General features: G+C 62.7%; 62 protein-coding genes (2 of these 62 only partly in view). 42 read left to right on the forward strand and 20 right to left on the reverse strand.

The window, feature by feature from the left end; genetic code table 11:
- The 10 genes from ACIQ2A_RS00585 to ACIQ2A_RS00630 all read left to right on the forward strand — a co-directional run.
- On the forward strand, positions 1–147 hold the final stretch of the coding sequence (locus ACIQ2A_RS00585; protein ID WP_398474630.1) for a M20/M25/M40 family metallo-hydrolase. The gene continues 987 nt to the left of window position 1, outside the view; the window shows 147 of its 1,134 coding nt (coding positions 988–1,134); the start codon falls outside the window, past its left edge; it ends in the stop codon at positions 145–147.
- A gap of 410 nt (positions 148–557) precedes the next feature.
- Entirely contained in the window at positions 558–1,499 is a 942-nt protein-coding gene (locus ACIQ2A_RS00590) for an ABC transporter permease (RefSeq protein ID WP_398474632.1), read from the forward strand.
- Positions 1,500–1,512: 13 nt separating this feature from the next.
- Positions 1,513–2,397, forward strand: a complete 885-nt coding sequence (locus tag ACIQ2A_RS00595) for an ABC transporter permease (protein ID WP_398474634.1) — start codon at positions 1,513–1,515, stop codon at positions 2,395–2,397.
- Between the two features lie 8 nt (positions 2,398–2,405).
- The gene (locus tag ACIQ2A_RS00600) at positions 2,406–4,100 is read left to right on the forward strand and encodes an ABC transporter ATP-binding protein (protein WP_398474771.1); all 1,695 of its coding nucleotides are present in this window, start codon (positions 2,406–2,408) and stop codon (positions 4,098–4,100) included.
- Positions 4,101–4,206: 106 nt separating this feature from the next.
- Entirely contained in the window at positions 4,207–5,730 is a 1,524-nt protein-coding gene (locus tag ACIQ2A_RS00605; protein WP_398474637.1) for a M81 family metallopeptidase, read from the forward strand.
- Positions 5,731–5,741: 11 nt separating this feature from the next.
- A complete protein-coding gene (locus ACIQ2A_RS00610) occupies positions 5,742–6,911 on the forward strand; it encodes a M20 aminoacylase family protein (protein WP_398474639.1) in 1,170 nt (389 codons plus the stop codon).
- A 32-nt stretch (positions 6,912–6,943) separates the two neighbouring features.
- Positions 6,944–8,104 carry a M20 aminoacylase family protein gene (locus ACIQ2A_RS00615; RefSeq protein WP_398474640.1) on the forward strand — a complete coding sequence of 387 codons (1,161 nt, stop codon included), beginning with the start codon at positions 6,944–6,946 and terminating at the stop codon, positions 8,102–8,104.
- Positions 8,105–8,249: 145 nt separating this feature from the next.
- On the forward strand, positions 8,250–9,140 hold the full coding sequence (locus ACIQ2A_RS00620) for a crotonase/enoyl-CoA hydratase family protein (RefSeq protein WP_398474641.1): 891 nt from the start codon (positions 8,250–8,252) through the stop codon (positions 9,138–9,140).
- A gap of 105 nt (positions 9,141–9,245) precedes the next feature.
- Entirely contained in the window at positions 9,246–9,920 is a 675-nt protein-coding gene (locus ACIQ2A_RS00625; RefSeq protein WP_398474642.1) for an esterase/lipase family protein, read from the forward strand.
- Between the two features lie 103 nt (positions 9,921–10,023).
- Positions 10,024–10,440 carry a hypothetical protein gene (locus ACIQ2A_RS00630; protein WP_398474644.1) on the forward strand — a complete coding sequence of 139 codons (417 nt, stop codon included), beginning with the start codon at positions 10,024–10,026 and terminating at the stop codon, positions 10,438–10,440.
- A gap of 4 nt (positions 10,441–10,444) precedes the next feature.
- Here the strand turns inward: ACIQ2A_RS00630 and ACIQ2A_RS00635 are convergent, their stop codons facing one another.
- The 3 genes from ACIQ2A_RS00635 to ACIQ2A_RS00645 all read right to left on the reverse strand — a co-directional run bounded on the left by ACIQ2A_RS00635 (position 10,445) and on the right by ACIQ2A_RS00645 (position 12,885).
- Entirely contained in the window at positions 10,445–11,422 is a 978-nt protein-coding gene (locus tag ACIQ2A_RS00635; protein WP_398474647.1) for an NADPH:quinone oxidoreductase family protein, read from the reverse strand.
- Positions 11,422–12,036, reverse strand: a complete 615-nt coding sequence (locus ACIQ2A_RS00640) for a 2-hydroxychromene-2-carboxylate isomerase (protein WP_398474649.1) — start codon at positions 12,034–12,036, stop codon at positions 11,422–11,424. Before ACIQ2A_RS00640 ends, ACIQ2A_RS00635 begins: the two co-directional genes overlap by 1 nt.
- Before the next feature lie 144 nt (positions 12,037–12,180).
- Positions 12,181–12,885, reverse strand: a complete 705-nt coding sequence (locus ACIQ2A_RS00645) for a glutathione S-transferase N-terminal domain-containing protein (RefSeq protein ID WP_398474651.1) — start codon at positions 12,883–12,885, stop codon at positions 12,181–12,183.
- Positions 12,886–13,006: 121 nt separating this feature from the next.
- Here ACIQ2A_RS00645 and ACIQ2A_RS00650 point away from each other — a divergent pair, with 121 nt between their 5' ends.
- Positions 13,007–14,029 (forward strand): methionine synthase, encoded by a 1,023-nt coding sequence (locus tag ACIQ2A_RS00650; protein ID WP_398474653.1) that lies wholly within the window; start codon positions 13,007–13,009, stop codon positions 14,027–14,029.
- A gap of 154 nt (positions 14,030–14,183) precedes the next feature.
- Here ACIQ2A_RS00650 and ACIQ2A_RS00655 read toward each other — a convergent pair whose 3' ends face one another.
- The 3 genes from ACIQ2A_RS00655 to ACIQ2A_RS00665 form a co-directional block, all read right to left on the reverse strand.
- On the reverse strand, positions 14,184–14,819 hold the full coding sequence (locus ACIQ2A_RS00655; protein ID WP_398474656.1) for a hypothetical protein: 636 nt from the start codon (positions 14,817–14,819) through the stop codon (positions 14,184–14,186).
- 112 nt (positions 14,820–14,931) lie between these two features.
- Positions 14,932–15,456 (reverse strand): xanthine phosphoribosyltransferase, encoded by a 525-nt coding sequence (gene gpt, locus ACIQ2A_RS00660; protein ID WP_398474658.1) that lies wholly within the window; start codon positions 15,454–15,456, stop codon positions 14,932–14,934.
- Positions 15,457–15,474: 18 nt separating this feature from the next.
- Complete coding sequence (locus ACIQ2A_RS00665; RefSeq protein ID WP_398474660.1) at positions 15,475–16,209, reverse strand: competence/damage-inducible protein A; 735 nt, start codon at positions 16,207–16,209, stop codon at positions 15,475–15,477.
- 221 nt (positions 16,210–16,430) lie between these two features.
- On the opposite strand from ACIQ2A_RS00665, the gene ACIQ2A_RS00670 reads away from it, so the two are divergent.
- The 15 genes from ACIQ2A_RS00670 to ACIQ2A_RS00740 all read left to right on the forward strand — a co-directional run bounded on the left by ACIQ2A_RS00670 (position 16,431) and on the right by ACIQ2A_RS00740 (position 30,186).
- Positions 16,431–17,849: a circularly permuted type 2 ATP-grasp protein gene (locus tag ACIQ2A_RS00670; protein WP_398474662.1), complete on the forward strand. Its 1,419-nt coding sequence runs from the start codon at positions 16,431–16,433 to the stop codon at positions 17,847–17,849.
- Between the two features lie 114 nt (positions 17,850–17,963).
- Positions 17,964–18,908, forward strand: coding sequence for an alpha-E domain-containing protein (locus ACIQ2A_RS00675; RefSeq protein ID WP_398474664.1), 945 nt, complete (start codon positions 17,964–17,966; stop codon positions 18,906–18,908).
- Positions 18,909–18,911: 3 nt separating this feature from the next.
- Positions 18,912–19,754: a transglutaminase domain-containing protein gene (locus ACIQ2A_RS00680; protein WP_398474666.1), complete on the forward strand. Its 843-nt coding sequence runs from the start codon at positions 18,912–18,914 to the stop codon at positions 19,752–19,754.
- A 78-nt stretch (positions 19,755–19,832) separates the two neighbouring features.
- Positions 19,833–20,576 (forward strand): peptidase, encoded by a 744-nt coding sequence (locus ACIQ2A_RS00685; protein WP_398474668.1) that lies wholly within the window; start codon positions 19,833–19,835, stop codon positions 20,574–20,576.
- A gap of 74 nt (positions 20,577–20,650) precedes the next feature.
- Positions 20,651–21,166, forward strand: coding sequence for a GNAT family N-acetyltransferase (locus tag ACIQ2A_RS00690; RefSeq protein WP_398474773.1), 516 nt, complete (start codon positions 20,651–20,653; stop codon positions 21,164–21,166).
- 30 nt (positions 21,167–21,196) lie between these two features.
- Positions 21,197–21,955: an SDR family oxidoreductase gene (locus ACIQ2A_RS00695; RefSeq protein ID WP_398474670.1), complete on the forward strand. Its 759-nt coding sequence runs from the start codon at positions 21,197–21,199 to the stop codon at positions 21,953–21,955.
- A gap of 63 nt (positions 21,956–22,018) precedes the next feature.
- Entirely contained in the window at positions 22,019–22,309 is a 291-nt protein-coding gene (locus ACIQ2A_RS00700; RefSeq protein ID WP_398474672.1) for a type II toxin-antitoxin system RelE/ParE family toxin, read from the forward strand.
- 8 nt (positions 22,310–22,317) lie between these two features.
- A complete protein-coding gene (locus ACIQ2A_RS00705; protein ID WP_398474674.1) occupies positions 22,318–22,617 on the forward strand; it encodes an addiction module antidote protein in 300 nt (99 codons plus the stop codon).
- 77 nt (positions 22,618–22,694) lie between these two features.
- Complete coding sequence (locus ACIQ2A_RS00710; protein WP_398474676.1) at positions 22,695–23,945, forward strand: NupC/NupG family nucleoside CNT transporter; 1,251 nt, start codon at positions 22,695–22,697, stop codon at positions 23,943–23,945.
- A 199-nt stretch (positions 23,946–24,144) separates the two neighbouring features.
- Positions 24,145–25,296, forward strand: a complete 1,152-nt coding sequence (locus ACIQ2A_RS00715; protein ID WP_398474679.1) for an ABC transporter ATP-binding protein — start codon at positions 24,145–24,147, stop codon at positions 25,294–25,296.
- Complete coding sequence (locus tag ACIQ2A_RS00720) at positions 25,289–26,230, forward strand: carbohydrate ABC transporter permease (protein WP_398474681.1); 942 nt, start codon at positions 25,289–25,291, stop codon at positions 26,228–26,230. The genes ACIQ2A_RS00715 and ACIQ2A_RS00720 overlap by 8 nt, the downstream gene beginning before the upstream one ends.
- The gene (locus ACIQ2A_RS00725) at positions 26,227–27,060 is read left to right on the forward strand and encodes a carbohydrate ABC transporter permease (protein ID WP_398474683.1); all 834 of its coding nucleotides are present in this window, start codon (positions 26,227–26,229) and stop codon (positions 27,058–27,060) included. The genes ACIQ2A_RS00720 and ACIQ2A_RS00725 overlap by 4 nt, the downstream gene beginning before the upstream one ends.
- A 45-nt stretch (positions 27,061–27,105) precedes the next feature.
- The gene (locus ACIQ2A_RS00730; RefSeq protein WP_398474685.1) at positions 27,106–28,389 is read left to right on the forward strand and encodes an ABC transporter substrate-binding protein; all 1,284 of its coding nucleotides are present in this window, start codon (positions 27,106–27,108) and stop codon (positions 28,387–28,389) included.
- A gap of 61 nt (positions 28,390–28,450) precedes the next feature.
- Positions 28,451–29,272, forward strand: coding sequence for a phosphodiesterase (locus ACIQ2A_RS00735; RefSeq protein WP_398474687.1), 822 nt, complete (start codon positions 28,451–28,453; stop codon positions 29,270–29,272).
- Entirely contained in the window at positions 29,269–30,186 is a 918-nt protein-coding gene (locus ACIQ2A_RS00740; RefSeq protein ID WP_398474689.1) for a phosphodiesterase, read from the forward strand. The genes ACIQ2A_RS00735 and ACIQ2A_RS00740 overlap by 4 nt, the downstream gene beginning before the upstream one ends.
- Here ACIQ2A_RS00740 and ACIQ2A_RS00745 read toward each other — a convergent pair.
- A complete protein-coding gene (locus ACIQ2A_RS00745; protein WP_398474691.1) occupies positions 30,114–30,677 on the reverse strand; it encodes a cupin domain-containing protein in 564 nt (187 codons plus the stop codon). The genes ACIQ2A_RS00740 and ACIQ2A_RS00745 overlap by 73 nt on opposite strands.
- 563 nt (positions 30,678–31,240) lie before the next feature.
- Here ACIQ2A_RS00745 and ACIQ2A_RS00750 point away from each other — a divergent pair.
- The 4 genes from ACIQ2A_RS00750 (at position 31,241) to groL (ending at position 35,304) form a co-directional block, all read left to right on the forward strand.
- The gene (locus ACIQ2A_RS00750) at positions 31,241–31,837 is read left to right on the forward strand and encodes an N-acetylmuramoyl-L-alanine amidase family protein (RefSeq protein WP_398474693.1); all 597 of its coding nucleotides are present in this window, start codon (positions 31,241–31,243) and stop codon (positions 31,835–31,837) included.
- Between the two features lie 16 nt (positions 31,838–31,853).
- The gene (locus tag ACIQ2A_RS00755; RefSeq protein ID WP_398474695.1) at positions 31,854–32,918 is read left to right on the forward strand and encodes a DUF3616 domain-containing protein; all 1,065 of its coding nucleotides are present in this window, start codon (positions 31,854–31,856) and stop codon (positions 32,916–32,918) included.
- 372 nt (positions 32,919–33,290) lie between these two features.
- Positions 33,291–33,611 carry a co-chaperone GroES gene (locus tag ACIQ2A_RS00760; RefSeq protein ID WP_398474697.1) on the forward strand — a complete coding sequence of 107 codons (321 nt, stop codon included), beginning with the start codon at positions 33,291–33,293 and terminating at the stop codon, positions 33,609–33,611.
- Between the two features lie 49 nt (positions 33,612–33,660).
- Positions 33,661–35,304, forward strand: a complete 1,644-nt coding sequence (gene groL / locus ACIQ2A_RS00765) for a chaperonin GroEL (protein WP_398474699.1) — start codon at positions 33,661–33,663, stop codon at positions 35,302–35,304.
- Positions 35,305–35,658: 354 nt separating this feature from the next.
- Here groL and ACIQ2A_RS00770 read toward each other — a convergent pair whose 3' ends face one another.
- The 4 genes from ACIQ2A_RS00770 to ACIQ2A_RS00785 are packed head-to-tail and all read right to left on the reverse strand — an operon-like array spanning position 35,659 to position 36,658.
- Positions 35,659–35,949 carry a helix-turn-helix domain-containing protein gene (locus ACIQ2A_RS00770; protein WP_398474701.1) on the reverse strand — a complete coding sequence of 97 codons (291 nt, stop codon included), beginning with the start codon at positions 35,947–35,949 and terminating at the stop codon, positions 35,659–35,661.
- Positions 35,950–35,960: 11 nt separating this feature from the next.
- Positions 35,961–36,116, reverse strand: a complete 156-nt coding sequence (locus ACIQ2A_RS00775; RefSeq protein WP_398474776.1) for a type II toxin-antitoxin system RelE/ParE family toxin — start codon at positions 36,114–36,116, stop codon at positions 35,961–35,963.
- Positions 36,117–36,284, reverse strand: a complete 168-nt coding sequence (locus ACIQ2A_RS00780) for a hypothetical protein (RefSeq protein WP_398474703.1) — start codon at positions 36,282–36,284, stop codon at positions 36,117–36,119.
- A gap of 41 nt (positions 36,285–36,325) precedes the next feature.
- The gene (locus ACIQ2A_RS00785) at positions 36,326–36,658 is read right to left on the reverse strand and encodes an ArsR/SmtB family transcription factor (protein WP_398474705.1); all 333 of its coding nucleotides are present in this window, start codon (positions 36,656–36,658) and stop codon (positions 36,326–36,328) included.
- An 84-nt stretch (positions 36,659–36,742) separates the two neighbouring features.
- Between ACIQ2A_RS00785 and ACIQ2A_RS00790 the strand changes: the two genes are divergently transcribed.
- The gene (locus ACIQ2A_RS00790) at positions 36,743–37,495 is read left to right on the forward strand and encodes an SDR family NAD(P)-dependent oxidoreductase (RefSeq protein WP_398474707.1); all 753 of its coding nucleotides are present in this window, start codon (positions 36,743–36,745) and stop codon (positions 37,493–37,495) included.
- A 203-nt stretch (positions 37,496–37,698) separates the two neighbouring features.
- The gene (locus tag ACIQ2A_RS00795; protein ID WP_398474709.1) at positions 37,699–37,974 is read left to right on the forward strand and encodes a hypothetical protein; all 276 of its coding nucleotides are present in this window, start codon (positions 37,699–37,701) and stop codon (positions 37,972–37,974) included.
- Positions 37,975–38,046: 72 nt separating this feature from the next.
- Here the strand turns inward: ACIQ2A_RS00795 and ACIQ2A_RS00800 are convergent, their stop codons facing one another.
- On the reverse strand, positions 38,047–38,436 hold the full coding sequence (locus ACIQ2A_RS00800; RefSeq protein WP_398474711.1) for a hypothetical protein: 390 nt from the start codon (positions 38,434–38,436) through the stop codon (positions 38,047–38,049).
- Positions 38,437–38,543: 107 nt separating this feature from the next.
- Complete coding sequence (locus tag ACIQ2A_RS00805) at positions 38,544–39,374, reverse strand: transglutaminase family protein (protein WP_398474713.1); 831 nt, start codon at positions 39,372–39,374, stop codon at positions 38,544–38,546.
- Between the two features lie 181 nt (positions 39,375–39,555).
- On the opposite strand from ACIQ2A_RS00805, the gene ACIQ2A_RS00810 reads away from it, so the two are divergent.
- From ACIQ2A_RS00810 to ACIQ2A_RS00820, 3 genes are read left to right on the forward strand one after another with little or no spacing between them, the layout of a single operon-like run.
- The gene (locus tag ACIQ2A_RS00810; protein WP_398474715.1) at positions 39,556–39,828 is read left to right on the forward strand and encodes a hypothetical protein; all 273 of its coding nucleotides are present in this window, start codon (positions 39,556–39,558) and stop codon (positions 39,826–39,828) included.
- Positions 39,818–40,114, forward strand: coding sequence for a hypothetical protein (locus ACIQ2A_RS00815; RefSeq protein ID WP_398474717.1), 297 nt, complete (start codon positions 39,818–39,820; stop codon positions 40,112–40,114). The genes ACIQ2A_RS00810 and ACIQ2A_RS00815 overlap by 11 nt, the downstream gene beginning before the upstream one ends.
- A gap of 36 nt (positions 40,115–40,150) precedes the next feature.
- Positions 40,151–40,426: a DUF1488 family protein gene (locus ACIQ2A_RS00820; RefSeq protein ID WP_398474719.1), complete on the forward strand. Its 276-nt coding sequence runs from the start codon at positions 40,151–40,153 to the stop codon at positions 40,424–40,426.
- A 40-nt stretch (positions 40,427–40,466) separates the two neighbouring features.
- Here ACIQ2A_RS00820 and ACIQ2A_RS00825 read toward each other — a convergent pair whose 3' ends face one another.
- A complete protein-coding gene (locus tag ACIQ2A_RS00825) occupies positions 40,467–41,615 on the reverse strand; it encodes a DUF2778 domain-containing protein (RefSeq protein ID WP_398474721.1) in 1,149 nt (382 codons plus the stop codon).
- Between the two features lie 466 nt (positions 41,616–42,081).
- A complete protein-coding gene (locus ACIQ2A_RS00830; RefSeq protein WP_398474723.1) occupies positions 42,082–42,780 on the reverse strand; it encodes a DUF899 family protein in 699 nt (232 codons plus the stop codon).
- Positions 42,781–42,910: 130 nt separating this feature from the next.
- Between ACIQ2A_RS00830 and ACIQ2A_RS00835 the strand changes: the two genes are divergently transcribed.
- The 3 genes from ACIQ2A_RS00835 (at position 42,911) to ACIQ2A_RS00845 (ending at position 45,179) form a co-directional block, all read left to right on the forward strand.
- Positions 42,911–43,441 (forward strand): DUF6886 family protein, encoded by a 531-nt coding sequence (locus ACIQ2A_RS00835; protein WP_398474725.1) that lies wholly within the window; start codon positions 42,911–42,913, stop codon positions 43,439–43,441.
- A 746-nt stretch (positions 43,442–44,187) separates the two neighbouring features.
- Positions 44,188–44,691 (forward strand): RrF2 family transcriptional regulator, encoded by a 504-nt coding sequence (locus ACIQ2A_RS00840; RefSeq protein WP_398474727.1) that lies wholly within the window; start codon positions 44,188–44,190, stop codon positions 44,689–44,691.
- Positions 44,692–44,717: 26 nt separating this feature from the next.
- Positions 44,718–45,179 carry a carboxymuconolactone decarboxylase family protein gene (locus tag ACIQ2A_RS00845; RefSeq protein ID WP_398474729.1) on the forward strand — a complete coding sequence of 154 codons (462 nt, stop codon included), beginning with the start codon at positions 44,718–44,720 and terminating at the stop codon, positions 45,177–45,179.
- 189 nt (positions 45,180–45,368) lie between these two features.
- On the opposite strand, the gene ACIQ2A_RS00850 is transcribed toward ACIQ2A_RS00845, so the two are convergent.
- Entirely contained in the window at positions 45,369–46,358 is a 990-nt protein-coding gene (locus ACIQ2A_RS00850) for a Bug family tripartite tricarboxylate transporter substrate binding protein (RefSeq protein WP_398474731.1), read from the reverse strand.
- A gap of 361 nt (positions 46,359–46,719) precedes the next feature.
- On the opposite strand from ACIQ2A_RS00850, the gene phhA reads away from it, so the two are divergent.
- Positions 46,720–47,589, forward strand: coding sequence for a phenylalanine 4-monooxygenase (gene phhA / locus ACIQ2A_RS00855; protein WP_398474733.1), 870 nt, complete (start codon positions 46,720–46,722; stop codon positions 47,587–47,589).
- Positions 47,590–47,713: 124 nt separating this feature from the next.
- Here the strand turns inward: phhA and ACIQ2A_RS00860 are convergent, their stop codons facing one another.
- From ACIQ2A_RS00860 to ACIQ2A_RS00870, 3 genes are all read right to left on the reverse strand, one after another.
- Complete coding sequence (locus ACIQ2A_RS00860; protein WP_398474735.1) at positions 47,714–48,178, reverse strand: helix-turn-helix domain-containing protein; 465 nt, start codon at positions 48,176–48,178, stop codon at positions 47,714–47,716.
- A 91-nt stretch (positions 48,179–48,269) separates the two neighbouring features.
- Complete coding sequence (locus ACIQ2A_RS00865) at positions 48,270–49,757, reverse strand: glycosyltransferase family 39 protein (RefSeq protein ID WP_398474778.1); 1,488 nt, start codon at positions 49,755–49,757, stop codon at positions 48,270–48,272.
- A 17-nt stretch (positions 49,758–49,774) separates the two neighbouring features.
- Entirely contained in the window at positions 49,775–50,908 is a 1,134-nt protein-coding gene (locus ACIQ2A_RS00870; protein WP_398474737.1) for a glycosyltransferase, read from the reverse strand.
- A 295-nt stretch (positions 50,909–51,203) separates the two neighbouring features.
- On the opposite strand from ACIQ2A_RS00870, the gene ACIQ2A_RS00875 reads away from it, so the two are divergent.
- The 3 genes from ACIQ2A_RS00875 (at position 51,204) to bcsS (ending at position 53,664) form a co-directional block, all read left to right on the forward strand.
- Positions 51,204–52,004 (forward strand): DUF72 domain-containing protein, encoded by an 801-nt coding sequence (locus ACIQ2A_RS00875; RefSeq protein WP_398474739.1) that lies wholly within the window; start codon positions 51,204–51,206, stop codon positions 52,002–52,004.
- A 13-nt stretch (positions 52,005–52,017) separates the two neighbouring features.
- A complete protein-coding gene (locus tag ACIQ2A_RS00880) occupies positions 52,018–52,485 on the forward strand; it encodes a DUF488 family protein (RefSeq protein ID WP_398474741.1) in 468 nt (155 codons plus the stop codon).
- Between the two features lie 345 nt (positions 52,486–52,830).
- Entirely contained in the window at positions 52,831–53,664 is an 834-nt protein-coding gene (gene bcsS / locus ACIQ2A_RS00885; protein WP_398474743.1) for a cellulose biosynthesis protein BcsS, read from the forward strand.
- Here bcsS and ACIQ2A_RS00890 read toward each other — a convergent pair.
- Positions 53,661–54,454 carry the 3' portion of an adenylate/guanylate cyclase domain-containing protein gene (locus tag ACIQ2A_RS00890; protein ID WP_398474745.1) on the reverse strand. 505 nt of this gene lie beyond the right edge of the window, so the window shows 794 of its 1,299 coding nt (coding positions 506–1,299); the start codon falls outside the window, past its right edge; the stop codon is at positions 53,661–53,663. The genes bcsS and ACIQ2A_RS00890 overlap by 4 nt on opposite strands.

Here is a 54,454-nt window from a genome sequence, read left to right on the forward strand (position 1 = left end):
AACTTTACCGGCGCCATGGGTATCCCGACACTCGACGGCCTCGGCGTGCACGGCGCCGACATGCACACGCTCAACGAATACATCATCGCGCAAAGCCTGGTCGATCGCGGCCGCCTGATGGCGGGATTGCTGGCCACGCTCGATTGATGCAATGACGACCGGTCCGTCCATGACTCTGATCAGGGCTTTTGCATATGGGGTTTGAGCGATGGAGATAGTGCCGGGCCTGCATGGTTCGAGACGCCCGCTTCGCGGGCTCCTCACCATGAGGGTCTTCTACAGAGCCACACTCTGCCCTCATCCTGAGGAGCCGCGTAGCGGCGTCTCGAAGGATGGTCGCACGATGCTTCTTGCGACTATATGCGATGCCCTACCATGGTGATGGACGGACCAAAAAAGTGGCACGGGACTTGCTACCTTTTTACTCAGAAAATTTCGGGTTGATGCGCATCGCGACTGTTCTGACCATCAGGATCAATTGCTGTGCGCCCGTGACGTTTCCGGTTGACCGATCAGGTCCAGTTACGTTCGATCAACACGACCAATAGGACAACGTTATGCTCGGATATCTCATTCGCCGAATTCTGGCGGCCATTCCCGTTATGGGCGTGGTGGCCCTGTTCGTCTTCCTGCTGCTGCGGCTGACCCCGGGCGATCCCGCCGCGATCATCGCGGGTGACAATGCGACGCCGGAGCAGCTTGATCGTATCCGCACCTCGCTCGGGCTCAACGAGCCGCTCTATACGCAGTTCTTCTCATGGGTCTGGCGCCTGCTGCATGGCGACTTCGGCACCTCGCTGATTTCCAATGTGCCCGTGCTGCAGATGGTCAATCAGCGCATCGAGCCGTCGCTCAGCGTGGCGCTGAGCGTGATGCTGGTGTCGATCTGCGTGGCGATCCCGCTCGGCGTCATCGCCGCATGGAAGCACGGCACCTGGGTCGACCGCCTGGTGATGGCGCTGTCGGTGGTCGGCTTCTCCGTCCCCGTCTTCGTGATCGGCTATGTGCTGGTGCAGATCTTTGCGATCGAATTGCGCTGGGTGCCGGTGCAGGGCTTCCGCAGCATCTCGCGCGGCTTCGGTCCGTTCTTCGAACGCATGGTGCTGCCGACCGTCGCGCTCTCCTTCGTCTATGTGGCGCTGATCGCGCGCATGACGCGCGCCGCGATGCTCAACGTGCTCGGCGAAGACTTCGTGCGCACGGCGCGCGCCAAGGGCATCAATGAAGGCTCGGTGCTGTTCCGCCACGCGCTGCGCAACGCGGCTGTCCCCGTCATCACCGTGATCGGCACCGGCTTCGCGCTGCTGATCTCCGGCGTCGTCGTCACCGAAAGCGTGTTCAACCTGCCCGGCATCGGACGCCTCACCGTCGATGCCGTGCTGGCGCGCGACTTCCCAGTGATTCAGGCCATGATCCTGCTCACCTCAGGCGTCTATGTCTGTGTCAATTTGCTGATCGACCTTGCTTACGCATTGCTCGATCCCCGCATTCGTTACTAGGAAATCGCAAACGATGGCGATCGAGACTCTCCCCAATCCCGCCCTTCCCTCACGCCGCGGTCCGTCGCTCGGCTTTCTCACGGCAACGCCGATCATCGCGATTGCGACGGTCTGCCTGACGCTGGTGATCCTGTCGGCGATCTTTGCGCCGTGGCTGACCTCGCATGATCCGCAGCTTCTGGCGCCCGCAATGCGCCTGAAGCCGGCGAGCGCGGAATATCTGCTCGGCACCGATGCCTATGGCCGCGACGTGCTGGCGCGCATCCTCTATGGCGGCCGCATCTCGCTCCTGATCGGCCTCGGCGCGGCTGTCACCAGCATCGTCATCGGCCTGTGCATCGGCCTGTTCTCCGGCTTCTTCAAATGGATGGACGCCATCCTGATGCGCGTCATGGACGGCCTGATGGCGATGCCCGGCGTGCTGCTGGCCATCGCGGTCGTGTCGCTCTCCGGCGCCACGCTGACCACCGTGCTGATCGCCATCACCATTCCGGAAATTCCCCGCGTGGCGCGTCTGGTGCGCTCGGTGGTGCTGTCGGCGCGTGAAGAGCCCTATGTGGAAGCGGCGATCTCGCTCGGCACCAGCATGCCGAAGATCATGTGGAAGCATCTGGTGCCCAACACCGTGGCGCCGCTGATCGTGCAAGGCACCTTCATCGCAGCGTCGGCGATCCTCACCGAAGCGATCCTGTCGTTCCTCGGCGCCGGCATCTCGCCGGAAACGCCGACCTGGGGCAATATCATGGCCGAGGGCCGCGCCTTCTTCCAGGTCAAGCCGTCGCTGATCTTCTGGCCCGGACTGCTGCTGTCCGTCGCCATCCTGTCGGTCAACCTGATCGGCGACGCCGCGCGCGATGCGCTCGATCCCCGCATGCAACAGCGGGAGGCTGGCAAATGAACGACGTGATGAGCAATTCCCTGAACGAGAATACGACCGTGAACGACCGTCCCATCGCGCTCGATATCGAGAACCTCGTCGTCTCCGTCGGCAAGCACGGCACCGGCAAGAAGATCCTCGACGGCGTGTCGCTGCAGGTGCGCCAGGGCGAGACGCTGTGCGTGGTCGGCGAAAGCGGCTCCGGCAAATCGGTGACCTCGCTCGCCACCATGGGCCTGCTGCCGAAGGATTCGCTGAAAGCCACCGGTGGCAGCATCAAGCTGGTCGGTGAAGACGTGCTGAAGGCATCCGATCGCCGCCTGCGCGAACTGCGCGCCACCACCATGGCGATGATCTTCCAGGAACCGATGACCGCGCTCAATCCGGTCGTCACCGTGGGCAAGCAGATCGACGAAGTGCTGCGCACCCACACCAATCTCGGTGGCTCCGCACGTCGCGCAAAAATTCTCGACATGATGGAGCAGGTGCGCCTGCCCGACGTGAAGCGCATCTTTGCCTCCTATCCGCACCGCCTCTCCGGCGGCCAGCGCCAGCGCATCATGATCGCCATGGCGCTCGTGCTCGAGCCGAAACTGCTGATCGCCGACGAGCCGACCACCGCGCTCGACGTGACCACCCAGGCGCAGATCCTCAAGCTGATGCGCGACCTGCAGAAGGACCACGGCACCGCCGTGCTGTTCATCACCCATGACATGGGCGTGGTCGCCGATATCGCCGATCGCGTCGCGGTGATGCGTCAGGGCCGTCTCGTCGAGACCGGACCCCTGAAGCAGATCCTGAGCGCGCCGACCATGGACTATACGCGCAACCTGCTCTCGGCGGTGCCGAGCCTGGTGCCGCGACCGCCGCGGGTGGAGCAAGGCTTCAATCCGGTGGTGCTGGAAGCCAATGAGCTCGGCAAGGTCTATCGCGAGCGCTCCTTCATCGGAAAGCCGCGTGAAGTCCACGCCGCCCAGGATGTCACGCTGACGCTGCGCAAGGGCCGCACCCTCGGCATCGTCGGCGAAAGCGGCTCCGGCAAGTCCACCGTGGCGCGCTGCATCGTCCGCCTGATCGATCCGACCTCGGGCGGCATTCGCCTCGCCGGCCGCGAGATCTCGGACCTGTCGCGCCACGCGCTGCAGCCGCATCGCAAGAAGATCCAGATCGTGTTCCAGGATCCGTATCGCTCGCTCAATCCGCGCATCACGGTGGGTGAGTCGATCTGCGAAGGCCCGATCAATTTCGGTACCAAGCGTTCAGTGGCCATGGCGCGGGCTCGCGAGTTGCTCGAACTCGTCGACCTGCCTGCGGACGCGGTCAACCGCTATCCGCATCAGTTCTCCGGCGGCCAGCGCCAGCGTATCGCGATTGCGCGCGCGCTCGCCCTCGATCCGGAAGTTCTCGTGGCGGACGAAGCGGTATCGGCGCTCGACGTGTCGGTGCAGGCGCAGGTGCTGAAGCTGCTCGACGACATCCAGACCCGGCTCGGCATCGCCATCCTGTTCATCACCCACGATCTCCGCGTCGCCGCGCAGATCTGCGACGACGTTGCTGTGATGCAGCACGGCAAAGTGGTGGAACAGGGCCCGGCAGCGGAAGTCCTCGCAAATCCGCAGCAGGCCTATACCAAGCAACTGCTTGACGCGGCGCCCGGACGAGGATGGGATTTCGCCAACTTCCGTCCGGTCGATCCCGCCGTGGTGGCGTCGGCTGCCGTCTAACGTCCCCTCCCCGTCATTGCGAGGAGCGTAGCGACGAAGCAATCCAGTTCTTGGCTTCTGGATTGCTTCGCTACGCTCGCAATGACGGCAAGAACCGAGTGCCTTCATGACCCGTATCGCCGTCGGCGGCTTCCTGCACGAAACCAACACATTCGCCCCTACCAAGGCCACCTATGAGGCTTTCGTCCATGGCGGCGGCTGGCCGTCGATGACGCACGGCGCCGATGTGCTGAAAGTGATGTGCGGCATCAATGTCGGCCTTGCCGGCTTTGTCGAGGAAGCGGAAGCGCGCGGTTGGGAGTTGATCCCGACCATCGCCTGCGGCGCCAGCCCGTCGGCGCATGTCACCGAAGACGCCTTCGAGCGCATCGTCGGCGAGATGATCGAGGGCATCAAGAAAGCGATGCCGCTCGATGCCGTCTATCTCGACCTGCACGGGGCCATGGTGACCGAGCATTTCGACGATGGCGAGCGCGAGATCACGCGCCGCGTGCGCGCGGTGATCGGGCCGGACATCCCCTTCGTGGTGAGCCTCGACCTGCACGGCAATATCTCGGCAGAGACGGTCGAATACACCGACGCGCTGATCGCCTATCGCACCTATCCGCATGTAGACATGGCCGATACCGGCCGCGCCTCGGCGCGCCATATGGAATTGCTGCTGGGCGGCAATCGCTTTGCCAAGGCGTTCCGACAGTTGCCGTTCCTGATCCCGATCTCCTGGCAATGCACCAATGACGAGCCGACCAAGCGCATCTATCAGATGCTGGCGGCGATCGAACATGACCAGGTGCCGACGCTGTCGTTCTGTCCGGGCTTTCCGGCCGCCGATTTCAAGGATTGCTGCCCGAGCGTATTCGCCTATGGCGTGACGCAAGCGGACGCGGATGCGGCAGCCGACACCGTAGTCAATCTGGTGCTCGGCCACGAGAATGATTTCGACGGCAAGATCTGGCAGCCCGACGAAGGCGTGCTGCATGCGATGGAGCTGGCGAAGACGCTGACCAAGCCTGTGGTGATTGCCGATACGCAGGACAATCCCGGCGCCGGCGGCGACAGCGACACCACAGGCATGCTGCGCGCGCTGGTGAGGAACAAGGCGATCAAGGCCGCCCATGGCGTGATCTATGATCCCGCCGCCTGCAAGGCCGCGCATGAAGCCGGCGAAGGCGCGACGGTGAAACTTTCGATCGGCGGCAAGTCCGGCATTCCCGGCGACGCGCCTTACGAAAACACATTCGTCATCGAAAAGCTCTCCGACGGCAAGTTCGTCGCGCCCGGGCCGTATTATGGTGGCCGCGACATGGATATGGGCCCCTCGGCCTGCCTGCGCATCGACGATGTGCGCGTGGTGATCTCCTCGCACAAGGCGCAGCTCGCCGATCAGGCGATGTACCGCTATGTCGGCATCGAGCCCACCGAGCAGAACATCCTCGTCAACAAGAGCTCGGTGCATTTCCGCGCCGACTTCGAGCCCATCGCCGGCCAGCTGATGATCTGCGCAGCACCGGGCGCGATGCCCGCTGATACGTCGGTGCTGCCCTGGAAGCATTTGCGTCCCGGCATCAAGCTGAAGCCGAACGGCGCGCCGTTCACGCCCGAAACGTCTTCCCCTGCCCTCGTTCCGTAACGGATACGCCCGTGCCCGTCCTCGATCGCATTCAAGGTTTTGCCGACGACCTCACCGCCATCCGTCGCGACCTGCACGCCCATCCGGAAGTCGGCTTCGAGGAGGTCCGCACCTCCGGCATCGTTGCCGACAAGCTTGCGAGCTGGGGCATCGAGGTGCATCGCGGCCTCGGCACCACCGGCGTGGTCGGCACACTGAAGGGCAAAGGCGCCGGCACGAAGCGCATCGGCATCCGTGCCGACATGGACGCGCTGCCGATGGAGGAGAACACCAACCTCGCCTGGCGCTCGACCATTCCGAACCGCTTCCATGGCTGCGGCCATGACGGCCACACCACGATCCTGCTCGGCACCGCGCGCTATCTCGCCGAAACCCGCAACTTCGACGGCACCGTGCACTTCATCTTCCAGCCTGCCGAGGAAGGTCTCGGCGGCGCGCGGGCGATGATCAAGGACGGGCTGTTCACGCAGTTTCCCTGCGACGAGATCTACGGGTTGCACAACGCCCCCGACATGAATCACGGCGAGATCGGCATCTTCCCCGGCCCCAACCTCGCCGCGGCAGATTTCTTCGACATCGTCATCCGCGGCTACGGCGCCCATGGCGCCCAGCCCAACCGCTCCAAGGATCCGGTCATCGTCGCCATGGCGCTCGGCCAGGCGATCCAGAGCATCGTCAGCCGCAATGCCGATCCGCTGAAATCCGCGGTGCTGTCGATCACCCAGCTGCATTCCGGCTCGGCCTATAACGTGATCCCCAACGAGGCGCGGCTGTGCGGCACCACCCGCACCTTCGACAACGACATGCGCCTGCTGATCCGCGAGCGGATGAAGACGCTGGCCGCCGGCATCGCGACGGCCTTCGATTGCGAGATCACGGTCGAGATCCGCGACGGCTTCAGCGTGCTGGTCAATCAGGAAGAGCACAGCAAGGCTGTCGAGGAAGTCGCCCGCACCATCGTCGGCGACGCCAATGTGCAGACCGGCATCCGCCCCATCATGGGCTCCGAGGATTTCGCCGACATGCTGCATGCCGTGCCCGGCGCCTATTTCTGGCTCGGCCAGGAAGGCTCGGTGCCGCTCCATAACCCCGGCTACTACTTTGACGACAAGGCACTGCCGATCGGCTCCAGCATGTTCGCCCGGATCATCGAGACACGCCTGCCCTTGGCCCATGGCTAACATCTTCTCGCGACAATCAACGGATCATCACCATGCCCACACTCGAACGCATTGACGCCTTCGCCGACGAACTCACCGCCATCCGCCGCGACCTGCATGCGCATCCGGAAATCGGCTTTGAGGAAGTCCGCACCTCCGGCATCGTCGCCGACAAGCTCGCCTCGTGGGGTGTCGAAGTGCATCGCGGCCTCGGCGGCACCGGCGTGGTCGGCACGCTGAAGGGCAAAGGCAACGGCACCAGGCGCATCGGCCTGCGCGCCGACATGGACGCGCTGCCGATGGAGGAGAACACCAACCTCGCCTGGCGCTCGACCATTCCCGGCCGCTTCCACGGCTGCGGTCATGACGGCCACACCACCATGCTGCTCGGCACCGCGCGCTATCTCGCTGAGACCCGCAACTTCGATGGCACCGTGCATTTCATCTTCCAGCCCGCCGAGGAAGGTCTTGGCGGCGCGCGCGCGATGATCAAGGACGGGCTGTTCAAGCAGTTTCCCTGCGACGAGATCTACGGGCTGCACAATGCGCCCGACATGAATCACGGCGAAGTCGGCATCTTCCCCGGCCCGGCCATGGCCGCTGCTGACTTCTTCGACATCCACATCAAGGGCTATGGCGCACATGGCGCGATGCCGGAGCGCTCGAAGGATCCGGTGGTGATCGCGATGACGCTCGGCCAGGCGATGCAGTCCATCGTCAGCCGCAATGTCGATCCGTTCCAGTCGGCGGTGCTGTCGATCACCCAGATCCATTCGGGCTCGGCCTATAACGTCATTCCCGACGACGCCAAGCTGTGCGGCACCGTGCGCTGCTTCTCCGAGACCGTGCGCCAGCAGATCCGCGACCGCATGCACGCCCTCGCCAAGGGCATCGCAACGGCGTTCGATGTGGAGATCACCGTGGATATCCGCGACGGTTTCAGCGTGCTGGTCAATCAGGAAGAGCACAGCAAGGCCGTGGAAGATGTGGCCCGCATGATTGTCGGCGATGCGAACACGATCACGCGCTCGAAGCCGAAGATGGGCTCGGAAGATTTCGCCGACATGCTGCATGCGGTGCCCGGCGCCTATTTCTGGGTCGGCCATGAAGGCTCGGTGCCGGTGCACAATCCCGGCTTCTATCTCGACGACAAGATCCTGCCCATCGGTGCCAGCATGTTTGCGCGGATCATCGAGACAAGGTTGCCGGCGTAAGCTGGCTGTCATTCCGGGGCGCGCCCTTCGCGCGAACCCGGAATCTGGTAATAGCTAGAACACGATGAGATTCCGGGTTCGCGCCTGCGGCGCGCCCCGGAATGACGACAAAATCAAGAACCAAAAACAACCGGGAGAAACCGACATGGCCTATGAGACCATCCTCTACAGCGTCGAGGAGCAGATCCTCACCATCACGCTGAACCGCCCCGAAAAGCTCAACGCCTATAACGCCACCATGCAGGCGGAGATGATCGACGCCTTCGACAAGGCGGATGCCGACGACAATGTGCGCGCCATCATCATCACCGGCGCAGGCCGCGGCTTTTGCGCAGGTGCCGATCTCTCCTCGGGTGCCGACACCTTCGATCGCGATGCCCGCCGCGGGCCGGTGAAGCGCCATGCCGATGGCAAGGTGGACTACAGCGACGAGATGGTGCGCGACGGCGGCGGCCAAGTGACCTTGCGCATGTTCAAGTGTCTCAAGCCCGTGATCGGCGCCATCAATGGCCCGGCGGTGGGCATCGGCGCCACGATGCAGCTGGCGATGGATATCCGCATCGCCTCGGAAAATGCGCGTTTCGGTTTCGTGTTCTCCCAGCGCGGCATCGTGCCGGAAGCGGCTTCGAGCTGGTTCCTGCCACGCATTGTCGGCATCTCGCAGGCGCTGGAATGGTGCTATTCCGGCCGCGTGTTCCCGGCGCAGGAAGCCCTCGCCGGCCGCCTGGTCAGCAAGGTGGTGCCGCATGACGATCTGATCCCCACCGCGCGGGCGCTGGCCAAGACGTTCATGGAGAAAACGGCGCCGGTATCGATCGCGCTGATCCGGCAGATGATGTGGCGCCTCTCCGCCACCGACGATCCGATGGAAGCCCACAAGATCGACAGCCGCGGCATCTATGCGCGCGGGCGTTCGGAGGACGTGAAGGAAGGCGTCGTTGCCTTTCTTGAAAAACGCCCGGCTGAGTTCAAGAACAAGGTCAGCACCGACATGCCCGATTACTTCCCCTGGTGGGACGAGCGCGGCTATAAGTAGGGCGGATCAGCGCAGCGTCATCCGCCGGCGGAGTCAAAAGCTGAAACTCCGCGGCGGATGGCGGCTTCGCCTTATCCGCCCTACGGCAACACATTAGGCCTCTGAATGACTTCGCCCTCCTCCGATCGTCCATCCGAGGGCGTCGTTTTCCTGCACGGCATCAGCCGCTCGTTTCGCTCTCTCATCAAGCTACAGCAGGCGGTGGACAAAGCCGGCTTCGCCACGCGCAACATCGGCTATCCCAGCCGCGAGAAGGCGCTGTCGGCGCTGGTGGATGACATCCACCCGGCGATTGCACCCTTTGCCGACGCCAATGACGGCGCCACGCATTTCGTCTGCCACTCCATGGGCGGTTTGCTGGCGCGCGCCTATATCGCGCGCTATCGCCCGCAACGGCTCGGCCGCGTGGTGATGCTGGGCACGCCGAATGGCGGCAGCGAGATTGCTGACAAACTCAAGGACTGGCTGCTGTATCGGCTGTATTTCGGCCCGGCAGGACAGCAACTGTTGACTTCGCGTGATGCCGCGACAGACGCCCTGCTGCCCGCGGTGGATTATCCGGTTGGCATCATCGCCGGCAATCGCTCGCTCGATCCGATCACGTCGCGCTTCATGCTGCCCGGCGCGAACGATGGGCGCGTGACGGTGGCGCGGACGAAACTCGACGGAATGGCGGATCACATGGTGATCCCTGCCTCGCATGCGTTCATGATGCGCAACAAGGCGGCGATTGCCCAGACAATCGCATTCCTGAAGGACGGACGCTTCACGGCCCGCTAGCAGTTCCATACGCTCACCGCATACGCGTCTGCAGTGAGTTTGCTGCACCGCAGCGCCGATCGCCTCTATGATCCCCGCTCACGCAACGCGCTATGGGGACACGATGCGTCTGCTGACATTGCTACTTCTCACAGTGCCGCTGGCCGGCTGCGCCGACCGCGAAGCGAAATGGGCCACGCAGGGCCGCACCTCGCTGATCGGTCTCGACCAGTCCACCATCCGCATGTGCGCGGGATTGCCCAGCGGCACCGTGAAGGACGGCCGCACCGAGATCTGGATGTATGAGCGCAACACCTCGTCGCCGGCCGGCGTGGCGCCCGTGGCGGTGACACTGCCGCTCGGACTCAGCGTCGGGGGCGCGACACCTGTCGGCTATTGCCGCGTGCAGATGCGCTTTGCCGGCGGCAGGATCACCGAGGTGCATTATGCCGGCGCAACGGACATCGCGAGCCATCGCGATGCCGCCTGCGGACAGATCGTGCGCAGCTGCCTGCCCCGGGAAGGACGGCCGATCGACTAGGCGTCTAGTCGATCATCAGGGCCACGCGTCCGATCGCCTTGCGCTCTGTCAGCAACCGCATTGCTTGCGCCACGTCCGCAAGCGGCAGCCGATGCGAGACATTGGGGCGGATCTTGCCGGCCTCCGCCCATGCGAACAGCGTTTTCAAGCGCGCCTCGCCGATTGTCGGATCGCGCCGCGCGGCTTCTCCCGCGCGAACGCCGAGTACGCTGGCGCCCTTGATCAGCACGAGATTGGTTTTCGCCACGCCGATGCCGCCGGTGAATCCGATCACCAGAAGGCGCGCGCTCCAATTGATGCAGCGCAGGCTCTGCTCGAAGATTTCGCCACCGACGGGATCAAACACGACATCGGCACCTTTGCCATCGGTGATGCGCTTCACGGCATCCCTGAACGGCTCGGCACCATAAAGGATGGCGTGATCGGCGCCGCGCGCCTTGGCGACGTCGAGCTTCTCCTGTGAAGATGCCGCAGCGATCACCGTGGCGCCGAGCAGCTTGCCGATCTCGACAGCGGCCAGGCCGACGCCGCCACCGGCGCCATGCACCAGCAACACCTCGCCGGGCTTGAGCTGCCCGCGATCCACCAGCGCATGATGCGCGGTGCCGTGAGCGGCAAGGAAGGTGGCGCCCTCGGCGTAATCGAAGGTGGAAGGCAGATGCGTGAGCTGCGAGGGCGTGACGACGACTTCCTCGGCATAGCCGCCGAAGCGCAGCTTGACGATGACGCGATCGCCAACCTTGGAGCCCGTCACGTTGTCGGCGATCTCGCTGATGTCACCGGCGGCTTCCATGCCCGGCGTAAATGGCAGATCGGGCTTGAGCTGATATTCGCCCGCAGCCATCAGGATATCCGGGAAATTGATCCCCGCCGCGCGGATGCGAACACGGACCTGCCCCGGCTTCAACGGCTGTGAGACGAACTCCTCAAGGCGCAGTGTTTCCGGTGGCCCGAGTTCGCGGCAGACGATTGCTTTCGGCATCACGCAGCACTCCGGCGCTGCAGCGCCTCGCGGATCAATGGCATGCGGTCGTTGCCGAAATACATGTCGGTCTTGTCGAGATAGATGGTGGGCGAGCCGAAGCCACCGCGGGCCATGACTTCATCGGTGTTGAGTTTCAACTCGTCCTTGATGACCTGCTCGCTGATGCCGGCAAAGAAGGCCGCAGGATCGAGGCCGACGCGTTGGCAGACTTCGGTCAGCACCTCGTCTTTGGAGATGTCCTTGTCCTCGCCCCAATAGATTTCGAACACCGTGCGCGCGAACGGCACCATCGTCTCCGGCTGCTCGTACTGCAACCAGATGCAGCCGCGCATGGCCTTGACGCTGTTCACGGGAAACACCGTGGGCGGCATCTTGATGGCGAGGCCAGAGGAGCGCGCCCAGTCGGCGAGATCCTTCTTCATGTAGCGCGCCTTCGCCGGCACCGGCGTCTCGCGCGAGGCATAGACGGACGGATTGATGGTGTTGAAGATGCCGCCGACAAGGATGGGGCGCCAGGCGATGTCGACGTTAACTTCCCTGGCCAGCGGCTGGATGTTGTGGAAGGCGAGATAGGTCCAGGGGCTGGAACAGTCGAAGAAGAATTCGATCATGGGTGTTTCCTCATATTCTTGTTGGTGCTTGAAATATCCGCCCTCTGCTTTGTCATTACCCGCGAAAGCGGGGTGATCCAGTACATTCCGAAGCAGGGGTGATTACTGGGTCACCCGGTCAAGCCGGGTGACGACAAGAGCGTTTTACTGCTGCTGTTGCGCATGCGCGGGCGCATCGACACCGAACATGATCTTCCGCGCCTGCTCGTCCATCGGCTTGCGCTCGGCCTTGCCCACCGCAAGCCCGGCCTGCACCTGCGGCCGGGCGCGAATGAGCGCGTACCAGCGCTTCACGTTGGGAAACTCATCCAGCGTCAGGCCTTGCGCCTTGTGGGTCATGATCCAGGGGAAGCAGACCATGTCGGCGATGGAATAATCGCCGGCGATATAGTCGCGCCCCTCGCCGAGATGCGCATCGAGCACGCCATAGAGCCGCTTCGCCTCGCGAGTGTAACGATCGATGGCATAGGGAATTTTCTCGGGCGCGTAGAGCAGGAAATGCCCGTTCTGGCCGAGCATCGGGCCGAGCCCGCCCATCTGCCACATTACCCATTGCGTCACCTTGAAACGGCCACGCTGGTCCGCCGGCATGAAGCGGCCGGACTTTTCGGCGAGATAGATCAGGATCGCGCCGCTCTCGAACATGGTGATGTCAGCGCCGCCATCGGCCGGCGCATGATCGACGATGGCGGGCATCCGGCCATTGGGCGAGAGTTTGAGAAAATCAGGCTGGTGCTGATCGCCGCGGCCGAGTTGCATCGGCACCACCGTGTAAGGCAGGCCGCATTCCTCCAGCATGATGGTGATCTTCCAGCCATTCGGCGTCGGCGCATAATGCAGGTCGATCATCGGTTTCCTCGCAGTGTTTTGCGCGATCCTAGTCCTCGCCCAAGGATGCGCAATCCCATATACGCGGGACGCGGAACATGGCAGATAGGCCGCCATAACGAACAATTCCGGGGAGCGAACAATGCTGTTTCCAACCACCATCGCCGGCTCGCTGCCGAAGCCCGAATGGCTCGCCGAGCCGAACAAGCTGTGGCCGACCTGGCGCGCCCAGGGCGCCGAACTGCAGCGCGCCAAGCGCGACGCCACGCTGCTGGCGGTGAAGGTGCAGGAAGATGCCGGTATCGACATCGTCACCGACGGCGAACTGGCGCGGCAGCACTTCGTCCACGGCTTTCTTGAGAAGGTCGAGGGCATCGACTTCAAGAACAAGGTCGAGATGGGCATCCGCAACGACCGCTACAAGGCGATGGTGCCGCAGGTGATCGCACCGCTGAAGCTCAGCGGTCGCGTGCATGATTTCGAAGCGCAGGCAACGCGCGCGCATACGACCCGCAAATTCAAGTTCACCCTGCCCGGCCCGATGACCATCATCGATACGCTGTCGAACAGCCATTACAGCGACCGCGTCGAGATGGCGTTTGCCTTCGCCGAACTCCTCAATCAGGAAGCGCTGGCACTGCAGGCTGACGGCGTGGACATGATCCAGTTCGACGAGCCCGCCTTCAACGTGTTCATGAAGGACGCGGCCGACTGGGGCGTGAAGGCGCTGGAGCGCGCGGCGCAGGGGCTGACTTGCGCCACCGCCGTGCACATCTGCTACGGTTACGGCATCAAGGCGAATACCGACTGGAAGGAAACGCTGGGCGGCGAGTGGCGGCAATATGAAGAGATTTTCCCGGCCATCGATGCCTCGCCGATCCAGCAGGTCGCCATCGAATGCCGCAATTCGCGGGTGCCGCTGGAACTGCTGGGACTGCTGAAGAACAAGGTGGTGCAGGCCGGCGTCATCGATGTCGCCAGCGATGACGTCGAGACGCCGGAGGACGTTGTCGCTACCATCGAGGCCGTGATGAAGCATGTGCCGAAGGAGCGTATCGTGCCGACCACCAATTGCGGCATGGCGCCGATGCAGCGGGATATTTCCGAGGCGAAACTGCGGGCACTGGGTGCGGGCGCGAAACTGGCGAGGGAAAAGCTGGCGTAAGGCTCCACTCCCTCCACGTCATGGCCGGGCTTGACCGGGTGCAAAACACTCAGTCCCTCATGGTGAGGAGGCGCGCGGCGCGCGCCGTCTCGAACCATGAGATAGCCAGGCTCTGAGCCCGCGGCCATCCTTCGAGACGCCGCTGCGCGGCTCCTCAGGATGAGGGGAGAGTGTGGGGAGACGACGTTGGATGGAGGACCGGGCGATAGCCTGCGCGAAAGGCGCGCAGCGTCGATGGCGGTGTCAACAGTTGGGCATCGCGAATGGCATCATCAATCGCAGTGTAGCCTGCGAACGACCATCGCCACACACGTCCTTGCGCAATCAGATAGCTCTCGCCACCTGCCTCCACCATCGCGCCATCCGGCAATGAGTCGAGAGGTCCATCCAGCGCATGCAATCGTTTCACGCGCCCATCCAGCCGCTCGGCATGCAGCACGCGATCGATCTCCGTCGCCTTCACGCCGTTCACCTCATTGCCCTCCTCCCAAGCCGCACGAAACCGATTGGCGTCATCACGTCGGCAGTAGAAACACGGACGATGGCCGGCAGCGAAGGATGTGGCTTCGTCCAGGAAGAACAGTTCGGTCCAGCTTCGCGTCGCCATCACATTGCGGCGACGGCCGCGAAAGTCGCAGACGCAGGTGATCCAGGCCGGATTGGACCAGCGGCGGTTCAGCAGGGTCTTGGTGCCGGGATCATGGATGATGCCGCGATTGCCGGTGAACAGGCCGCGCTCGGGGGTGGCGACAATGTCGCCGAAGGGAGTGACGCGGTTTTGGAGGGGCATGTCGCGCGTCTCGCTCACTCTCCCTGTCATCGCCCGGCTTGACCGGGCGATCCAGTACACTCCGACCTCCGTTTACTGGATCGCCCGCTTTCGCGGGCGATGACAGTAAGAGCTACGCTGCCCCGTCCCGCATTGGCGGCTGGAAGCTCAGGCCGAGATCCCACGGGAAGAAGATCCACGTATCCTGCGAGACTTCGGTGATGAACGTATCCACCAGCGGGCGCCCCATCGGCTTCGCATAGACCGTGGCAAAATGCGCGTCGGGCAGCATCTCGCGGACCATGCGGGCGGTCTTGCCGGTGTCGACGAGATCATCGACGATCAGCAATCCCTTGCCGGTGCCGTGGCCAAGCTTCACCGTGGCATCGGAGACGCCTTTCAGCACCTGCAGCTCGCCCTGCTTGTTATGCGCGTAGCTCGCGATGCACACCGTATCGATCACGCGCACGCCGAGTTCACGCGCCACGATCGCGGCCGGCACCAGACCGCCACGGGTGATCGCGACGATCGCATCGAACGGACCGGCGCTGTTGAGCCGCCAGGTCAGTGCGCGGCAGTCGCGATGAAACTGATCCCACGACACCGGAAACGCCTTGCCGGCGCGCTCCTGCGCGCTCAGCTCCGGATGGTCTGCCATAACAACACTCCTAAAAAATCACTTCGCGGCGGCAAGCCCCGCCAGCATCTCCTGCACGGCCGCCATGGCGGCATCGAGCTTGGCCTGGTCGCGCGAGCGCACCACGAGATTGGTGTTCGGCTTGCCCGCCTCGTCCATGAACGGATAGCTGCCGATGATTGTGTCGGGATGCGCCGCGGCGATTTCGCGCAAGGGGCCGCCGACATCGCCCTCGCGGGCATTGGCCTTCACGGTGTCCGACAACATGCGCACGCCGGATTTCAGCTTCGGCGCCACGATGTCCATCATCGCCTGCATGATCGAGGGCACGCCGGCCATCACGATGACATTCTCGATCTTGAAGCCCGGCGCGAGGATCGTCGCGCTCTGGATCAGGTCGGCGCCATCGGGGATACGGGCCATACGCAAGCGCGCTTCATTCAGGTCAGCGCCGAAGCGCTCCTGGAAACGCGCCACCACTTCCGGATGATGGTCGATGCTGACGCCAAACGCCTTGGCGACCGCATCTGCGGTGATGTCGTCATGGGTCGGCCCGATGCCGCCCGTGGTAAAAACGTAGTCGTAGCGTTTGCGCAGCGCGTCGAGCGCGGCCACGATATCCGCCTCGTCATCGGAGACCACGCGGACTTCCTTGAGGTCGATGCCGATATTGGTGAGGTATTCGGCGATATAGCCGATATTCTTGTCCTTGGTCCGGCCCGACAGAATTTCGTCGCCAATCACCAGAATGGACGCCGTCACGATCTCGGTCATGTCTCACTTCCTCGCCTGATCGGACACCATGCGCAGGCACGGAGCCGATGTCATCCGGTTATGCCGCCCAAACGTGCAGCGTCCAGCCGTTTTTTCGGGCAGCTTTTAGGCATCCCCACCAAATTGCCCGTCCAGAATGCATATTGTGCTGGCCCGCCCCTTGCTACCATCCCGGTTAGTCGTGCAGTCTTAGAAACGGTCTCGAACACAGTCAGGGGTATATGGCAGTCGCGTTCGACGAAATGAATGGGCATGATGGCGCACTTCGCCCAGCCTATGAGGAACTCTCCCGCTGGCTCGCCGAAACGCCGCCAGATGCACTCGACCATCGCCGCGAAGAGGCAGAGCTGCTGTTTCGCCGCATCGGCATCACCTTCGCCGTTTATGGCGAGGCTGAGTCCACCGAACGGCTGATCCCCTTCGACGTCATCCCCCGCATCATTTCCGGCAAGGAATGGACACGGCTGGAAACCGGCCTGAAGCAGCGCACCCGCGCCATCAACATGTTCCTGAGAGATCTCTATCACGGCCGCGACATTCTGCGCGCCGGCGTGGTGCCTGACGATCTCGTGTTTCAGAACCCGGCATTCCGGCCCGAGATGAACGGCCAGGACGTGCCGCACGACGTCTATGTGCATATTGCCGGCATCGACATCGTCCGCACCGATCCCGACGAATTCTATGTGCTCGAGGACAATGCCCGCACACCCTCGGGCGTCTCCTATATGCTGGAAAACCGCGAGATCATGATGCGGCTGTTTCCCGACCTGTTCGCGCGCCATCGCGTGGCACCGGTCGAGAAATATCCCGACGAGCTGTTGTCATGCCTGCGCTCGGTGGCGCCGCGCTCGGCCTCCACCGAACCGACCGTCGCGCTGCTGACGCCCGGCGTCTATAATTCCGCTTTCTATGAACATTCGTTTTTGGCCGACAAGCTCGGTGTCGAACTGGTCGAGGGCCGCGATCTCATCGTCAAGAACGACGAAGTCTTCATGCGCACCACCGAGGGGCTGAAGCGCGTCGATGTGCTGTATCGTCGGCTCGACGACGACTTCATCGATCCCCTCACCTTCCGTCCGGATTCTGCGCTTGGCGTGCCCGGCCTGATGTCGGCCTACATGGCCGGCAATATCACGCTGGCCAATGCGGTGGGCACCGGCATCGCCGACGACAAGGCGATGTACAGCTACATGCCGGACATCGTGAAATTCTATCTCGGCGAAGAGCCGATCCTGAAGAACGTCCCGACCTGGCGCTGCCGCGAGGCCGGCGATCTCGCTTATGTCCTCGACAATCTCGGCGATCTCGTCGTCAAGGAAGTGCACGGCTCCGGCGGTTACGGCATGCTGATCGGCCCGGCGGCGACGAAGGCAACCATCGAGGCCTTTCGCGACAAGCTGAAGCGCGATCCGGAAGGCTTTATCGCACAGCCGACGCTGGCGCTCTCGACCTGCCCGACCTGCACCGCCAGTGGCCTGGCACCGCGTCATGTGGATCTGCGACCATTCGTGCTGACGGGCGCCAAGGAAAGCAGAATCGTGCCCGGCGGTCTCACGCGCGTGGCGCTGCAGGAGGGGTCGCTGGTGGTGAATTCGAGCCAGGGCGGCGGCACGAAAGATACGTGGATTTTGGATGAGTAAACGCCGTCATTGCGAGCGCAGCGAAGCAATCCAGAAAGCCAAGAACTGGATTGCTTCGTCGCTTCGCTCCTCGCAATGACGACTGAGAGTATTTGAGAAAGACCATTATCGCCCATGCTGTCGCGCACCGCTGAAAATCTTTACTGGCTGGCCCGCTATATCGAACGCGCGGAATATCTCGCGCGCACCATCGAGGCAACGCTGCGTGTCACCGCATTGCCGAGCGCCTATATCGGCCAGACCAATGAATGGGACTCCGCACTGCTGACTGCCGGCATCGGCGCCGGCTTCTACAATTCCCATACGGTCGCCGATGAAGAAAGCGTCGTTCAATATATCGCCTTCGCGCCGGACAATCCGTCATCGATCCGCAACTGCATCGAGGCCGCGCGCCTGAATGCGCGCTCGGTGCGCACCGCGCTCACCGGCGAGATGTGGGACACCATCAACGGCGCCTGGCTCGAATTACAGTCGGTGTGGAGCAACGGCGCGAAATCACGCGAACAGCTCGCGCGCTTCCTGCGCTTCGTGCAGGAGACCTCGCTGCGCTTCGACGGTTCGGCCTACCGGACCATGCTGCGCAACGACGCCTACTGGTTCTCGCGGCTCGGCCTGCATCTGGAACGCGCCGACAACACCGCGCGTATTCTCGACGTCAAATATCATCTGCTGCTGCCGGAAGACGAACATGTCGGCGGCCCCCTCGATTACTACCAGTGGACCTCGATCCTGCGCTCGGTGTCGGCGTTGACGGCCTATCACTGGGTGTATCGCGAGACGCTGAAACCGTGGCTGATCGCGGATCTTTTGATCCTCAACGACACGCTGCCGCGGTCGCTCGCGAGCTGTTACGGTAACCTCGTGCGCAATCTCGACCAGATCGGCGTCGCCTATGGCCGCCAGGGCGCGGCGCAAAGACATGCGAGGGGTGTGCGCAACAGGCTTGAACACAGCAATATGGACGATATCTTCCAGCGCGGCCTGCATGAGTTCATCCAGGAATTCCTGAGCGACAATAGCCGGCTCGGCGAAATCATCGGCAAACAGTATTTGATCTGACACATGCGCCTCCGCATCGCCCATTCGACCACCTATCGCTATGAGCCGGCGGCGTCCGGCGTCATCCAGATTCTGCGGATGACGCCCGGCAGCCATGACAGCCAGTATGTGGCCGACTGGCAGATCGACGTCTCCACCGATTCGCGCCTCGACAAACACGAGGATGCGTTCGGCAATGTCACCCACGTGCTGACCCATGGCCCGCTGTCGGACCTGACCGTCAGTGTCGAGGGGCTGATCGAGACCCAGGATACCGGCGGCGTGCTGCGCGGCACCGACGAGCGCTTTCCGCCCAGCATGTTCCTGCGGCCCACCAATCTCACCGACCTGACGCCAGCGATGGAAAGTTTTGCGCGCGAGCTGACGCCCTCGGCATCGAGCGACCCGCTCGGCTATCTGCATGCGCTGATGCTCGGCATCAACACCCACATGACCTTCGACACCGACCCGACCAGCAGCGGCACCACCGCCAGCGAGGCATTCGCGGGCAAGCGCGGCGTCTGCCAGGATTACGCGCATATTTTCATTGCCTGCGCGCGGATCGGCGGCATTCCGGCCCGTTTCGTCTCCGGCCATTTCTGGCGGGCCGACGGCAAGAATCAGCAGGAAGCCGGCCATGCCTGGGCGGAGGCCCATGTGCCCGGGCTCGGCTGGGTCGGCTTCGACCCGGCCAATGCCATCTGCATCACCGATGCCCATGCCCGGATTGCCATCGGCCTGGATTATCTCGGGGCTGCGCCGGTGCGCGGCACCCGCTATGGTGGCGGCGCGGAGACGCTGACCGTGGCGGTGCGCGTGGATAAAGTGCCGGAGCGCGGCCAATCGCAGTCCCAGTTCCAGAGTTGAGCGCCTGAATAACGGGCAAGCACGGTTGCCCGTGCCGCGCTCGACGCGTAAGACCCTTCGCAGGTTAAGAGGCTGGCGATGACTTACTGCTGCGGAATTCTGGTGAAAGACGGTCTGGTGATGATCGCGGACACGCGCACCAATGCCGGGCTCGACAATGTCTCCACCTTCCGCAAGCTGCACATCTTCAACCAGCCCGGCGACCGCATCATGGCGATCGCCTCGGCCGGCAATCTCGCCATCAGCCAGTCGGTGATCTCGACCCTCAATGAGGGGCTGGAGAATCCCGAGACCGGCGAGATCGAGACGCTGTTGAGCGCGCCCACCATGTTCCAGGCGGCCAAGCGGATCGGTCGCGCGATCCGGCACGTCTCCACCACCGAAGGCAAGGCGCTGGAAGCCGAAGACATCGATTTCAATGTCTCCTTCCTGTTCGGCGGCCAGATCGCCGGCGAGAAGATGCGGCTGTTCATGATCTATCCGGCCGGCAATTTCATCGAATGCACGGTGGACACGCCTTACCTGCAGATCGGCGAGCACAAATACGGCAAGCCGGTGCTCGACCGCGCGATGCATTACGATGTCGAGCTCTATGAGGCGCTGAAGACCGGCCTGATCTCGATGGATTCGACCATGCGCTCGAATATCGGCGTCGGCCTGCCCATCGACGTGCTGGTGGTGCGCACGGATGTCTGCGATGCCGACCTCAATCACCGCATCGAGGCCGGCGAGCCCTATTTCCACGACCTGCGCTCGCGCTGGTCGGCGGCACTGCGCGCGGCGCATCAGAACATCCCGCGACCGCCTTATAAAAATGCATGATCGTAGGATGGGTTGAGCGCAGGCGCGTAGCGCCGGAGCGATACCCATCACCGCATGTTCCGGAGATTGTGGTGATGGGTATCGCTACGCTCAACCCATCCTGCACCTGGCGCCCGATGACCGGCGGCGATCTCCGCGCTGTCAAAGCGCTCGCCGATATCATCCATCCCGCCTTCCCTGAAAGCAGCGCCGTCTTCGCCAATCGCCTCGCGCTGCACGCCTCTGGCTGCGAGGTGCTGGACGGCGATGATGGCCTCAAAGGCTATGTACTCAGCCATCCCTGGCAGGACCGCGCGCCCCCGCCGCTCGATGCGGTGCTGGAGCCCGTGGCATCGCCCTCGACCTATTACATCCACGATCTCGCCTTGCTGCCCGCGACCCGCGGCAGCGGCGCCGGAAAGGCGATTGTCGGCGTTCTCGCCGATCGTGCGCGTGCATTGCACCTGCCGAACATGACCCTTGTTGCCGTCAACAATTCGGTTCATTTTTGGCAGCGGCAGGGCTTTACCGTCAGTGATGATCCCGCACTCACCGCCAAGCTCGCGAGCTATGGCGATCAGGCACGCTTCATGACCAAAGACCTCTCCTAGAAACTCGCGTCTAAATCAGGGAAGAAACCAATGACCGCCAAGATCGCCATCGTCACCGGAGCCGGCACCGGCGTCGGCCGCGCCGCCTCGCTCGCGCTGATGAATACGGGCTTCACCGTCGTGCTCGCCGGCCGCCGCCTGGAGCTGCTGCAGGAGACGCAGAAGCTCGGCGCAGAAAAAGGTGGCAAGAGCCTGCCCGTCACCGCCGACATGCAGGACCCCGCCTCCATCGCGGCGCTGTTCGCCAAGACCGTGCAGGAATTCGGCCGGCTCGACGTGCTGTTCAACAATGCCGGCATGGGCGCGCCGGCGATCCCGTTTGAGGATCTCGGGCTTGAGCAATGGAAGGCCGTGGTCGACACCAATCTCACCGCGCCGTTCCTGTGCACCCAGCACGCCTTCCGCATCATGAAGGACCAGACCCCGCGCGGCGGCCGCATCATCAATAACGGCTCGATCTCCGCGCATGCGCCACGGCCGTTCTCGGCGGCCTATACATCGACCAAGCACGCCATCACCGGCCTGACCAAGGCCAGCAATCTCGACGGCCGCGCCTATGACATCGCCGTCGGCCAGGTCGATATCGGCAATGCCGCCACCCCCATGACCGACCGCATGGTCAACGGCCCCGGCGTGCTGCAGCCCGACGGCACCTCGAAGCAGGAGCCGCGCATGGACTCCAAGGCCGTGGGTGATGCCGTGGCCTATATGGCCGGCCTGCCGCTGGATGCGAATGTGCTGACGATGACGGTGATGGCGACGAAGATGCCGTTCGTGGGACGGGGGTAAAAAAGAGCCCTAGGGCCGCTGCCAGCCTGAGCAAATTCACTTGTATCCCAAAGGATACTGGATATGTTTGAGGTTCAATCGAGTGTCGAATTCGATCAATGGATCGGCACATTGAAAGACCAGCGGGCAGCGGCCAAAGTGTTCGACCGCATATACCAACTTGAGAACGGTAATCCGGGAGACGTCAAATCGGTGGGCAGCGGAATCCTCGAAATGAGGATCGACTATGGTCCGGGTTATCGCCTCTATTACACGCGCAAAGACGCGGTGATTATCTTGCTCTTGTGCGGCGGCGATAAATCGACACAAGCCAAAGATATCCGGCGTGCCATTCAAATCGCTGCAAAATGGTGAGGACCATTATGGCGCATTTCAAAAAGTTCGACGTTGCTGACCATCTCAACGATGCGGGCATCATTGCGGCCTATCTCACCGAGGCATTTGAGAGCAATGACCCTGCCTTTATCTCACATGCGATAGGCACCGCTGCCCGCTCCAAGGGAATGGCTCGCGTTGCTGAAGAAGCCGGCGTGTCTCGCGAGAGCCTTTACAAATCCCTCAACGGGCAATCGAAACCAGAATTCGAAACGATCCGAAAAGTGCTCGCTGCTCTTGGCGTTAAACTGGTTGCCGAGCCAATCCGGGACACCGAAGCCGCCTGATCGCTCTCAACCTATCCGGCACCGACATTGCATGATCTCACCTGCCGCGGCATCATTGCCGTGGTTTTGGGGGATTAATGCTTCAGCTTCAGTCGGCGTTCGGCGTCATCGCATTGCTAGGCCTCGCCTGGCTGTTCGGTGAAAATCGCAACAAGGTGTCGTTGCGCAAGGCTGCGATCGGGCTCGCTGTCACGATTGCAACGGCTATCGTCCTTCTGAAGCTCCCGCTCGTCACGCGTGCCTTCGGCGCAATCAATGATGCGGTCTCCACCATCGCTGCTGCTTCGCGTGCCGGCACATCGTTTGTGTTTGGCTATCTCGGCGGCGGGGCACTGCCGTTCGACCTCAAGGCGCCCGGCGCTGATTTCGTGCTCGCACTGCAAGCGCTGCCCGTGGTGCTGGTCATCAGCGTGCTGACCACGCTGCTGTTCTACTGGCGCATCCTGCCGCCGATCGTGCGCGGGATGGCGTGGGTGCTGGAGCGTACGCTGGGCATCGGCGGCGCGGTCGGGCTCTCCACCGCTGCGAACATCTTTCTCGGCATGGTGGAAGCGCCGCTGTTCATCCGGCCCTATATCTCGCAGCTTACGCGCAGCGAGTTGTTTCTTGTCATGACCGGCGGCATGGCGGGGATCGCGGGCACGGTGCTGGTGCTTTATGCCACCTTCATGGCGCCGCTGCTGCCGGATGCCTCCGCGCATTTCGTCATCGCGTCGGTGCTGGCAGCGCCCGCCGCCATCCTCGTCAGCCTGATCATGGTGCCCGAGACGGAAGATCGCCGCACCGGTGGCTTGCTCGCCAATCCGGACTCGCCTGCCAACAGCACGATGGACGCCATCGTCACGGGCACGACGGCCGGCATCGAGTTGCTCGTCAATATCGTTGCGTTGTTGCTGGTCTTCGTGGCGCTGATGTATCTGATGAACGCGATCCTGATGCTGTTGCCGACGGTGAGCGGCATGCCGCTCACCGGCCAGCGCATTGTCGGCTATGCGATGGCGCCGATCTGCTGGCTGATGGGCCTGCCCTGGGATCAGGCGCTCACCGCGGGATCGCTGATGGGCGTCAAGACGATCCTCAACGAGCTGATCGCCTATGTGCAGCTCGCAAAACTTGGCCCCGACGCACTCGATCAACGTTCGCGGCTCATCATGCTCTACGCACTCTGCGGCTTCGCCAATTTTGCCAGTCTCGGCATCATGATCGGCGGCCTTGGCACCATGGCGCCCGAGCGTCGCGACGAGATCAATGCGCTCGGCCTGAAGTCGATTTTATCGGGAACGCTGACGACCTGTCTCATGGGCGCCATTGTCGGCGTGCTCCATTAAGCGGCAGATGCCTGCCGGAAGTTGAGCCCGCAAAAATCCCACCGCATCCGAGTTGTGCGTTTCATGCGACAACTTTCCGCTGCAAGAATCGCCGGTTTCTGCGGGTTTTTTGCATCCTCCATCAAACTGTAATCTCGCTGTCAAATCTCTCGCCTATCGGTGCCGCCATCGACGCACGCAATGGTGATGGAGCTGCACGATGGCGAAGATCGAGCTCAGCGGCATTCGCAAGACATTCGAAGGCAACGAGATTCTCAAGGGGATCGACCTCGCCATCGACGATGGCGAGTTCATCGCACTGATCGGCCCGTCGGGTTGCGGCAAGTCCACGCTGCTGCGGATCATCGCAGGCCTCGAGACGCAGGACTCCGGCAATGTCCGCATCGACGGCGCCATCGTCGATGGCATCCGGCCGAGCGCGCGCAATCTCGCAATGGTGTTTCAATCCTACGCGCTGTATCCGCACCTCTCCGTCTACGACAATATCGCCGTGCCGCTGCGCATGCGCCGGCTGACGGCACTTCAGCGATTTCCGTTGCTGGGCAAGCTGTTTCCCGAGCGCCATCGCATCGAGCGCAGCATTCGCGACGATGTCGAACGCGTCGCCGAACAGCTCGAAATCACGCCATTGCTGAAGCGCAAGCCGGGGCAACTGTCCGGCGGCCAGCGCCAACGCGTAGCGGTCGGCCGCTCCATCGTGCGCGATCCCGTCGGCTTCCTGTTCGATGAGCCGCTCTCCAATCTCGACGCCAAACTGCGCGTGCATATGCGCGCCGAGATCGCGCAGCTGCATCGGCAGATGCAGAGCACCTTCATCTATGTGACGCATGATCAGGCCGAAGCGATGACCATGTCGAGCCGGATTGCGGTCATGATCGAAGGCCGTATCGTGCAGATCGGCGCGCCCGCCGACGTCTATGAAAATCCGCGCGACCTGCGCGTCGCCGAATTCGTCGGCAGCCCGAAGATCAATGTGCTGCCCGGCACCGTCGGCAGCGATGGCGCGCTTGCGGCGCTCGGCCAGATGCTCGGCCTCGCCACGCCGGCGCCTGCCGGCCGCTGTGCGATCGGCGTGCGGCCAGAGCGCATCCGGCTAGGCGACGGCAGCTTTGCCGGCGATGTCGTTCATATCGAGAATCTCGGTGCCGAAGCCTTCATCCATATCCGGCATGACGGCATTCCCTGGCCGGTCGTTGCGCGGATCGATCACGACCGTGCGCTGCCAGCCATCGGCAGCCGGATCGCCTTCTCTTTCGCGCCAGATGCCGTTCGCGCTTTCGATGCCCAGGGCCGCCGCATCGATACGAAGCAGGCACGCCGCGAGCAGATACTGGAGGTGGCCCTTGGTTGACCTCACCGCATCCTCCGCCACCATTCCCGACACACGCACCACCACTTCTGCAAAAGCGCCGCGCATCGGCCGCGGCGGCGCGGCGCTGGCGATGTCCGCGCCGGCCATCGTACTGATGCTGCTGATGCTGATCGGCCCGCTCTGTGCCGTGATCGCGCTGTCCTTCACGGATTACCAGCTCGGCGCGCCCTCGCTCGCCTGGATCGGCCTCGCCAATTACCAGGAGATGCTCGACGATCGCGTGTTCTGGATCGCCCTCACCAACACCATCGTCTATGTCGCCATCGTCGTGCCGCTCGCCGTCGGCCTCGGTCTTGGCATTGCGTTGCTGATCGAAAGCGGCAGCAGCCTGCGTAGCTGGTATCGCACCATCTATTTCCTGCCCGTCATGGCCACGCTGATCGCCATGTCGATCGTGTGGGATTTCATGCTGCATCCGCAGTTCGGCCTCATCAATGCCCTGCTCGCGAGCGTTGGCATCGAGGACTATAGCTGGCTGCAGGATCGCCGCACCGCGCTTTATGCGCTTTGCGCCATCGGCATCTGGCAGGCGCTCGGCTTCAACATGGTGCTGTTCCTCGCCGGCCTGATGTCGATCCCGCGCCATCTCTACGATGCCGCCGAGATCGACGGTGCACGGAGCGGGTGGGACAAGTTCCGCCTCGTCACCTGGCCGATGCTCGGGCCGACCACGCTATTCGTGATCATCATCACCAGCATCCGCGGCTTCCAGGTGTTCGACACCGTGCATGTGCTGACCAAAGGTGGGCCGTCGAAATCCACCGAAGTGCTGATCCACCGCATGTATGTCGAGGGATTCGAGTTCTTCCGCTCCGGCTATGGCGCGGCGCTCACCATCGTATTCCTCGCCTTCGTACTGCTGCTCACCCTCATCAAGGCACAGCTCGCCGGCCGCCGGGTGCATTACACATGACACTGAACCGCGCGCTCGCCTGGCCCGTCATTCGCCACACGCTGCTGTTGCTTGGCGCCGTCGTGATGCTGCTGCCTTTCATCTGGATGATCTCGACGGCGTCAAAGCCGCAGACCGAGATCTTCACCACCGATGTGCATCTGATCCCGCACACTTTCGCGCTGTGGGACAATCTGAAGACCGCGTTCGGCAAGGCCGATCTCGTCCGCTTCCTGATCAATGGCGTGATCGTCACCGCGGCGATCTTCGTGCTGCAGGTCATGGTCGCCCTGCCAGCCGCCTATGCGCTGGCAAAGCTGCGCTTTGTCGGCCGTGATGTGCTGTTCGCGCTGGTGCTGTTCTGCATCCTGATCCCGCCGCAGGCGACCGCCATCCCGGTATTCCTGCTGCTGCATCATCTCGGCATTCTCGACACCTATGCCGCCCTGGTGGTGCCTTTCACGATCTCCGCCTTCGGCATCTTCCTGATGCGGCAGTTCTTCAAGACCGTGCCCGACGACCTCATCGACGCCGCGCGGATGGACGGCATCAGCGAATTCGGCATCGTCTGGCGCGTGATGCTGCCGACCGCCATTCCGGCGCTCACCGCCTTCGGCATCTTCTCGGTGGTGGCGCACTGGAACGACTATTTCTGGCCGCTGATCGTCCTCACCAGCGAGCATCTGCGCACGCCGCCGCTCGGCGTCGCCGCGTTCCGCAATGAGGAAGCCGGCACCAATTACGGCCCGCTGATGGCGGCCGCCATCGTGATCATCGCGCCGCTCGTCGTCGCGTTCCTGCTTGCCCAGCGCCGCTTCATCGAAGGCATCACGCTGACGGGCATCAAGTAGTTCGCATCGAGTAGTCCCACTGCCAACCCCGACTGGAGACCTCCCATGTTGATGAGATCGACCCTCGCGGCGCTCGCACTGCTGACCGGCGTCGCCGGCGCACAGGCGCAGACCAAGACCGAAGTCGTGATGCAATATCCCTTCCCCGAATTGTTCACGGAAACGCACAAGCAGATCGCCGAGGAATTCGCCAAGGTGCGCCCGGACATCAAGGTGACCATGCGCGCGCCTTACGAGTCTTACGAGGACGCCACCCAGCGCGTGCTGCGCGAGGCCGTCACCAACCAGGTGCCCGACGTCACCTTCCAGGGCCTGAACCGCATCCGCGTGCTGGTCGACAAGAACATCCCTGCGCCGCTCGACGACTACATCGCCGCGGAAAAGGACTTCGACAAGCAGGGCTTCCACCAGGCGATGTATGACATCGGCACCACGAGCGGCAAGGTCTATGCCCTGCCCTTCGCGATCTCGTTGCCGGTGGTCTATATCAACACCGATCTCGCCAAGAAGGCCGGCGCCGATATCGACAATCTACCGACCACCTGGGATGGCCTGTTCGATCTTGCCAAGAAGATCCGCGCCACCACGCCGGGCGCCAATGGCATGACCTATGCCTGGGACATCACCGGCAACTGGCTGTGGCAGGCACCGGTGTTCGCCCGTGGCGGCACCATGCTGAATGCGGACGAAACCAGGGTCGCCTTCAACGGCCCCGAAGGCCAGGCTGCGATCCGCACCATCGCGCGCGTGGTCACCGATGGCGGCATGCCGAATTTCGACCAGCCCGCCAGCCGCGCCGCCTTCGCCGCCGGCAAGACCGGCATCCACATCACCTCGACGTCGGATCTCAACAAGATCACCCAGATGATCGGCGACAAGTTCGTGCTGAAGACACACACGTTCCCCGACGTGATCGCGCCGAATGGCCGCCTGCCCGCCGGCGGCAATGTGGTGATGATCACCGCGAAGGACAAAGCCAAGCGCGACGCGTCCTGGGAAGTCGTGAAATTCTGGACCGGCCCGAAGGGCGCGGCAATCATGGCCGAGACCACCGGCTACATGCCTCCGAACAAGGTCGCCAACGACACCTATCTCAAGGATTTCTACGTCAAGAACCCGAACAACTACACCGCCGTGAAGCAGCTGCCGCTGCTCACCAAGTGGTACGCCTTCCCCGGCGACAACGGCCTGAAGATCACCGACGTGCTGAAGGACCATCTCAACAGCATCATCTCTGGCGCCCGCACCAAGGAGCCCGACGCCGTGCTCGCCGACATGACGACGGACGTGCAGAAGCTGCTGCCGAAATCGGTCGGCGCTGCGAAGTAACGCTCACGACATCAGCCGCGGAGCTACACGCTCCGCGGCTATCCTCTCCGAAAGCGGCGTCATGAAACTGATCCATCTGAGCGATATCCACCTCACCACACCCGGCCAGACCATCGGCGGCCGCGATCCCCGCGCCAATTTCGCGCGCGCTCTGGCCCATGTGCTGCGCGACCACGCCGATGCCGAGTTGATGGTGATCACGGGCGATCTTTCTGATTGGGCAGATCGCACCGACTACGAATGGCTGAAAGAACGTCTGCAGGAATTTCCGCTGCCGGTCCGCCTGTGCATCGGCAATCACGATGACCGCACGACCTTCCTGAGCGTATTCCCGGAATGCAATGACAGCGGCTTTGCGCAGGGCGTGAAAGACATCGCTGCCGGGCGCTGCCTATTCCTCGATACATGGGGACCGGAGAGCCATGCCGGCTTCTATTGTGACGCGCGCCAGCAATGGCTGGAGCAGCAGCTCTCCGAGGGCGACGGTCCGTTCTTCCTGTTCATGCATCACAATCCGATCCCGACCCATCTCGGCCCGATGGACAAGATCGGCCTGCGCGACGATGTCGCCTTCCGCCGCATCGTCGGCCGCCACCGCGACAAGATCCGCCATATCTTCTTTGGCCATTGCCATATCCCCATGGCCGGTTCGACCGCCGGCGTGCCGACCACGTCGCTCCGCGGCACCAATCATGCGAGCTATGTGGATTTCGCCGAAACCAAAATGCTGCTCGGCTCCGACCTGCCGGAATCCTACGGCGTCGCCTTTATCGGCGAGGATTATGTCACTGTGCACATGATCGAGTTCGGCTATCAAGGCGAGATCCGTTCCGGCGGCTCGCCCGACTACAAAGCGTGGGACCGGGAGACGATGCAGCGATGAAATTCATTGTTCTCACCGACACCCATTTCGTCCCCGCCGGCCGCAAGCTGTACGGGCTCGATCCCGCAGCGCGCCTGGCGATCGCGGTCGACAAGATCAACGCCACGCATCGCGACATCGCTTTTGTCATCGTCACCGGCGACCTCGCCCATTGGGGCGAGCAAGGCGCCTATGAAAGCCTCGCGACACAACTCGGCCGGCTCAATGCGCCGGTCATCACGATGCTCGGCAACCACGACAAGCGCGATGCATTTCGCGCCGTCTTCCCGCATGCCGACCGCGACGACCACGGCTTCGTGCAAAGCCTGCGCATCACCGATGCCGCGACCATCGTCACGCTGGACACGCTGAACGAAGACACGCCGGATCACGCCGGCATCCTCTGCGACAACAGGCTGGCATTTCTGGAAGACGCCCTGAAGTCAGCGCCGATCGATCGCCCGCTGCTCCTGTTCCAGCATCATCCGCCCTTCGACAGCGGTTTGCGCTACATGGATACGATCAAGCTCGCCAATGGCGAAGCCGAATGGGACGTGATCGCGCGCACGCGCAAGCCCGATTGCATGTTCATGGGGCACCTGCATCGCCCCATCGCCGGCGCATGGCGCGGCATCCCTTTTCACATCCAGCGCGCGCTGACGCATCAGGTGGCGTTCGATTTCGAGGCGGACGGCCATATTCCCGGCACGCATGAGGCGCCGGATTATGCGTTCGTGACTGTCGCTGACGGGAACGTCGTCATTCACCAGTGCTCGTTCCTGTATGACGGGCCGCGCTTCTCGCTGCATGATGCCGAGGCGCAGGCTGCGCAATCGGTGGACGAGTTGAAGCGCACGGCGGATCAGCCCTTCACTTCCACCGTCCTGAATTGCGCCGGCAAAATCACTTCGAGCAGTTCGCAATTGTCGGAATAGTCGCGGATCAGATGCTTGATGCGCGGCGGCTGGGTCCAGCACGAGCCCGGCCGCATGGTCTGCTCGCCGACGCCGTCCATATAGGTCTTCACCCAGCCATTCAGCACATAGACGAGTTGAAACTCGGCGTCGTGATAATGCAGCTTTGAAACTTCCTTGGGATCGCACGGTCCGATCAGGCGGATCACATGCGCTTGGGCCAGACCACCGCTCGCTTCGGCCACGCCGAGATCGCGATACTTGGCGTAAGCGCGCAAGCCGGTCGCAAAATCCTCCTCGCGATAGTGGCTGATGGCCGGGCGCTGCTTGCGTCGTTTACCTGACTCAGGGACTGCGGTGACCTTCTTTGCAGTAACAGTCGTGGGCTTCTTCGCGGCGGCGATTTTCTTGGCCGCTGTCGCCACACTTGCTTTTCGCGCTGCTGTTTTGGGCGCGACACGCTTCGCCGCTTTCGTCGCACTGATCTTTGACGCTCGCTTCTGCTTCGCCATCACGTACTTCCCAGCTTCCGCATGCGCCGGACAGCGGCGTTGCGCGCGAGAAACTAACTGCAGTTCGACACATCGGCAATTCGTTGGATGTGTTGAGTAGCAACACGCTCTGCAACCCTGAAACGCAGAAATGCAAAGCCCGCAAGAGATACCATCATCCTGCGACGTAACAGCTCGCTGCAATGTCGCGTGACGATCGACGAATATAGACAACTTAAACTTGCATTTTTTCTATTCGGTAGTCATGATCCTCGCATCGCATGCGATGCGAATGGGAGACGCTGCACTCCTCATTTCCTGCAGTTGAATGTCTTTTTGCGCACGGGCACGCCCATGAAACGGACGTCGGGACGCAGAGGCGGACCCATTCGCAGATCCATCGGCAATGTCATCCGCTTTCCGGATGTCGCGACTTGCCTGGGAACGACACCGGCGTGTCCTGCCGCACGTCATGTCAGCGAGCTACACATCACACGACGTCTGGTGCCGGGACGGCACCCGAGCCGATATGGCCTCTGCCGTAGCAGACGCGGCGTGATCCAATTCAGTGAAGGGAAAACGCGATGAAACTCGATGAAGCCCAGGTCGATATCAAGATCATCCAGGACTATGTGCCGGTCGGCAACAGCAATCGCCCGGCCGGCAGGCTGGTGCCGACCTCGATCACCATCCACAACACCGACAACGACTCCAAAGGCGCCAATGCGGCCGCCCATGCGAAATATATGAAAGGGCCCGATGCGCAGAAGCGCAAAGTGTCGTGGCACTTCACCGTCGATGACAAATTCGTCTATCAGAGCCTGCCAACCACCGAGACCGCCTGGCACTCCGGCACTGCGGCCGGCAATCGTTCGAGCATCGGCATCGAGATCTGCGAACATTCCGACATGCCGGATCCTGCCGCCGCCTATCGTCGCGCAGCGCTGCTTGCTGCGTGGCTGGCCTATCGCCTCAATATCAGCGTGCCTGATGGCATCCTGCAGCATCACGATTGGTCAGGGAAAAATTGCCCGCATCTGTTGCGCACGAACAGCGGCAAGGGCTGGAAGGATTTTGTGAAGCAGGTGCAAAAGTTCTACGACGAGCTTGAGCCGGTCGATGCGATCCTGATCTCGCACCATGACCACGACCATCACGGTGCCTCGGCATCAACCGTCTAGATACGGGAGTGTGACGATGCACGCGCCGATGAAATGGACGGCCATTCTTGCCCTCGCGATCCTGACCGGCCTCGCCCCGGCAGCCGCCAAAGACCCGAAAGCGTGGAAAGTCCAGGGCAAGCTGCTTGGCGAGGTGGATGGCAACGACGTCGAGAAAGCCAAGGATGTGAGCGGCATTGCATGTGCACCAGGCGTCAGCCTGCCACGGCTTTGCCTGATCGTCGATGACGAGACCCAGGGCGCACAGATCGTGCTGCTCCACAAGGATAGCCTGACCGCCGGCGAATTCATTCGCCTGACCTACGGACAATATGAGGGCGAGCCGCTCGAACTGGATGCCGAGGCCGTCGCCTTCGACAACAACAATTTCTATGTGGTCGGCTCCCATGGCCGGGCGCGCCACGAGACGCACGATGCCTCGGAAGAAAAGAAAAACACCGCCAAGGCTGACGCGAGCCGGTTCATCTTCCGCGTTTTCCTGAAGCCTTCACAGGTCGATATGACCACCGGCAAACTGACGGACAAGCCGCTCATTTCGCCGCCGGCCACGCTGACTGGCATCCTCCAGCGCCTTCCCGATATCGCTAAAGCCTATGACGAGCCGCTTGCCAAGAATGGCCTGACCATTGAAGGCATCGCTGTGAAAGACAAAAAACTGTATGTCGGAATGCGCGGGCCTGTGATCGGAGACAAAGCCTCCGTCGTTTCTGTGGGACTCGCTGCCGTGTTCGATGGCGCACCGCCAGCGCCAGAACTGCATGGGTTAAAACTCGGCACGGACAAGCGCGGCAACGTTCGCGGTATCCGTGACATCGTGCGCCACGGCGACGGCTTTCTCGTCTTGGCGGGCCCGGTGAATGATCCAGAGGGCGATGCAGTCGAGGATGGTGACTACGCGATCTATCCTTGGGACGGAGAAAATCAGCCCGGCGCGCGGGCCGATATCAAATCCTTCGGCAAGAAGGTGAAGCCCGAGGCGCTGCTACCGCTCGAAGGCGATGCGCAAAGCGCGCGTATCCTCGTGCTGTTCGATGGTCCCAAAGAGGGATCGCCGACCCCGATCGACGTGGAATTCAAGTAGATCGCCGTTCACCCGCAAAACGGCCCGCGATGGCGGCGGCTGCAGCGCGATCCGTGCTGGCGCCCGCTGGTGCGCGGCATGCGATGACCGTCCAGGCAGGGGCACCAGCGAACCGATCGCAGCCGACATCCGGCAAGACCTGACGTCGCTCGCCGGCTGCCTGACATTGCCCGCCGATCCTGCCCGATCCCCGTTCGGTCGGTACCCCTTAACCAAATTGGCACCCGTCACATTTGAGTGCCAAATAATTTGCTACAGCACCTTGCTCGCGGGGAACGATCGGCCTATCTCCGCTACAGCCGCGCTGGCACTTTGTGCCCGTGACTGCCAATTTCGAAATTCTCTGTTATTACAGAAACTTAGGAGGACTGCATGAAATTCCGTCCGCTTCACGACCGCGTCGTGGTCAAGCGCATCGACGCCGAAGAGAAGTCTGCTGGCGGCATCATCATCCCGGACAGCGCCAAAGAGAAGCCCTCCCAGGGCGAGATCGTGTCCGTCGGCGCCGGTGGCCGCGACGAGGCTGGCAAGCTGATCCCGATCGATCTCAAGGTCGGCGAGCGCGTGCTGTTCGGCAAGTGGTCTGGCACCGAAGTGAAGATCGACGGTCAGGACCTCCTGATCATGAAGGAAAGCGACATCATGGGCGTCCTCGAAGGCGCTGCCGCTCCTGCTGCCAAGAAGAAGGCCTAAGGGCCTCTCCTTCCTTCCCCTTCCCTTTTGATATTCAAGGACATCCAACATGGCTTCCAAAGAAGTTAAATTCGGCGTTGACGCGCGCGACAAGATGCTGCGCGGCGTGGACATCCTCGCCAATGCAGTGAAGGTCACGCTCGGTCCGAAGGGCCGCAACGTCGTGATCGAGAAGTCGTTCGGCGCCCCGCGCATCACCAAGGACGGCGTCACCGTCGCCAAGGAAATCGAGCTCGAGGACAAGTTCGAGAACATGGGCGCCCAGATGGTGCGCGAAGTGGCTTCGAAGTCGGCTGACGCAGCTGGCGACGGCACCACCACCGCGACCGTGCTGGCCCAGGCCATCGTGAAGGAAGGCGCCAAGTCGGTCGCCGCCGGCATGAACCCGATGGATCTGAAGCGCGGCATCGACCTGGCTGTGGAAGCCGTGGTCGCCGACCTCGTCAAGAACTCCAAGAAGGTCACCTCGAACGACGAGATCGCCCAGGTTGGCACCATCTCGGCGAATGGCGACTCGGAAATCGGCAAGTTCCTGGCTGACGCCATGAAGAAGGTCGGCAACGAGGGCGTCATCACGGTTGAAGAAGCCAAGTCGCTCGAAACCGAACTCGACGTCGTCGAAGGCATGCAGTTCGACCGCGGCTACATCTCGCCCTACTTCGTCACCAATGCCGACAAGATGCGCGTTGAATTCGACGACGCCTACATCCTGATCAACGAGAAGAAGCTCTCCTCGCTGAACGAGATGCTGCCGCTGCTCGAAGCCGTCGTGCAGACCGGCAAGCCGCTCGTCATCGTCGCGGAAGACGTCGAAGGCGAAGCCCTCGCCACCCTCGTCGTCAACCGTCTGCGTGGCGGCCTCAAGGTTGCTGCCGTCAAGGCTCCGGGCTTCGGCGATCGCCGCAAGGCCATGCTGCAGGACATCGCGATCCTGACCGGCGGCCAGGCCATCTCGGAAGATCTCGGCATCAAGATGGAGAACGTCACCCTCGCCATGCTCGGCCGCGCCAAGAAGGTGATGATCGACAAGGAAAACTCCACCATCGTCAACGGCGCCGGCAAGAAGGCCGACATCGAAGCCCGCGTGGCGCAGATCAAGGCGCAGATCGAAGAGACCACGTCGGACTACGACCGTGAGAAGCTGCAGGAGCGTCTCGCCAAGCTGGCTGGCGGCGTTGCCGTCATCCGCGTCGGCGGCGCGACCGAAGTCGAAGTCAAGGAGCGCAAGGACCGCGTTGATGACGCGATGCATGCGACCCGCGCAGCGGTTGAAGAAGGCATCGTCCCCGGCGGCGGCGTCGCTCTGCTCCGCGCTTCGGAACAGCTGAAGAAGATCAAGACCGCCAACGACGACCAGAAGACCGGCGTCGAGATCGTCCGCAAGGCCCTGTCGGCTCCGGCCCGCCAGATCGCCGTCAATGCAGGCGAAGACGGTTCGGTCATCGTCGGCAAGGTGCTCGAAACCGCGACCTACGCTTACGGCTTCGACTCGCAGTCTGGCACCTATGGCGACATGCTCAAGAAGGGCATCATCGACCCGACCAAGGTTGTGCGTGCAGCCATCCAGAACGCAGCCTCGGTTGCCTCGCTGCTGATCACGACCGAAGCCATGGTCGCTGAACTGCCCAAGAAGGGCGGCGCAGCCGGCGGCGGCATGCCTCCGGGCGGCGGCATGGGCGGCATGGACTTCTAAGTCCGAGCTGCTCAGAACTATCAAATGCAGAACCCCGGCAGCGATGCCGGGGTTTTTGTTTGGCAACCTGGACCTTAGGCTCTCACGTCAACTATCTACTGCGCTGCTTTATTCTGGCCCGTTGAGGCACTGTCGCCGACAATTCTCGCAACTTCGCTATTGGGAGCGATATCTGAGTTATCCCAAAGTTCCTACGATGTCCGAAGTGATCGGCTATCGCCGACCAACCGACCATCGATCGTGAACTTACGATTTTTGAAAGAGCCTTGTAACAGTTCTATACCGTCAAAAATCAACTTCAGTCCGCCAGCCAATTTGTCGCGAGCCAACTCCTGTTCTCCCACTTTTAATGCGCTAGTTCTTCGCCTTCACCGGCTGAAAACTGATCTTCAGCGTGTGCCCCGTCGCCTTCGCGAAGCGTAACAGAGTCCGCGTCGATGGCTGCCCTCGCCCGCTCTCCAGCCGCGCCACCGTGCTTTGGGTCGTGTTCATGCGGCGCGCCAGTTCGGCTTGGCTGAGACCGGCACGACGCCGCGCCTTGGCGATGGCAGCCATCACCGTGAACTCTTCTTCCAGCGCGTCGTATTCCTTGCGATACGCCGCGTCCTTGCTCCAGGTCTTGTGCAGATCCTTGATCTTCGTCATAGCCTCATTCCTTACCTGACATCCCGTGCACGCTGCCGGGCGAGCGCAAGTTCGCGCGTTGGCGTCTTCTGCGTCTTCTTGATGAAAGCCCGCACCACAACAACGCGCCGGCCCGACGCCGTGACGTAGATCGCACGCGAAATGCCGTCGCGGCCGGTGATCCGCAGCTACCACAGCCTGTCTTCGAGATGCTTGACGCTGTCGCGGGGTAACGCCTCGAAGCCAAGCTGTTCGATGAGTTCGGTCAAACGAACAAAGCGCGCCCGCATGTCTGCGGGCAACGCTGCGATCTCCGAGTCCACGGTCGAGTTGAGCGTCTCAACAACCCATCGCATGATCCGGTATTATCGCAAAAAAGAGATACCGTCCACGGCGGTTACGCGCTTGGAGTTGCGTCACTCATCGAATGCGCCAGGATCGCCATCAGCAGCCCCGGAAACCGCGCCTCGATATCTGCCGCCCGCACCGTGTTCTGATGCTCCACGCCCTTCTTGCTGGTTTGCACCAAGCCGGCCTCGCGCAGCACGCGAAAATGGTTCGACAATGTGGACTTGGCGATGGTCGGGCATGGCGAGGCCGCCGTGCAGGACAGGCAGCCGCTCTCCTGCAACAGGCCGCGGACGATCTGCAGCCGGATGGGATCGGCCAGCGCGGACAGCACGCCTGCTAGCGTGATGTCTTTCGTCGCGGGGTGAACGAACTGTGCCATGAAAAAAGATATAGGCGCCCCCTTGCGCTTGTTCAATAGTCCCATACTTCCGAACTACTGAAGCACCCAATAGGGATCACGATCATGACCAAGACATTCGAAGGCAAAGTGGTGCTGGTGACCGGCGCATCGAAGGGAATCGGCGCCGAGATCGCCATTCAGCTGGCCGCGGCTGGCGCTGCGGTCGGCGTCAATTATGCGTCGAGCAAGGCTGGCGCCGACAAGGTCGTGGCCGCCATCACGGCGAAGGGCGGCAAGGCGGTCGCGGTGCATGGCGATCTCTCCTCATCGGGCGGCGCTGCAGCGGCCGTGGCCGAGACGGTCAAGGCGTTCGGGCCGATCGACATCCTGGTCAACAATGCAGGCATCTACGCTTTCTCCCCGCTCGACGGCATCACGCCGGAGCACTTTCACAGCCAGTTCGGCGTGAACGTGCTGGGGTTGCTGCAGGCCTCGCAGGAGGCCGTGCGGCATTTCAATCCGAATGGCGGCAGCATCATCAATATCTCGTCGGGCGTCTCGACGATGGCACCGCCGAACAGCGCGGTCTACACCGCCACCAAGGCGTCGGTGGATGCCATCACATCGGTGCTGTCGAAAGAACTCGCGCCGAAGAAGATCCGTGTCAATGCGGTCAATCCCGGCATGATCGTCACCGAAGGCGTGGTGTCGGCCGGTTTTCATGAAGGCGAGATGCGCAACTGGGTCGAGAGCGTGACGCCGCTCGGCCGCGTCGGCAAGGTTGAAGAGATCGCGTCGGTGGTGGCGTTCCTCGCATCGGATGCAGCGTCTTACGTGACGGGCGAGACTCTGCATGTCACGGGTGGCGCGCGATAATCAAACGCGCCGACATTCGCTCCGAAGCAGACGGAAGCTCCGGCAGCGATGCCGGGGCTTTTCGGTTCTGAAGGACACGTGCGAGCGGCATCGTCACACACGCCCCCTTCCCGCCGCATTTTCTTCAGCTTCGGTTCATTCGAAACACGTAACTCTCGCGCATGCGCCGATAACCTTATCGGCCTGCGTCAAGGAGAATAACCGTGAAGAAATTTGCTTTTGCCATTGCCGCTGCCGCCGCGATTGGTCTGGCCTCGCTTGTCTCGCCTGCGTCTGCGACGACAATCACCATCGACAAGACGAATGTCGCGGCGCCGCTCACGGACTTCTCGTCGCAGCATCGCCACTATCACGGCCGTCCGCATCACGCTGGCCGCACCACCATCATTCGTCGCGGTCCGGTCTGCACCGTGCGCACGGTCGTGAAGCGTGGCCCTTATGGGCGTCGCGTCGTGAACAAGGTTCGAGTCTGCCGCTAAGCGTCGGCTTGCGCGCATAGGATAAAGGCGGCGCAGATCAGCGCCGCCTTTATCATTTCCGGCTCGCGTCGCTCACTCGTCGTCGGGCTCGGGTCCCGGCGGCACCTGTGGCATGGATGGATTCTGCGGGCGCTGCGGTGCCGATGGCTGCATGCGATCACGCGTCGGCGCTTGGCCGCGTGTGACCTGATTGGGTGCGGCGGCCTGCTGGGGATAAAACACGTCGTAGCAGGCGCGACTCAATCGTGGCCCTGCGGCGCGCAAGCAATTCTCCACGCGGCCCTCATCAGGCATCGACGTCGCACACAGTTTGAACGCGTCGGGCATGCAGGCCTCGCGCTGCGCCTCGGTGCCACCCTGCGCATGCGCCGTGGCAACGGTTCCGATCATCATGGCTGCCGCCATCATGGTGGATGCGAGCTTCGAGACATTTGTATTCAAGGTCACAGTATTCGAGGCCATGGTCGGGTGTCCTCCGCGCTTGTGACAAATCAAATTCATCACCCCGCTCTCAGTTCCCCCATATGCCCGCGCATGGCTGCTGAAAATGGCGGCGTTTCGCCCGCGAATCAATTCGGGCGCGGCGCGACGCCTTCATCGACTTCGTCGGTCCATACCTTGAAGCTCAGCAGCGTATTCGGCCCGAATGTCTGCGTGATCGGAACATCGGCCGCATCGCGGCCCTGGGCGATCAGCACGCGGCCGATGCGCGGGATGTTGTTGCGGGCATCGAATGTATGCCAGGCGCCGCCGAGATAGGCCTCGAACCAGCCGGCAAAGTCGCCATCGGCCCACGGCTTCGGCATGCCGATATCGCCGAGATAGCCGGTACAATAGCGCGCAGGAATATTCATGCAGCGGCAGAATGTGATGGCGAGATGCGCGTAATCGCGGCACACGCCCTTGCCTTCGTTATAAACATCAAACGCGGTCATGGTGGCGCGGGCATCCATGTAGTTGAAGGCGATGTGATTGTGCACGAAATCGCAGATCGCCTGCACGCGCGCCCAGCCCGGTTCGGTTTTCTCAAACAGTTGCCACGCGGTCTCCGACAGCCGATCGGTCTCGCAATAGCGGCTGCCGAGCAGATAGACGATGGTCTCCGCCGGCAGATCTTCCACCGCATGCTGAAATGCCCCCGGCACGATGGCATCGGGCTTGCCGCTGTCATTGACGATGCCATCCGCGGTCAGCCGCATCCGACCGGCCGGCGCCACGATGCGGCTGCACCAATTGCCGAAGCCATCGCGATAGGGCGTGATCGGCACGGCAGGCTCGGTGACCAGGAAATCCGGCACGATGACGTCCGACATCCGGGTGAAATGCGTGCCCATCACGATCAGCATCGGCGTGGCCTGCGGGAAATCATAGACCATCTCGTAGCCGACGCGGATCTTCATGCGATGCACCTCATGCGAATTGCCTCATTGCTTCAACAGCATGCACAGTTCTCTCCGGCAATTGCGAGCATAAAGCGCGGCATGGCAGCGCGATTGATCCTGCTGCCCAGAAATAGATAGCTAATCGCCACGAATAGGCGCACCGTCATGCGATGCCAGACCTTTACAGCGGTGCGCGCGCATGACGACCAGATCGCGGCGCGAAAGCATCACGTTCAAGCATCCGTTTCGGCTGACCAGCATCGACCGGCTGCTTCCCGCTGGCACTTACGATGTCGTCACCGATGAAGAGATGATCGAAGGCCTGTCCTTTGCAAGCTATCGGCGCACAGCCACAATGATCACGGTGCCTTGCGCGCCGCCGCATGGCAATTCCATGGAGATGATTTCCATCGGCTCGATCGAACTGTCCGATGCGCAGCGCATCGATGCGAGCGTGCCCGATGACGGATGAGCCCGTCGAACTCGACAGCCGCCGCGGCATGGCCGCGCAGAAGGCGACCGATCTGCGCCGGGCGCTAGCGGATGTCGAAGCGAACGCGAAAGACTTGCGCGATCGCCAGAGCGAGATCGAAGTGCAATTGCTCGCCACGCGCGCGAGTACCTGGCCGGAAGCAGCTGCCAATGCGCGCTACGTTCTCAATCTCTACGCCGCGTCGCTCGGTCCGCAGGACACCCGCCATCGCGACCTGATTGCCATGGTGCTCGACGATTTCACGCGGCTTGCCGAGAGCAACTGATCCTGCAGGCAGCAAACGACAATAAAGGAGGCCATGATGGCCCTCACCAGCGGCGCTTATCAGAGCTTTGACGATGACCGGGGTGTCGTACGCTTCTCGATGATGAACGCAGAGGCGGAGGTCGCTTGCGCCATCTCGACATCGGCCATGGACGATCTCGATCAATCGAGCCGCACGAAGCCGGAGCAGCGCGAAGAACAATTCCTGCGGCTGCGCGATCGCATCGAGGACAGCGCGAACAAGAAATTCGAGAAGAACGAGTTCGAAGGAACGCCGCGCGGAATCATCTTGCGCAGTGTCGATTTTCGCTGAGCGTGATCAGCGGGCGCGCGCGCAAGGCTCAAGCCAGAACTTAGTCGAGCTTGGCGACAACCACGATGCGCTTCACTTCACCGCGGCGATAGGCCTGGATGAACTTGTCGTATTCCTTGAAGGAAATGCAGCCGTTGGAGTCGCCGTTCGGCCCGAGCAGGTAGCTGTGGGTCAGGAGACCATTGCGGCCATAGATGGCGCTCTCGCCGCCGATGGGCGTCATGCGCAGCGCGGGCACTCCGTGGAAGAGAGCTTCGCGTGGCTTGAGATCGTAGATGTGCGGCGGCGTCACGCCGCGCATGCGCTCATGGGCGTAGGACGGATTGTCCATGCGCGAGCCGAGACCGGAATGGGCTTCCAGCCGCGTGCCGTCGGGCATGTAGACGCGCTTTGCGGTGATGTCATAGACGGCCGTCAGACGATCGATTTCGCCGGGCTGGTCGGCGGCTGGCTCGGCATCCTGGCCATTCGGCAGCACGCCGCCGTCATGGCCGGCATAAGCGAGCACCGGGCCGTTCTTCGGCGCGCTGCCGCCGAACAGTTTTTCGAAGATGTTGAGGCTGGCGTTCTTCGGCTGCGAGGCCAGCGCCATGCGGGCGCGCTGCACCAGTGCGTCATGACCATAAGCGCCGCCCTTCGGCGTCGGCGCCTGTGCGGTCTGCTGATTGCCTTGTGATGTCTCGCGCGCATCCTGCGGACGCACGGCGGGCATCGGGATGCTGGCAATGAGTTGCTTCACCGTCGGCGACGGCTGCATCAGGGCGACTTCCTGCGACTTCACAGCAGGCGCAGGCACGGTCGGCTGATCGGCAACGCGGCGCGCGAAACGATCCGGCGAGGCGCCCATGGAATTCGGCGCGAACCAGGCGACCTGTCCGCGATCCTGCTTCGGTGCCGCCATCGGCGCGGAGCCAGCCAGCGGCGTGCGGCGTGCAGGCTCGAAACGGTCGGAGAAATTGGCGTTGGCTTCGGTGCGCTGATTGAAGCGCTCCGCGAAGGACGAGTTACCGACACCGGAATCGGGACCGAGGCTTGCAGTCACCATCGCCGGTTCGAGTTCGCCGGAGTGGAAAAGCTTACCGGCGAGCGTCCATCCGCCGGTGAGAGCAACCGCTGCCAATGCGGCGCCTGCCCAGAAGAACGTGCGTGAATTGGTCGACCGGGAATTGTTGGAAAGCGTGTTCGTCACTGCCTGGCCTTGGCGAGAGGGCGCTCGGGAATTCAACGCTCGTCCACGATTACTCATACGCCTGACGTCCACACAAAATGACTGCGCGTCCCGGGAGACTTGCGCCAGTGGACCAAACCATCCACGGCAGCAATCCCGCAGGAATGCGAAGCGCCATTAAGGCGAGTTTTAGTTAAATGCGGATTAATCGGAAGATCCCCACCAAGTCCCCATCGGCGTCTAAAAGCCTGCCAATAATGGCCTTTTTGCGTGCCAGGTGAAGAGAAATTAACGTGCCTGCGGTGGTTTTTTACGTCCCGTTTCGGGACACAAATCCCCGGCCTCGTCGGCACCCATCCGGCCTGACGCACTCAATTCTGAGGGAACTTTAGCCGTCGCGCCTTGTCTGGAACTGTTCTGCGCGATTGGCAACCGATCCAGCCGCCGTCACAATCCGCCGGATCACAAGCTCAAGCTGCTGAATTTGTTAATAATTCAGCTTTGGATACCAGTCGGTTCCACGCCCTTCCGGGGTGCAATCGAGGATGGTCCAGATCGGCATCAGGTCGGGGGCGCCGCGGGGGTCCTGGCCGGGATCGGCCGTGGCGCCACTCATCTCCCCGGCCCAGAAGTGCCGGATGGAACCGTCCCGGCGGGTGAAGACATTGAACGCGGCGTCGTCCCCGCCCTCCTTGGTCAGCCCGAAATAGTCCCGGCTGAAGTCCCCGGACGGGTCGGAATACAACGGCAGATGGTGCCAGCCGCGCTCGCGCTTGAACGCCGTGAGTCGCGCGATGGGCGAGCGCGCGATCACGGCCAGGGCGACGCGCTGGGTGATGTCGGGCACCTCGCCATCCCAGGCCGACAGCAGCGAGGTGCACATCGGGCATGGCCGCTCGCGTTGTGGGCCGAACATGTAGGAGTAGGTCACCAGCGTCTGCTTGTCGCCGAACAGGCCTTCGAAGGATACCGGGCCACTCTCGCCGATGAATTGATAGTTGGCCGTCACCGCCCCGCCATCGGGCAGCGTGCGGCGCATCTCCGCGACTCGCTCGATATGGCGGCGCAATTCGATCTCCTCGACCAGCAGCGCATTGCGCGCGGCGCGATAATCAGTGCTTTCATTGGGGAAGCGATAGGTGTTCGACGTCACGAGGTCGGCGGCGGGGGTCAGGGTACCGGTCATGACATATCCTCCGTAAGCGGGTTGAACGTGCCGTGATTGGAAGACGTTCCGGAACCAGACTTGCCGACACACGCGTGAAAAGAGATCGCAAGGATTGACGCCTCAGGCGCACCTGTCATTGAGTGCGCGGATGCGCCTGTTCCATTTCAGCCCCCAGAGCAATATCGACGTCGTGATGCCGCAGCCCGATCCGCAAGGGGTTGCCGAGCCACTGGTGTGGGCGATCGATGACTGGCATCAGGCGATGTATCTGTTTCCGCGTGATTGCCCGCGGGTCTTCGTCTGGCCAACCGAGGCGACGACGCCGGAATATCTCACCGCCTACAAGAAGATGACGTCCTGCCGCATGGTCGCGCATATCGAGCTCGGCTGGCTCGACCGCCTCTCGCAGATCACCATCTATCGCTACGAGCTTGCGCCCGATGGCTTCGAGTCACTGGGCAATGCAGGCATGTGGGTGTCGCCTGCACCGACCATGCCGATCAATGTCGAGCGCATCGACAATATCGAAAAGGCCCTGAGCGATGCCGGCGTCGAACTGCGCGTGCTGTCCTCGCTGAAGACGCTGGAGCCGCTGTGGGAGACCTCGCTGCATGTGAGCGGCATCGGGCTGGGGAACGCGAAGGATGCGCCGATCCGGCGGCCGAAATTGGTGAATTGAGAGATTATTTCTTCTCCCTCCCCACTGCGCGTGGCTGCGCCACGCTTGAGGGAGGGAGCACAACGGTCCGCGCGCGACTTCCTGATCGACCTGTCAAACAGCCACGCTCTCGCAGTCTCGCGGCGCTCGTGGCGTCCGAGGTGTGAGCAGGTCTCCCCTCGCAGACATGAGGGGAGGTGGCACGCCGCAAGGCGCACGTGAGTGGACTTGACGCTGCCCCTGCCTGCTGGATCGCCAGCAAGCCTGAGCCGCGCAACGCCTTACGGCGCGCCACCGCGACGTCTTGTTAGTCGAAGGACCGTTCTTCCGGGTACTGGGCACTCCCATCGGGAGTCATCCGACGGATTTCTCCGCCTTCGCCCGCACCACGTCCAGCCGCGCTAGCGGCAGGGCCCCGTATTGGGCCCGGACGGTGACCCTCGACCACCCGAGTGCGAGAGGCTGCGTTTGCCTCAAGCCCGCAGGCGCCGCATCTACGTTCCGCTCAAAAGACGCCTCATGAGAGCGCCCCTCACCGAACGAGACGGGAGGGATCATGATGAATATGGGAATTTTGTCAAGAACAAAATAAGAACAAATGGCTTTGACCCGTAGGGCGGATGAGCGCAGCGTCATCCGCCGGCCGAGGTTATGGCTGAAACTCCGCGGCGGATGACGGCTTCGCCTCATCCGCCCTACGCCCACACATTGACATGCGAACTAATCACGGACAATAAATATCCATGATTAGTTGAAGGCGTCTCCCGATGAAGATGAGCGATGGTGTCGAGCAGGCCATTCACAGCGTGGCCATGATGGCGGGACTCACCAGTGATGGCGTGCTGTCGGCGGCCGCACTCGCCGACTTCCACGGTGTCTCCACCAGCTATCTGCTGAAGCACCTGCAGGCGCTGTCGGGCGCCGGCATTGTCGCAGCGAAGCCAGGCCCGACCGGCGGCTATCGCCTCGCCCGCGCGCCACAGGACATCACGCTGCTCGATCTGGTGCTCGCCATCGAAGGCACGGCGCCCGCGTTTCGCTGCGCCGAGATCCGCCAGCGCGGTCCCAATCCGCTGCCGGGCAAGCCGAAAGCGCCCTGCTCCATCAATGCCGCGATGCTGCGCGCCGAGCGCGTCTATCGCGACGAACTGGCAAAAGTCACCCTCGCCGATGTGCTCGGCGATCTCCGGTCCAAGGACAGCGATGGCGCGATCGCCGCGCGCGGTTGCGCCTTTCTCGAACTCAACGAACGGCGCCGCAGCGCCAACTGATCTCACTTAACCGAAGGAGAACTGTCATGTCACCGCGTATCAACTTCGCCAAGGCCTCCCCCGACGCCTACAAGGCCGTCTACAATCTCGACCGCTATGTGGTGAAGGAGAGCGGCCTCGAGCCCGCGATCATCCATCTCATCAAGCTGCGCGCCTCGATCATCAATGGCTGCGCCTATTGCGTGGACATGCATGTGAAGGAGTCGCGGCACGACGGGCTCAGCGAGCAGTGGATCAATCTCGTCTCGGTGTGGCACGAGGCGACGCTTTACACGCCGCGCGAACGCGCGCTGCTCGCCTGGGTCGATGCGGTCACGCTGATCGCACAGACGCGCGCGCCGGACGACGCCTATGACGAACTCCGCAAGCATTTTTCCGACGACGAATGCGTGAAGATCACCACGGCCATCGGCGCCATCAATGTGTGGAACAGGCTGGCGGTCGCATTTCGTGCGCCGCATCCGATCGATGCGAAGGCGGCGGCGTAAGACGTCGGGTGGGCGACGGCGCGAAGCGACGTGCCCACCATTTCGCACGCGACCGACAATGGTGGGCACGCTTGCGCCGTCGCGCTTCGCGCTATGGCGGACAAGTCGCTTTGCCCACCCTACAGAAAACGAGAAGGGCCGGGTTGAAATTCAACCCGGCCCTTCTTCATTTCATAGCTAGACCGAAGCTCAATACAGCTTGGCGCCGGCGGCATCCACGACCTTGCCCCAGCGGACATGGTCATCCTTGATGGTCCTGGCGAAGGCTTCGCGGGTCGAGGTGGTGACGTCGAGGCCCTGCGCTTCCAGGCGTTCTTTCACATCCGGCAGCGCGCCGATGCGGACCACTTCGGCATTCAGGCGATCAACGATGGCGTCGGGCGTCCCGGCCGGCACCACGAGCCCGAACCAGCTATCGACGACGAAGTCCTTCACGCCGGCTTCAGCAGCGGTCGGCACGTTCGGCAGTTGCGGCGAACGCTCGCGGCTGGTGACGAGCAGACCCTTCACCTTGCCGTCGCGGATCTGCGGGGCAAGCACAGTAAGCGTATCGAAGGACAGGTTGACCTGATTGCCGAGCAGCGCATTCACCGCAGGTGCCGAGCCCTTGAACGGGACGTGCAGCAGATCGGTGTCGGTGAGGCTCTTGAACAGTTCACCGCTCAGATGGCACAGCGTGCCGGGGCCGCAGGACGAATAGGTGAACTTGCCGGGCTCGCGCTTGGCAGCCGCCACCAGTTCCTTGACGTTCGACACCGGCGCGTCGGGACTGGCGGCGAGCACATAGGGCACCGAGGTCAGGATCGAGACCGGGGTGAAGCTCTTGAACGGGTCGAACTGCACCTTGGTGTTGATATGCGGCAGGATGGTGAGCTGACCGGCCGGCGCCAGCGACAGCGTGTAGCCATCGGGATCGGCCTTGGCGACGGCTTCGGCCGCAATCGCTGTGCCCGCACCGGCCTTGTTCTCGACCACCACGGTCTGCTTCAGGGATTCACCGAGCTTGTCGGCGAACACGCGCGCCGAAATATCGGCGGCGCCGCCCGGCGGGAACGGGACCACGAGCTTGATCGGACGGCTCGGCCAGACGTCAGCCGCACAGGCTGCACCAATGCCGGTGGTCAGCATGACCGAGGCGAGAGCAGCAGAGAGAAGCCGGGACAACAAAGCGGAGCGCACGATCGTGATCCTTTGGTTGAAAGACGTTGTTTCGCTGCCGCCTGCAGACACAATCGCGCGGTCCCGCTCGCGTGAGCAGGTGGCAGAAGCCGGCAATGGTGGCTGTTTTTGCTGCCGCCGTGAGCGCCTTGCGGCACATCCGACAGCTTCGGAAGCAGCTTTGTTAGCTAGCTAAAAATGTCATCGGGCCACCGTTTCGGCAAGGAAACCGCCTTGCAAATGCAGGCCCGGGCTTGGTGGATCGCTATCGTGCCGCCAGTCGGAGAAAGAAATTCTTTCTTTCTGCCTATTCGGCAGGCGGAGGCGACCGGGAACCAACGGCCGGCGGCGCCGTAGACTCGCGCTGGCACCGGAGCGAGTCATGACCACGCTGGATCAATCGACCGGAAAGAACCGCTATCTCGTCGCGCCCCGCCGCGCCGACTTCACGCTTGATCAGGACTGGACGTCCTATTCCGCTGCCGAGCACGACCGCTGGGACCGGCTGTTCGCCCGCGCGCAGACCGTCTTGCGCGGCCGCGCCTGCCACGAATTCCTGAGCGCCCTGCAGAAGCTGCAGCTCTCCGAGGGCGGCATTCCCGACATGGCCAAACTGAGCGCACGGTTGATGCCGCTGACGGGCTGGCAGGTGGTGCCCGTCGCGGAGCTGGTGCCGGACGAGGTGTTCTTCGACCATCTCGCCAACCGCCGCTTCCCGGCCGGCGCCTTCATCCGTCCGGAAAGCGAGATGGACTATCTGCAGGAGCCGGACATCTTTCACGACGTGTTCGGCCATGTGCCCTTGCTGGCCAATCCCGTCTATGCGGATTTCATGGAAGCCTATGGCAAAGGCGGCCAGCGGGCGATGGCGCTCGGCCAGCTGAAGAACCTGGCGCGGCTGTATTGGTACACGATCGAGTTCGGACTGATGAAGAGTGCGGATGGCCTGCGTATCTTCGGCGCCGGCATCCTGTCGTCAGCGACGGAGTCCGTGTTCGCGCTGGAAGACCCCTCGCCCAACCGCATCGCCTTCGATCTCGAACGGGTGATGCGGACGGATTATATCATCGACGATTTCCAGCAGACCTATTTCGTGATCGAGAGTTTCGAAACGCTGCTGGAGGAGAGCTATCGCGACTTTGGCGCGCTCTATGCGCGGCTGGCGAAGGCACAAGACATCGCGGCCGATGCAGTGATCCCGGAGGATCACGTTATCGGCCGCGGGACGCTGGAATATTTCAGAAAGACGTGAGCCGCGAATGCGTAGGATGGGTGGAGCGAAGCGATACCCATCACAACAAGTACGAAGCATGTGGTGATGGGTATCGCTCCGGCGCTATGCGCCTGCGCTCAACCCATCCTACAAGCGCCGCGCTTCACCCATTCATCGACTGAATACGAAACTTCGCCGGCGACACGCCGAAGCGGCGGCGGAAGCTGCGGTGGAAATAGGACAGCTCGTTGAACCCGCAGCTGCCGGCGACTTCGCTGATCTTCAGCACGCATTGCCGATCTTCGGTGAGCATGCGGCGCGCCTTGTCGAGGCGGAGCTGCATGATGCGATCGGTGATGCTGAGGCCGGAGCCCTGCAGCAGATCCTGCACGTAGCGGACGGACAGACCAAGCTTCTCGGCGACCACGCGGGTCGAGAACTGCTGGTCGGCAAAGCTCTCATTGATCTGGTTGATGACGCTGGCGATACGCGCGCCGCGCAGGCCGCCGACATCGGTCAGGTTGACGACATCCGGCTGCGTGGGGGCTGCCGATGGGCTGTCCTGCAAAGGCGCCCGGTTGGTCGTGAAGTCGGAGTGGTTGCTGAAAGCAAGCTGTGTGTTGTCCATTTTCCCAATCACCGCCCATGTCTGTGTGCGGTTATGGGTCGTCGCCCCCCGGACGAAGGTTCAATCCTGCTCGCAATTTTCTTGGACGAGCTTAACGGCCGCCGAGTTCCGGCGGCAGTGAGCGATCGAATACCTCACCGGTCGGGCCTTCGAGCAGGTCGAGCTCGACATCCTCGATCACCAGCGGGCCACGCTTGCGCGTGAGGTCGGCGACCTTTTCCACGCGACTGAAGGTCCCGCGCCAGTCGGGATCGTTCATCAGGCCGGGGCTCGCGACCAGCAATAGCTTGCCGGCCAGTTGCTGCGCAGATGGCTCGGGCATGTTGATCCAGCGAATGCGTTGACCACGCTGGGCCACACAGGTGCCTTTCGGCAGGTAAAACATCAGCCAGCTCGTGGTTCCATAGTCCGGCCCCAGCACGCAGGTGGCGCCGGTGCGCTGGCGGACGGCCTCGATCTCGGCGGCGAGTTCGGGGAAGCCGACGCCGATGCTGCGCACGGTGGCATCGCGCTTGTAGCCGGACAGGAGGCCGGTATTGGCCTGGACCACCAGTGCCACGAACATCACGGCGCCGACCGGCGTGGCCCAGCGCAGACAGGTCTCGACGGTGCGCTGTGCCCGGCCCTGCCACCGCACCATGGTGGCAGCGACGGCGGCGGCGATGGCGAAGGCGGGATAGATCGGCGCGAACCAGTTGGCCTCGACCCGCGCATGCAGCGCGTGCCAGGCGAAATACAGCGCGATGACCCAGACCATGGCGCTGACCAGCACCCGCGCCGACAGCGCGCCGGACGGACGGCGGGCCAGCGCGTAGAGGCCCATGGTGCCGAGAATGAAGACCAAAGGCGTCGCGAAGATGAACTGGGTCGGGATCAGCTCGGCGATATAGGCGGCCCTGAACTCATCGATCCGGGCGCGGCCGAGCTGCTTGATGAACGACACCCACTGGTGATCGGCATTCCACAACAGCACCGGCGAGAACACCGCGAAGGCGGTGATGCCGCCGAGATAGGGCCAAAGCGAGATCAGCCAGCGGCGGTTGTTTGGCACGGCGACGAGCCAGATCAGGATCGCGGCGCCGAAGAACAGTGCGGTGTATTTCGACAGCAGCGCGAGGCCGACGGCGACGCCGACCGCGAGCCACCAGACGCCCCGCCCTGTCGCGGCGACCTGCGCCAGTGCGAGAATGACGAAGCTCGATGCGACCAATAGCGGCGCATCGGGTGTCACGATCATCAGGCCGACCGAGACGATCATGGTCGCATTGAGCAGCAGCATCGCAGACACCGCGATGCGCTTGCCGCCGAACAGGAGCTCCGTGGCCCGATAGATCGCCCAGCTCATGGGCAGCGTGAGCAGCACGGAGAACAGGCGGACGCCGAGCGGCGTATCGCCGGCGATCAGGGTGCCGATGCGGATGACGACGGCGACCATCGGCGGGTGATCGTAATAGCCGCCGGCGAGATGCTTCGACCAGGTCCAGTAATAGGCTTCGTCGAAGGTCAGCGGCGTCCATGCGGAGGCTGCGAGGCGCAACAACACGAGGCCGATGACCACGGCAAACGCGCCGCGGACCATGCGCGTATCGGTAGCCGTCACCGCTTGCGCCACACGAACAGGCCGGACATGGCGTAATTCCAGACGACGCCCATCAGCGCGCCGGCAGCACCGGCGATCCACCACACCGGCTCATTGTCGAATACCGACCAGGCGACGCCGACATTGGCGAGCAGGCCCACGCTGCAGACGAGATAGAACAGGATCAGGCCCTGCAGGATGCGGAGGCCCTTCAGGCGCTGGTCGCGATAGGTGAGGAAATTGTTGAGCAGGAAATTGCTGGTCATGGCGCAGAAGGCCGCGATGCCCTGCGCCTCCGCAAAGGGCAGCGCAAAGGCCTCGAGCCCGACAAACAACACGGAGAAATGCACGACCAGACCGATCGAGCCGACCAGCGCGAACAGCAGGAAGCGCAGCGAGACGATGTCGTTGGTGAGCTTTGCGAGAATGAGGCCAAGGAAATCCAGCGCCACCATGGAATCGAGCTTGCTCTCGCCATGCAGGCGCGAGCCGAATGTATAGGGCACTTCCTGGATGCGCAGCGTGCCGCGTGCGGTGGCGACGACGTCGAGCAGGATCTTGAAGCCCTGCGTCGAGAGCTGCGGCGCCAATTGCTCGAAGCGATCGCGGCGGATCATGAAGAAGCCGCTCATGGGATCGGCGACGCTGACGCGCAGCACCTGCTGGGCGAGAACAGTCGCGAATTTGCTGAAGCCGGCGCGCTTGTTGTCAAAACTGTCGGCGCTGCCGCCGTCGATATAGCGGCTGCCGATGACGAGATCGGCGTGGCCTTGCTCGATCAGGCCGAGCATTTTTGCGAGCTGCGTTTCGTCATGCTGCAAATCGCCGTCGATGACAGCGGCGCACGGCGCAGAGGATGCCAGCATGCCCTCGATACATGCACCGGACAGGCCGCGGCGGCCGATGCGGCGGATGCAGCGAACGCGCGAATCGGTCCGCGCCAGATCGCGCACGGCATCCGTGGTGCCATCGGGGGAATTGTCGTCGACGAAAATGACTTCCCACGCGATGCCCTTGAGGGCTGCGTCGAGGCGCTGGACCAGGGTGGCCACATTGCCGCGCTCGTTGAAAGTGGGGACGACGACAGAAAGCTGCAGCGGCATGCCCGCGCGCTCGACCTGTCCGTTCCCAAGTGTGATGGCATCGCTCATGGCGCCAGCATATATCTGCCGGGCGACAGCCTGCCAAGGCGCAGCGGGAACGCGTCAACCGTTTGATTGTATGCGGGAAACGGGTGGCATTGCCCGTGGCAACAGCCCAAAATGCAAACGACCCCGAACAACCCGGCGCACGTACATCCGGCGCGCCTATCCCATTTAAGGTCTTGGTCATTCAAGGTCGTCTCGGCCGCGGAGCTATTAAGCATCGACGTTGCCGTTGAATGAGAGATAGGAATGGGTTGGCCGTTCCGCAAGGGGTGGCCGCAAGAAACCTGGAGGACCTGGAATGGCAGCGAAAACCGGCAAAATCCGCATCGGCATCGGCGGCTGGACCTTCGAGCCCTGGCGCGGGACGTTTTATCCGGACAAGCTGACGCAGGCGAAGGAACTCAACTACGCCGCCTCGAAACTGACCTCCATCGAGATCAACGGCACCTATTACGGCTCGCAAAAGCCGGAGAGCTTTCGCAAATGGGCGAGCGAGGTGCCGGATGATTTTGTCTTCTCGCTAAAGGGCCCGCGCTTCGCCACCAACCGCAAAGTGCTGGCCGAGGCCGGCGACAGCGTGAAGCGGTTCTATGATTCCGGCGTGCTCGAACTCGGCGACAAGCTCGGCCCGGTGCTGTGGCAGTTCATGCCGACCAAGAAATTCGACGAGGCCGATTTCGGCGCCTTTCTCGACCTGCTGCCACGTGAACTGGATGGCCGCGCGCTGCGCCATGTCGTCGAGGTGCGGCATGACAGTTTCTGCACGCCGGCTTTCATTGCCCTGCTCCGCGAGCACAAGATCCCCGTGGTGTTCTCGGAACACGCGACCTATCCCGCGATCGCCGATGTCACGGCCGATTTCGTCTATCTGCGTCTGCAGAAAGGCGAAGACTCGATCCCGACGGCATACGCGCCGAAGGCGCTGGATGCCTGGGCCAAACGTTTTCAGGATTTTGCCGGCGGCAGCGAGCCGGCCGACCTGCCGCGTGTCAGCGATGGCAAGGTGAAGAAGCAGCCGCGCGATGTATTTGCCTATGTCATCCACGAAGCCAAGGTGCGCGCGCCGCATGGCGCGATGGCGCTGATCGAGCGGGTGTAGTCAGGAGCAGCGCATGGCCAAGGCGCGACAGACAAAACTCTTCACCATCGGCTATGAGCAGACGCCTTCGAAAGCCGTGCTCGACGAGTTGGAAGCCGCCGGCGTGAAGCTGCTGGTGGATGTCCGCGCTGTCGCCGCTTCGCGCCGGCCGGGATTTTCAAAGTCGCAGCTCAAGGCCGGGCTCGACGAGCGCGGCATCGGCTATGTGCATCTCCGCGGCCTGGGCACGCCGAAGGAAGGCCGCGAGGCGGCGCGGTCGGGCAATATCGCTCAGCTGGAGAGAGTGTATAGCGCGCATCTCACGACGCCGCAGGCGCGCGAGGAGATGGACGAGCTTGCCGCGCTGGTGATGAAAGCGGGTCCGGTCTGCGTGCTCTGCTATGAGCGCGACCATACGCACTGTCATCGGCGCTGGATCGCGGAGATCATCGAGGATCGTGAGGGTGTCGCGATCGAGAATTTGGTGACGCCGCAGGTGTAAGGTCGGTGTTTGCGGCCGTCCTTCGAGGCTCGCCCTGCGGGCGAGCGCCTCAGGATGACGGGAGAGTGTGTGGCGAGAGGTGAAACGAGCTGCTCACATCGCAAGCCCCCTGCTCCGCCGTCATCCTGAGGCGCGAGCCCTTGCGAGCCTCGAAGGATGGGCCGCAGGCGACGGCGCCTGTCGCCGCCCTTGCCAAGCGGCCACCTAAAATATTCTTCCGGTGTTCTCCCATCGTTCACTTATCCACACTGGACGTCGGCTTATCCCCAGATAATCTACCTTAAGTTGAATTAACGGTTGCATTCTGTTGCGTTGGGTGGGGGCTCGATGCGTTGGGAACGGCTGATGCGAGGCGCGGGGCTGGCCTTGGCCCTCACCATGGCGGGCACTGCCAGCGCCCAGGAGGAGATCGACGAGCTCGATCTCGAATTCAACATCCTGCCCTCCGCCCGGTCGAAGTCGTTCTGGTCGCAACTCACCGACAACCGCGCGACGCGCAAGCGACCGTTCGACTATCTGTCCGGCGGCATGCCCGACAAGCTCGTCTATTTCGGCGGCATCGACGCCTCGAAATGGAGTTTTGGCGCCTTCGCTGGCGTGCAATGGATGCCGAGCGGCTTCGATCGGGAGGGCTTCATCCTGCGCCTGTTCGTCTCCGAAAGCCTGGAGCGCTACACCGACCGCTTCGGCAGATACGACACCCAGATCGGCCGCGCCTTTGTGCTGCCCGGCTACATGATCCGCGCCGGCCGACTGGAAGCGCAGTTTCTCGTCGGTCCCGATGCGGAAGTTGATTTCTTTTTCCAGAACGGCCGTCCCGATCGCTGGCGTCCGCGCTTCGGGCTGCGCGGCATCGCCGATCTGTGGTGGGAGCCGACATCCGAATTGATGGTGCAATATGCATTGTCCGGCACCACCATCGATTCCGGTTACACCACGCGCATCGCCGCAGGCTGGCGGTTGTTCGACTCATTCTGGATCGGACCGGAGGCCGCTCTGTCGAGCGACTATTTCAGCCGGCAGACACGCCTCGGCGTTCATCTCACCGGGCTGCGCACCGACGAGTATGAGTGGACCTTCGCCGCCGGCCGCGTCTCCGACGATTTCGGCCGCGACGGCCTCTATGGCCGCTTCGGCATCATGCTGCGACCGAAGCGGGCCCCCTTCTTCGACAACTAGCCAAGCTGCCACACCGCTTGCGGTCGCTCATAGCCACGGATCTGGACATCGCCGAGAAATGTCGCGTCGCGTGCTGATTCACCCGCGGCATCGCGCACCGCGGCGGAAATCAGCAGCTGCGACCCGAACTCCTTGTTCAGCGCCTCGAGGCGGGCGGCGAAATTCACGGTGTCGCCCATGACGGTGTATTCCTTGCGGCGGGGCGAGCCGACATTGCCGGCGATGACCGCGCCCATATGGATGCCGATGCCGATCCGCAGCGGCCAGGCGCTGCCCGTGTTGTTCTCTTCCAGCGCCGCCAGCATTTTTCGCGCCGCATCGACGGCGCATTGCGCGGCGTGCTCGTCTTCGATCGGCGCGCCGAACACCGCGAGAAATCCGTCGCCGAGAAACTTGTTCACGATGCCGGAATGGCTGTCGAGCACATCGACCAGAATCGCAAAGGCTTCATCGAGGCGCTCCACCACCTGGCGCGGCGTGTGGACGCGCGTCGCGGCGGTGAAATTGCGGATATCGACGAACATCACGGCGACCTGCCGCATCTCGGTGGTCGGTGCCGCACCGCTGGCAAGCAGGCGCTCCACAACTTGCGGCGACACATGCTGGCCGAACAGATTGGTGACATGATCGCGCGCGGCGGTGGCCGCGATGCTCGCCTCGAATTGCCGCCGCAACTGCATGCCGACCGCGCCCGCCAGCACGCCACCGACCAAAAGCATGATGGCACGCACGAACTGGAACGGGCCTTCCGGCATCGGCTCGAAGGCGAAGCCGGCTGGCTGATACAGCA

Origin of the sequence: Tardiphaga sp. (assembly GCF_044336785.1) — a bacterium.
GTDB lineage: Bacteria > Pseudomonadota > Alphaproteobacteria > Rhizobiales > Xanthobacteraceae > Tardiphaga.

Excerpts from the sequence above, each read along its gene's own strand:
- ACIQ2A_RS00590 (WP_398474632.1), top strand. The coding sequence starts at position 558 with ATGCTCGGATATCTCATTCGCCGAATTCTGGCGGCCATTCCCGTTATG.
- ACIQ2A_RS00595 (WP_398474634.1), top strand. The coding sequence starts at position 1,513 with ATGGCGATCGAGACTCTCCCCAATCCCGCCCTTCCCTCACGCCGCGGT.
- ACIQ2A_RS00600 (WP_398474771.1), top strand. The coding sequence starts at position 2,406 with ATGAGCAATTCCCTGAACGAGAATACGACCGTGAACGACCGTCCCATC.
- ACIQ2A_RS00605 (WP_398474637.1), top strand. The coding sequence starts at position 4,207 with ATGACCCGTATCGCCGTCGGCGGCTTCCTGCACGAAACCAACACATTC.
- ACIQ2A_RS00615 (WP_398474640.1), top strand. The coding sequence starts at position 6,944 with ATGCCCACACTCGAACGCATTGACGCCTTCGCCGACGAACTCACCGCC.
- ACIQ2A_RS00620 (WP_398474641.1), top strand. The coding sequence starts at position 8,250 with ATGGCCTATGAGACCATCCTCTACAGCGTCGAGGAGCAGATCCTCACC.
- ACIQ2A_RS00625 (WP_398474642.1), top strand. The coding sequence starts at position 9,246 with ATGACTTCGCCCTCCTCCGATCGTCCATCCGAGGGCGTCGTTTTCCTG.
- ACIQ2A_RS00630 (WP_398474644.1), top strand. The coding sequence starts at position 10,024 with ATGCGTCTGCTGACATTGCTACTTCTCACAGTGCCGCTGGCCGGCTGC.
- ACIQ2A_RS00635 (WP_398474647.1), bottom strand. The coding sequence starts at position 11,422 with ATGCCGAAAGCAATCGTCTGCCGCGAACTCGGGCCACCGGAAACACTG.
- ACIQ2A_RS00640 (WP_398474649.1), bottom strand. The coding sequence starts at position 12,036 with ATGATCGAATTCTTCTTCGACTGTTCCAGCCCCTGGACCTATCTCGCC.
- ACIQ2A_RS00645 (WP_398474651.1), bottom strand. The coding sequence starts at position 12,885 with ATGATCGACCTGCATTATGCGCCGACGCCGAATGGCTGGAAGATCACC.
- ACIQ2A_RS00650 (WP_398474653.1), top strand. The coding sequence starts at position 13,007 with ATGCTGTTTCCAACCACCATCGCCGGCTCGCTGCCGAAGCCCGAATGG.
- ACIQ2A_RS00655 (WP_398474656.1), bottom strand. The coding sequence starts at position 14,819 with ATGCCCCTCCAAAACCGCGTCACTCCCTTCGGCGACATTGTCGCCACC.
- gpt (WP_398474658.1), bottom strand. The coding sequence starts at position 15,456 with ATGGCAGACCATCCGGAGCTGAGCGCGCAGGAGCGCGCCGGCAAGGCG.
- ACIQ2A_RS00665 (WP_398474660.1), bottom strand. The coding sequence starts at position 16,209 with ATGACCGAGATCGTGACGGCGTCCATTCTGGTGATTGGCGACGAAATT.
- ACIQ2A_RS00670 (WP_398474662.1), top strand. The coding sequence starts at position 16,431 with ATGGCAGTCGCGTTCGACGAAATGAATGGGCATGATGGCGCACTTCGC.
- ACIQ2A_RS00675 (WP_398474664.1), top strand. The coding sequence starts at position 17,964 with ATGCTGTCGCGCACCGCTGAAAATCTTTACTGGCTGGCCCGCTATATC.
- ACIQ2A_RS00680 (WP_398474666.1), top strand. The coding sequence starts at position 18,912 with ATGCGCCTCCGCATCGCCCATTCGACCACCTATCGCTATGAGCCGGCG.
- ACIQ2A_RS00685 (WP_398474668.1), top strand. The coding sequence starts at position 19,833 with ATGACTTACTGCTGCGGAATTCTGGTGAAAGACGGTCTGGTGATGATC.
- ACIQ2A_RS00690 (WP_398474773.1), top strand. The coding sequence starts at position 20,651 with ATGGGTATCGCTACGCTCAACCCATCCTGCACCTGGCGCCCGATGACC.
- ACIQ2A_RS00695 (WP_398474670.1), top strand. The coding sequence starts at position 21,197 with ATGACCGCCAAGATCGCCATCGTCACCGGAGCCGGCACCGGCGTCGGC.
- ACIQ2A_RS00700 (WP_398474672.1), top strand. The coding sequence starts at position 22,019 with ATGTTTGAGGTTCAATCGAGTGTCGAATTCGATCAATGGATCGGCACA.
- ACIQ2A_RS00705 (WP_398474674.1), top strand. The coding sequence starts at position 22,318 with ATGGCGCATTTCAAAAAGTTCGACGTTGCTGACCATCTCAACGATGCG.
- ACIQ2A_RS00710 (WP_398474676.1), top strand. The coding sequence starts at position 22,695 with ATGCTTCAGCTTCAGTCGGCGTTCGGCGTCATCGCATTGCTAGGCCTC.
- ACIQ2A_RS00715 (WP_398474679.1), top strand. The coding sequence starts at position 24,145 with ATGGCGAAGATCGAGCTCAGCGGCATTCGCAAGACATTCGAAGGCAAC.
- ACIQ2A_RS00725 (WP_398474683.1), top strand. The coding sequence starts at position 26,227 with ATGACACTGAACCGCGCGCTCGCCTGGCCCGTCATTCGCCACACGCTG.
- ACIQ2A_RS00730 (WP_398474685.1), top strand. The coding sequence starts at position 27,106 with ATGTTGATGAGATCGACCCTCGCGGCGCTCGCACTGCTGACCGGCGTC.
- ACIQ2A_RS00735 (WP_398474687.1), top strand. The coding sequence starts at position 28,451 with ATGAAACTGATCCATCTGAGCGATATCCACCTCACCACACCCGGCCAG.
- ACIQ2A_RS00740 (WP_398474689.1), top strand. The coding sequence starts at position 29,269 with ATGAAATTCATTGTTCTCACCGACACCCATTTCGTCCCCGCCGGCCGC.
- ACIQ2A_RS00745 (WP_398474691.1), bottom strand. The coding sequence starts at position 30,677 with ATGGCGAAGCAGAAGCGAGCGTCAAAGATCAGTGCGACGAAAGCGGCG.
- ACIQ2A_RS00750 (WP_398474693.1), top strand. The coding sequence starts at position 31,241 with ATGAAACTCGATGAAGCCCAGGTCGATATCAAGATCATCCAGGACTAT.
- ACIQ2A_RS00755 (WP_398474695.1), top strand. The coding sequence starts at position 31,854 with ATGCACGCGCCGATGAAATGGACGGCCATTCTTGCCCTCGCGATCCTG.
- ACIQ2A_RS00760 (WP_398474697.1), top strand. The coding sequence starts at position 33,291 with ATGAAATTCCGTCCGCTTCACGACCGCGTCGTGGTCAAGCGCATCGAC.
- groL (WP_398474699.1), top strand. The coding sequence starts at position 33,661 with ATGGCTTCCAAAGAAGTTAAATTCGGCGTTGACGCGCGCGACAAGATG.
- ACIQ2A_RS00770 (WP_398474701.1), bottom strand. The coding sequence starts at position 35,949 with ATGACGAAGATCAAGGATCTGCACAAGACCTGGAGCAAGGACGCGGCG.
- ACIQ2A_RS00780 (WP_398474703.1), bottom strand. The coding sequence starts at position 36,284 with ATGCGATGGGTTGTTGAGACGCTCAACTCGACCGTGGACTCGGAGATC.
- ACIQ2A_RS00785 (WP_398474705.1), bottom strand. The coding sequence starts at position 36,658 with ATGGCACAGTTCGTTCACCCCGCGACGAAAGACATCACGCTAGCAGGC.
- ACIQ2A_RS00790 (WP_398474707.1), top strand. The coding sequence starts at position 36,743 with ATGACCAAGACATTCGAAGGCAAAGTGGTGCTGGTGACCGGCGCATCG.
- ACIQ2A_RS00800 (WP_398474711.1), bottom strand. The coding sequence starts at position 38,436 with ATGGCCTCGAATACTGTGACCTTGAATACAAATGTCTCGAAGCTCGCA.
- ACIQ2A_RS00805 (WP_398474713.1), bottom strand. The coding sequence starts at position 39,374 with ATGAAGATCCGCGTCGGCTACGAGATGGTCTATGATTTCCCGCAGGCC.
- ACIQ2A_RS00810 (WP_398474715.1), top strand. The coding sequence starts at position 39,556 with ATGACGACCAGATCGCGGCGCGAAAGCATCACGTTCAAGCATCCGTTT.
- ACIQ2A_RS00815 (WP_398474717.1), top strand. The coding sequence starts at position 39,818 with ATGACGGATGAGCCCGTCGAACTCGACAGCCGCCGCGGCATGGCCGCG.
- ACIQ2A_RS00820 (WP_398474719.1), top strand. The coding sequence starts at position 40,151 with ATGGCCCTCACCAGCGGCGCTTATCAGAGCTTTGACGATGACCGGGGT.
- ACIQ2A_RS00830 (WP_398474723.1), bottom strand. The coding sequence starts at position 42,780 with ATGACCGGTACCCTGACCCCCGCCGCCGACCTCGTGACGTCGAACACC.
- ACIQ2A_RS00835 (WP_398474725.1), top strand. The coding sequence starts at position 42,911 with ATGCGCCTGTTCCATTTCAGCCCCCAGAGCAATATCGACGTCGTGATG.
- ACIQ2A_RS00840 (WP_398474727.1), top strand. The coding sequence starts at position 44,188 with ATGAAGATGAGCGATGGTGTCGAGCAGGCCATTCACAGCGTGGCCATG.
- ACIQ2A_RS00845 (WP_398474729.1), top strand. The coding sequence starts at position 44,718 with ATGTCACCGCGTATCAACTTCGCCAAGGCCTCCCCCGACGCCTACAAG.
- phhA (WP_398474733.1), top strand. The coding sequence starts at position 46,720 with ATGACCACGCTGGATCAATCGACCGGAAAGAACCGCTATCTCGTCGCG.
- ACIQ2A_RS00860 (WP_398474735.1), bottom strand. The coding sequence starts at position 48,178 with ATGGACAACACACAGCTTGCTTTCAGCAACCACTCCGACTTCACGACC.
- ACIQ2A_RS00865 (WP_398474778.1), bottom strand. The coding sequence starts at position 49,757 with ATGGTCCGCGGCGCGTTTGCCGTGGTCATCGGCCTCGTGTTGTTGCGC.
- ACIQ2A_RS00870 (WP_398474737.1), bottom strand. The coding sequence starts at position 50,908 with ATGAGCGATGCCATCACACTTGGGAACGGACAGGTCGAGCGCGCGGGC.
- ACIQ2A_RS00875 (WP_398474739.1), top strand. The coding sequence starts at position 51,204 with ATGGCAGCGAAAACCGGCAAAATCCGCATCGGCATCGGCGGCTGGACC.
- ACIQ2A_RS00880 (WP_398474741.1), top strand. The coding sequence starts at position 52,018 with ATGGCCAAGGCGCGACAGACAAAACTCTTCACCATCGGCTATGAGCAG.
- bcsS (WP_398474743.1), top strand. The coding sequence starts at position 52,831 with ATGCGAGGCGCGGGGCTGGCCTTGGCCCTCACCATGGCGGGCACTGCC.